This is a genomic window from Xenorhabdus budapestensis (genome assembly GCF_017743015.1).
Taxonomy (GTDB): Bacteria; Pseudomonadota; Gammaproteobacteria; order Enterobacterales; family Enterobacteriaceae; genus Xenorhabdus; species Xenorhabdus budapestensis.
In genome coordinates, this window is the sequence record NZ_CP072455.1 from 1,701,975 (window position 1) to 1,759,645 (window position 57,671).

At 40.9% G+C, this 57,671-nt stretch carries 48 protein-coding genes, 2 tRNA genes and 1 pseudogene (1 of these 51 only partly in view); 32 read left to right on the top strand and 19 right to left on the bottom strand.

Translation table 11 applies throughout. The annotated features are described in order from the left end of the window. The 5 genes in view from nuoJ to nuoN are tightly spaced (at most 19 nt apart) and all read left to right on the top strand, a layout consistent with a single transcriptional unit that may run on beyond the window. Positions 1-414: the 3' portion of an NADH-quinone oxidoreductase subunit J gene (gene nuoJ / locus HGO23_RS07765; protein WP_099135743.1), read on the top strand. The gene continues 117 nt to the left of window position 1, outside the view; only the last 414 of its 531 coding nucleotides appear in the window; the start codon falls outside the window, past its left edge; it ends in the stop codon at positions 412-414. Then, entirely contained in the window at positions 411-713 is a 303-nt protein-coding gene (nuoK, locus tag HGO23_RS07770) for an NADH-quinone oxidoreductase subunit NuoK (protein ID WP_099135742.1), read from the top strand. The genes nuoJ and nuoK overlap by 4 nt, the downstream gene beginning before the upstream one ends. Continuing rightward, complete coding sequence (gene nuoL / locus HGO23_RS07775) at positions 710-2,575, top strand: NADH-quinone oxidoreductase subunit L (RefSeq protein WP_099135741.1); 1,866 nt, start codon at positions 710-712, stop codon at positions 2,573-2,575. Before nuoK ends, nuoL begins: the two co-directional genes overlap by 4 nt. 19 nt (positions 2,576-2,594) lie before the next feature. Continuing rightward, positions 2,595-4,115 carry an NADH-quinone oxidoreductase subunit M gene (nuoM, locus tag HGO23_RS07780; RefSeq protein WP_099135740.1) on the top strand — a complete coding sequence of 507 codons (1,521 nt, stop codon included), beginning with the start codon at positions 2,595-2,597 and terminating at the stop codon, positions 4,113-4,115. Between the two features lie 6 nt (positions 4,116-4,121). Continuing rightward, complete coding sequence (gene nuoN, locus HGO23_RS07785) at positions 4,122-5,579, top strand: NADH-quinone oxidoreductase subunit NuoN (RefSeq protein WP_099135739.1); 1,458 nt, start codon at positions 4,122-4,124, stop codon at positions 5,577-5,579. 253 nt (positions 5,580-5,832) lie between these two features. On the opposite strand, the gene HGO23_RS07790 is transcribed toward nuoN, so the two are convergent. Both HGO23_RS07790 and HGO23_RS07795 read right to left on the bottom strand, forming a co-directional pair. Then, the gene (locus tag HGO23_RS07790; RefSeq protein ID WP_169923050.1) at positions 5,833-6,003 is read right to left on the bottom strand and encodes a hypothetical protein; all 171 of its coding nucleotides are present in this window, start codon (positions 6,001-6,003) and stop codon (positions 5,833-5,835) included. 79 nt (positions 6,004-6,082) lie between these two features. Beyond that, positions 6,083-6,853, bottom strand: coding sequence for an SDR family oxidoreductase (locus HGO23_RS07795; protein WP_209028479.1), 771 nt, complete (start codon positions 6,851-6,853; stop codon positions 6,083-6,085). Positions 6,854-7,211: 358 nt separating this feature from the next. Between HGO23_RS07795 and HGO23_RS07800 the strand changes: the two genes are divergently transcribed. The 7 genes from HGO23_RS07800 (at position 7,212) to HGO23_RS07830 (ending at position 12,569) form a co-directional block, all read left to right on the top strand. Then, positions 7,212-9,206: a BCCT family transporter gene (locus HGO23_RS07800; RefSeq protein WP_099135737.1), complete on the top strand. Its 1,995-nt coding sequence runs from the start codon at positions 7,212-7,214 to the stop codon at positions 9,204-9,206. Between the two features lie 256 nt (positions 9,207-9,462). Further along, complete coding sequence (locus HGO23_RS07805) at positions 9,463-9,906, top strand: PTS sugar transporter subunit IIA (RefSeq protein ID WP_099135736.1); 444 nt, start codon at positions 9,463-9,465, stop codon at positions 9,904-9,906. A 29-nt stretch (positions 9,907-9,935) separates the two neighbouring features. Continuing rightward, complete coding sequence (locus HGO23_RS07810; RefSeq protein ID WP_209028480.1) at positions 9,936-10,223, top strand: PTS sugar transporter subunit IIB; 288 nt, start codon at positions 9,936-9,938, stop codon at positions 10,221-10,223. 12 nt (positions 10,224-10,235) lie between these two features. Beyond that, positions 10,236-11,492, top strand: a complete 1,257-nt coding sequence (locus HGO23_RS07815) for a PTS ascorbate transporter subunit IIC (RefSeq protein WP_099135734.1) — start codon at positions 10,236-10,238, stop codon at positions 11,490-11,492. Between the two features lie 83 nt (positions 11,493-11,575). Beyond that, on the top strand, positions 11,576-11,695 hold the full coding sequence (locus tag HGO23_RS07820) for a CPCC family cysteine-rich protein (RefSeq protein ID WP_244967950.1): 120 nt from the start codon (positions 11,576-11,578) through the stop codon (positions 11,693-11,695). A gap of 51 nt (positions 11,696-11,746) precedes the next feature. Beyond that, on the top strand, positions 11,747-12,199 hold the full coding sequence (locus HGO23_RS07825; RefSeq protein WP_209028481.1) for a hypothetical protein: 453 nt from the start codon (positions 11,747-11,749) through the stop codon (positions 12,197-12,199). A 61-nt stretch (positions 12,200-12,260) separates the two neighbouring features. Further along, the gene (locus HGO23_RS07830) at positions 12,261-12,569 is read left to right on the top strand and encodes a helix-turn-helix domain-containing protein (protein ID WP_244967925.1); all 309 of its coding nucleotides are present in this window, start codon (positions 12,261-12,263) and stop codon (positions 12,567-12,569) included. A 22-nt stretch (positions 12,570-12,591) separates the two neighbouring features. Here HGO23_RS07830 and HGO23_RS07835 read toward each other — a convergent pair whose 3' ends face one another. The 8 genes from HGO23_RS07835 to pgaA all read right to left on the bottom strand — a co-directional run bounded on the left by HGO23_RS07835 (position 12,592) and on the right by pgaA (position 22,753). After that, positions 12,592-13,599 (bottom strand): EAL domain-containing protein, encoded by a 1,008-nt coding sequence (locus tag HGO23_RS07835; RefSeq protein WP_244967926.1) that lies wholly within the window; start codon positions 13,597-13,599, stop codon positions 12,592-12,594. 339 nt (positions 13,600-13,938) lie between these two features. Beyond that, positions 13,939-14,424 (bottom strand): outer membrane lipoprotein YfiB, encoded by a 486-nt coding sequence (yfiB, locus tag HGO23_RS07840; protein ID WP_099135731.1) that lies wholly within the window; start codon positions 14,422-14,424, stop codon positions 13,939-13,941. Further along, on the bottom strand, positions 14,421-15,683 hold the full coding sequence (gene dgcN / locus HGO23_RS07845; protein ID WP_099135730.1) for a diguanylate cyclase DgcN/YfiN: 1,263 nt from the start codon (positions 15,681-15,683) through the stop codon (positions 14,421-14,423). The genes yfiB and dgcN overlap by 4 nt, the downstream gene beginning before the upstream one ends. Before the next feature lie 4 nt (positions 15,684-15,687). Continuing rightward, positions 15,688-16,152, bottom strand: coding sequence for a regulatory sequestration protein YfiR (gene yfiR, locus HGO23_RS07850; RefSeq protein ID WP_244967927.1), 465 nt, complete (start codon positions 16,150-16,152; stop codon positions 15,688-15,690). Positions 16,153-16,455: 303 nt separating this feature from the next. Further along, a complete protein-coding gene (gene pgaD, locus HGO23_RS07855; protein WP_209028482.1) occupies positions 16,456-16,887 on the bottom strand; it encodes a poly-beta-1,6-N-acetyl-D-glucosamine biosynthesis protein PgaD in 432 nt (143 codons plus the stop codon). Further along, positions 16,887-18,212, bottom strand: coding sequence for a poly-beta-1,6-N-acetyl-D-glucosamine synthase (pgaC, locus tag HGO23_RS07860; RefSeq protein WP_099135727.1), 1,326 nt, complete (start codon positions 18,210-18,212; stop codon positions 16,887-16,889). Before pgaC ends, pgaD begins: the two co-directional genes overlap by 1 nt. Beyond that, positions 18,205-20,241: a poly-beta-1,6-N-acetyl-D-glucosamine N-deacetylase PgaB gene (gene pgaB / locus HGO23_RS07865; protein ID WP_209028483.1), complete on the bottom strand. Its 2,037-nt coding sequence runs from the start codon at positions 20,239-20,241 to the stop codon at positions 18,205-18,207. The genes pgaC and pgaB overlap by 8 nt, the downstream gene beginning before the upstream one ends. Before the next feature lie 10 nt (positions 20,242-20,251). Continuing rightward, the gene (gene pgaA, locus HGO23_RS07870; RefSeq protein ID WP_209028484.1) at positions 20,252-22,753 is read right to left on the bottom strand and encodes a poly-beta-1,6 N-acetyl-D-glucosamine export porin PgaA; all 2,502 of its coding nucleotides are present in this window, start codon (positions 22,751-22,753) and stop codon (positions 20,252-20,254) included. An 818-nt stretch (positions 22,754-23,571) separates the two neighbouring features. Here pgaA and HGO23_RS07875 point away from each other — a divergent pair. From HGO23_RS07875 to HGO23_RS07905, 7 genes are all read left to right on the top strand, one after another. Beyond that, positions 23,572-24,942 carry an isochorismate synthase gene (locus HGO23_RS07875; protein WP_244967951.1) on the top strand — a complete coding sequence of 457 codons (1,371 nt, stop codon included), beginning with the start codon at positions 23,572-23,574 and terminating at the stop codon, positions 24,940-24,942. Positions 24,943-25,071: 129 nt separating this feature from the next. Continuing rightward, positions 25,072-26,796, top strand: coding sequence for a 2-succinyl-5-enolpyruvyl-6-hydroxy-3-cyclohexene-1-carboxylic-acid synthase (gene menD / locus HGO23_RS07880; RefSeq protein WP_209028486.1), 1,725 nt, complete (start codon positions 25,072-25,074; stop codon positions 26,794-26,796). Further along, positions 26,793-27,629: a 2-succinyl-6-hydroxy-2,4-cyclohexadiene-1-carboxylate synthase gene (gene menH, locus HGO23_RS07885; protein WP_209028487.1), complete on the top strand. Its 837-nt coding sequence runs from the start codon at positions 26,793-26,795 to the stop codon at positions 27,627-27,629. The genes menD and menH overlap by 4 nt, the downstream gene beginning before the upstream one ends. A 12-nt stretch (positions 27,630-27,641) precedes the next feature. Then, on the top strand, positions 27,642-28,499 hold the full coding sequence (menB, locus tag HGO23_RS07890; protein WP_209028488.1) for a 1,4-dihydroxy-2-naphthoyl-CoA synthase: 858 nt from the start codon (positions 27,642-27,644) through the stop codon (positions 28,497-28,499). After that, positions 28,499-29,494 carry an o-succinylbenzoate synthase gene (menC, locus tag HGO23_RS07895; protein ID WP_209028489.1) on the top strand — a complete coding sequence of 332 codons (996 nt, stop codon included), beginning with the start codon at positions 28,499-28,501 and terminating at the stop codon, positions 29,492-29,494. Before menB ends, menC begins: the two co-directional genes overlap by 1 nt. Continuing rightward, on the top strand, positions 29,485-30,906 hold the full coding sequence (gene menE, locus HGO23_RS07900; protein WP_209028490.1) for an o-succinylbenzoate--CoA ligase: 1,422 nt from the start codon (positions 29,485-29,487) through the stop codon (positions 30,904-30,906). The genes menC and menE overlap by 10 nt, the downstream gene beginning before the upstream one ends. Before the next feature lie 108 nt (positions 30,907-31,014). Next, positions 31,015-31,557, top strand: a complete 543-nt coding sequence (locus tag HGO23_RS07905) for a YfaZ family outer membrane protein (RefSeq protein ID WP_099135719.1) — start codon at positions 31,015-31,017, stop codon at positions 31,555-31,557. 54 nt (positions 31,558-31,611) lie between these two features. Here HGO23_RS07905 and tyrP read toward each other — a convergent pair whose 3' ends face one another. Both tyrP and HGO23_RS07915 read right to left on the bottom strand, forming a co-directional pair. Beyond that, the gene (gene tyrP / locus HGO23_RS07910) at positions 31,612-32,757 is read right to left on the bottom strand and encodes a tyrosine transporter TyrP (RefSeq protein ID WP_339353681.1); all 1,146 of its coding nucleotides are present in this window, start codon (positions 32,755-32,757) and stop codon (positions 31,612-31,614) included. A 445-nt stretch (positions 32,758-33,202) separates the two neighbouring features. Beyond that, positions 33,203-33,845, bottom strand: a pseudogene (locus HGO23_RS07915) (IS5 family transposase); the annotation flags it as partial. Positions 33,846-34,211: 366 nt separating this feature from the next. Between HGO23_RS07915 and HGO23_RS07920 the strand changes: the two are divergent. The 3 genes from HGO23_RS07920 (at position 34,212) to HGO23_RS07930 (ending at position 36,918) form a co-directional block, all read left to right on the top strand. Continuing rightward, a complete protein-coding gene (locus HGO23_RS07920) occupies positions 34,212-34,913 on the top strand; it encodes an XRE family transcriptional regulator (protein WP_209028491.1) in 702 nt (233 codons plus the stop codon). Positions 34,914-34,922: 9 nt separating this feature from the next. After that, positions 34,923-36,074 carry a type I restriction endonuclease gene (locus HGO23_RS07925; protein ID WP_209028492.1) on the top strand — a complete coding sequence of 384 codons (1,152 nt, stop codon included), beginning with the start codon at positions 34,923-34,925 and terminating at the stop codon, positions 36,072-36,074. Between the two features lie 475 nt (positions 36,075-36,549). Continuing rightward, positions 36,550-36,918, top strand: coding sequence for a hypothetical protein (locus HGO23_RS07930; protein WP_209028493.1), 369 nt, complete (start codon positions 36,550-36,552; stop codon positions 36,916-36,918). Here HGO23_RS07930 and HGO23_RS07935 read toward each other — a convergent pair. Beyond that, positions 36,893-37,063, bottom strand: a complete 171-nt coding sequence (locus tag HGO23_RS07935) for a hypothetical protein (protein WP_209028494.1) — start codon at positions 37,061-37,063, stop codon at positions 36,893-36,895. The two genes, HGO23_RS07930 and HGO23_RS07935, sit on opposite strands and share 26 nt — an antisense overlap. Before the next feature lie 173 nt (positions 37,064-37,236). On the opposite strand from HGO23_RS07935, the gene HGO23_RS07940 reads away from it, so the two are divergent. Continuing rightward, positions 37,237-37,419 (top strand): hypothetical protein, encoded by a 183-nt coding sequence (locus HGO23_RS07940; protein WP_209028495.1) that lies wholly within the window; start codon positions 37,237-37,239, stop codon positions 37,417-37,419. Here HGO23_RS07940 and HGO23_RS07945 read toward each other — a convergent pair. The 3 genes from HGO23_RS07945 to HGO23_RS07955 form a co-directional block, all read right to left on the bottom strand. Then, on the bottom strand, positions 37,365-38,153 hold the full coding sequence (locus tag HGO23_RS07945; RefSeq protein ID WP_209028496.1) for an IS110 family RNA-guided transposase: 789 nt from the start codon (positions 38,151-38,153) through the stop codon (positions 37,365-37,367). The two genes, HGO23_RS07940 and HGO23_RS07945, sit on opposite strands and share 55 nt — an antisense overlap. Before the next feature lie 360 nt (positions 38,154-38,513). Next, a tRNA-Thr gene (locus HGO23_RS07950) sits at positions 38,514-38,589 on the bottom strand. A 6-nt stretch (positions 38,590-38,595) separates the two neighbouring features. Then, positions 38,596-38,683: transfer RNA gene (locus tag HGO23_RS07955), tRNA-Ser, on the bottom strand. Positions 38,684-38,895: 212 nt separating this feature from the next. On the opposite strand from HGO23_RS07955, the gene rcsD reads away from it, so the two are divergent. Both rcsD and rcsB read left to right on the top strand, forming a co-directional pair. Further along, on the top strand, positions 38,896-41,598 hold the full coding sequence (gene rcsD, locus HGO23_RS07960; protein ID WP_209028497.1) for a phosphotransferase RcsD: 2,703 nt from the start codon (positions 38,896-38,898) through the stop codon (positions 41,596-41,598). Between the two features lie 8 nt (positions 41,599-41,606). Then, complete coding sequence (rcsB, locus tag HGO23_RS07965; RefSeq protein ID WP_099135696.1) at positions 41,607-42,257, top strand: response regulator transcription factor RcsB; 651 nt, start codon at positions 41,607-41,609, stop codon at positions 42,255-42,257. A gap of 157 nt (positions 42,258-42,414) precedes the next feature. On the opposite strand, the gene rcsC is transcribed toward rcsB, so the two are convergent. Next, positions 42,415-45,291, bottom strand: coding sequence for a two-component system sensor histidine kinase RcsC (gene rcsC, locus HGO23_RS07970; RefSeq protein ID WP_209028498.1), 2,877 nt, complete (start codon positions 45,289-45,291; stop codon positions 42,415-42,417). 239 nt (positions 45,292-45,530) lie between these two features. Then, on the bottom strand, positions 45,531-48,170 hold the full coding sequence (gene gyrA, locus HGO23_RS07975) for a DNA topoisomerase (ATP-hydrolyzing) subunit A (RefSeq protein ID WP_099135698.1): 2,640 nt from the start codon (positions 48,168-48,170) through the stop codon (positions 45,531-45,533). 209 nt (positions 48,171-48,379) lie between these two features. Between gyrA and ubiG the strand changes: the two genes are divergently transcribed. The 7 genes from ubiG to HGO23_RS08010 all read left to right on the top strand — a co-directional run bounded on the left by ubiG (position 48,380) and on the right by HGO23_RS08010 (position 56,798). Further along, positions 48,380-49,114 carry a bifunctional 2-polyprenyl-6-hydroxyphenol methylase/3-demethylubiquinol 3-O-methyltransferase UbiG gene (gene ubiG, locus HGO23_RS07980; RefSeq protein WP_099135699.1) on the top strand — a complete coding sequence of 245 codons (735 nt, stop codon included), beginning with the start codon at positions 48,380-48,382 and terminating at the stop codon, positions 49,112-49,114. Between the two features lie 359 nt (positions 49,115-49,473). Beyond that, entirely contained in the window at positions 49,474-51,765 is a 2,292-nt protein-coding gene (gene nrdA / locus HGO23_RS07985; protein ID WP_209028499.1) for a class 1a ribonucleoside-diphosphate reductase subunit alpha, read from the top strand. 12 nt (positions 51,766-51,777) lie between these two features. After that, the gene (gene nrdB / locus HGO23_RS07990; RefSeq protein ID WP_099135701.1) at positions 51,778-52,908 is read left to right on the top strand and encodes a class Ia ribonucleoside-diphosphate reductase subunit beta; all 1,131 of its coding nucleotides are present in this window, start codon (positions 51,778-51,780) and stop codon (positions 52,906-52,908) included. 1 nt (position 52,909) lies between these two features. Next, a complete protein-coding gene (gene yfaE / locus HGO23_RS07995; protein ID WP_209028500.1) occupies positions 52,910-53,176 on the top strand; it encodes a class I ribonucleotide reductase maintenance protein YfaE in 267 nt (88 codons plus the stop codon). Between the two features lie 481 nt (positions 53,177-53,657). Beyond that, on the top strand, positions 53,658-54,428 hold the full coding sequence (locus HGO23_RS08000; RefSeq protein ID WP_209028501.1) for an N-acetylmuramoyl-L-alanine amidase: 771 nt from the start codon (positions 53,658-53,660) through the stop codon (positions 54,426-54,428). 825 nt (positions 54,429-55,253) lie between these two features. Next, on the top strand, positions 55,254-55,694 hold the full coding sequence (locus tag HGO23_RS08005) for a hypothetical protein (protein ID WP_209028502.1): 441 nt from the start codon (positions 55,254-55,256) through the stop codon (positions 55,692-55,694). A gap of 669 nt (positions 55,695-56,363) precedes the next feature. Beyond that, the gene (locus HGO23_RS08010) at positions 56,364-56,798 is read left to right on the top strand and encodes a lysozyme (protein WP_099135705.1); all 435 of its coding nucleotides are present in this window, start codon (positions 56,364-56,366) and stop codon (positions 56,796-56,798) included. A gap of 160 nt (positions 56,799-56,958) precedes the next feature. Here HGO23_RS08010 and HGO23_RS08015 read toward each other — a convergent pair whose 3' ends face one another. Beyond that, a complete protein-coding gene (locus tag HGO23_RS08015) occupies positions 56,959-57,552 on the bottom strand; it encodes a lytic polysaccharide monooxygenase (RefSeq protein WP_099135706.1) in 594 nt (197 codons plus the stop codon). Between the last annotated feature and the right edge of the window lie 119 nt (positions 57,553-57,671).

Here is a 57,671-nt window from a genome sequence, read left to right on the forward strand (position 1 = left end):
TCAGTCGTGTTCTTTTCACTGGGTGCTTACTTTGCCGGTGCATTGGAAATCATCGTTTATGCCGGGGCGATCATGGTGTTGTTCGTCTTTGTCGTGATGATGCTGAACCTTGGTAAATCTGTTATTGAACAAGAAAGGGGATGGTTGAAACCGAGAGTCTGGATTGGCCCGTCTATTCTTTCAACCATATTACTGATTGTCTTGATCTTTGCCATCCAGAGTCTGCCGGAGGCTGAAATTAGTGGTGAAGTAGTCAGTGCCAAAGAAGTGGGCATCAGCTTATTCGGGCCTTATGTACTGGCAGTAGAACTGGCATCCCTGCTATTACTGGCCGGACTTGTAGTGGCTTACCACGTTGGTCGTGAAAGCCGCCAGGGTGAAATGCTCAGCAATCGTGTGGAGGACCAACAATGATACCTTTGGAACATGGTCTGATTCTGGCGGCTATTCTATTTGTATTGGGCTTCACTTGCCTGATTATCCGCCGCAATCTGTTATTTATGCTGATAGGTCTGGAAATCATGATCAATGCTTCAGCGCTGGCGTTTGTCGTTGCTGGTAGCTATTGGCTCCAGCCTGATGGTCAGGTGATGTACATTCTGGCCATTACTTTGGCAGCAGCCGAGGCGAGTATCGGTCTGGCACTGTTACTACAGTTGTACCGTCGTCGCCAGAACCTGAATATTGATATAGTCAGTGAGATGCGCGGATGAACTTACTCTATTTAACAATTCTATTGCCACTGTTGGGATTTTTGCTGTTGGCATTCTCCCGTGGCCGCTGGTCTGAAAATCTATCAGCAACCATTGGAATAGGTTCTGTCGGGCTGGCAGCACTGGTCACACTTTGGGTCGGGATGGACTTTCTTTCCCAAAACAGCATGGTTCAAAATGAAACAGGTGGGTTTGTTTACAGCCAGACATTGTGGAACTGGATGAGCGTAGATAGTTTCAGCATTCCAGTCAATCTGGTATTGGATGGGCTGTCATTAACCATGTTGAGTGTAGTAACCGGTGTCGGTTTCCTGATCCACATTTATGCTTCATGGTATATGCGTGGTGAAGAAGGTTACTCTCGTTTCTTCGCCTATACCAACCTGTTTATCGCCAGCATGGTGGTCTTGGTTCTGGCGGATAACATGCTGCTAATGTACCTCGGTTGGGAAGGGGTGGGGCTGTGTAGTTACCTGTTGATCGGTTTTTACTATAAAACACCTGCCAATGGCGCTGCGGCGATGAAAGCTTTTATCGTGACACGAGTGGGTGACGTCTTCCTCGCTATTGGAATGTTTATCCTCTACGACCAGCTCGGTACGTTGAGTTTCCGCGAACTGGCAGTACTGGCACCACAACATATCGCAGCTGGCTCTACTGCAATCACATGGGCAACCTTGATGATTTTGGGCGGTGCTGTGGGTAAATCGGCTCAGTTACCATTGCAAACATGGTTGGCAGATGCGATGGCAGGCCCAACACCGGTTTCTGCTTTGATCCATGCGGCTACCATGGTTACCGCAGGTGTCTATCTGATTGCGCGCAGCCATGTTCTGTTCTTAATGGCACCTGATATTTTGCATCTGGTTGGCATTATTGGTGCGGTTACCTTGCTGTTGGCTGGCTTTGCAGCACTGGTTCAGACTGATATCAAACGTGTACTTGCCTATTCCACTATGAGTCAGATTGGTTATATGTTTTTGGCATTGGGCGTACAGGCATGGGATGCGGCTATCTTCCATTTGATGACCCATGCGTTCTTCAAGGCACTGTTGTTCCTTGCCTCTGGTTCGGTGATTCTGGCTTGTCACCATGAGCAGAACATCTTCAAAATGGGGGGATTGAGTAAACGTATTCCATTTGTGTATCTCTGCTTCCTGGTGGGGGGCTCGGCGTTATCTGCTCTGCCTTTGCTGACAGCAGGTTTCTACAGTAAAGATGAAATTCTGTGGGGTGCACTGGCAAATGGTCACATGAATCTGATGCTTGCTGGGCTGATTGGTGCACTAATGACCTCACTGTATACCTTCCGCATGATCTTTATCGTGTTCCATGGGAAAGAAAATACCAAGGCACATGCAGTTAAAGGAATTACTCATACCTTGCCACTGTCAGTGCTGTTAGTGCTGTCTACTTTTGTGGGTGCGCAGATTGTGCCTCCTTTAGCGGGTGTTCTGCCGTCGGAAAACAGTATCGCAGGACATGATGGCAAAATGACACTAGAAATTGTTTCCGGTGTGGTTGCCGTGCTTGGCATTTTGCTGGCCGCAGCCTTGTATCTTGGCAAACGTAGTTTGGTTAATGCGACAGCAAACAGTGCTCTGGGGCGTTTTTTCTCCACATGGTGGTTCCATGCCTGGGGATTTGATGCTCTGTATGACTGGGTATTTGTAAAACCATTCAAAGGTATTACACAACTGCTGCGGAATGATCCTTTGAATTCATTGATGAATATCCCTGCCGTATTGTCACGTTGGGGCAATAAAGGGCTTGGTTTAAGTGAGAACGGACAAATCCGTTGGTACGTTACCTCTATGGGGTTGGGTGCAGTGCTGGTTTTAGCTCTGCTGCTTTTGATTTAATTAAGGGACACATTGCGCCATGCTATTACCTTGGCTAATTCTTCTGCCCTTCATTGGAGGCCTGCTATGTTGGCAGGCAGAGCGCTTCGGCACCCGTATGCCGCGTTGGATAGCGCTTCTGGCGATGGGATTGACTCTGCTGCTTTCTCTGTACCTCTGGTTGCAGGGAGGCTATACGCTGACTAACCCACAAGGCATTCCACAGTGGCAATCAGAGTTCCTGTTGCCGTGGATACCACGTTTTGGCATTTCCATTCATTTGGCTCTGGATGGCCTGTCATTGTTGATGGTGGTCTTAACTGCACTGTTGGGTTTAATGGCAATCCTCTGTTCGTGGAATGAAAATCAACCGTATCAGGGTTTCTTCCATCTTAACCTATTGTGGATCCTCGGCGGTGTGATGGGAGTATTCCTTGCCATTGACCTGTTCCTGTTCTTCTTCTTCTGGGAAGTGATGCTGGTGCCGATGTACTTCCTGATCGCACTATGGGGGCACAGAGGTTCACAAGGCAAAACCCGTATTACGGCCGCGACGAAATTCTTCATTTATACTCAGGCCAGTGGTCTGGTGATGTTGATTTCGATTTTGGCATTGGCTTTCATCTACCACGATGCAACCGGAGAATGGTCATTCAACTATGAAAAATTGCTGGATACCCCGATGTCGCATACCGTCCAATATCTGTTGATGTTGGGATTCTTTATCGCATTTGCCGTGAAAATGCCGGTTGTGCCTTTGCACGGGTGGTTACCGGATGCTCATAGTCAGGCTCCGACTGCGGGTTCTGTTGACCTCGCGGGGATCTTGCTGAAAACGGCGGCATATGGTCTGCTGCGTTTCAGTCTGCCATTGTTTCCACAAGCCTCTGCGGAATTTGCACCGATTGCGATGTGGCTGGGTGTTTTCGGCATATTCTACGGAGCATGGATGGCTTTCAGCCAGACCGATATTAAACGTCTGATTGCCTATACCAGTGTTTCACACATGGGTTTTGTCCTGATTGCTATTTATACTGGCAGCCAATTGGCTTATCAGGGGGCAGTGATCCAGATGATTGCACATGGTTTGTCCGCCGCGGGGCTATTCATCCTGTGTGGGCAGATATATGAGCGTCTGCATACCCGTGATATGCGTCAGATGGGTGGTCTGTGGGGAAGAATTCAATTGTTGCCAGCGATATCTCTGTTCTTCGCTGTGGCGACATTGGGTATGCCGGGAACCGGTAACTTTGTTGGTGAATTCATGATCCTGTTCGGCAGCTTCAGTAAATTCACTTTAGTTACTACCGTATCCGTGTTTGGTTTAGTTTTTGCTTCCGTGTACGCCTTATACCTGATGCAGAAGGCTTATTACGGAACGCCGAAATCAGATGAACCATTACCACGGATGGATGCGCGCGAGATTTCTATTTTGCTGCTGCTGGTTGTCTTGCTAGTTATTCTTGGTGTTTACCCGCAACCAATCCTTGATACCTCGGCTGCGGCGATGAGCAACATCCAGAATTGGTATTCAGCTTCACTTTTAACTACAGGGCCGTAATTCGCCATGACAATAACTTCTGAACAATTGATCGCACTGTTGCCGCTATTGATCGTCGGATTGACGGTGGTGGTTGTGATGCTGTCCATTGCATGGCGACGCGATCATTTCACCAATGTTACCTTGACGGTAATTGGTTTAAACCTAGCCCTGCTTTCTCTCTATTTTGTTGGATTGCAGGAGCCGATGGATGTCACGCCACTGATCCATGTGGATCGTTTTGCAATGTTCTATACTGCACTGGTGCTGATTGCGAGCCTCGCAACGACGACATTCGCCTACTCATGGTTGGAAAATTATCCCGATAACAAAGAAGAGTTTTATCTGCTGGTGTTGATTGCGGCTGTCGGAGGAGTTTTGCTTTCTTCTGCTAACCACATGGCATCGCTGTTTATCGGTATTGAGCTGATTACTCTGCCACTGTTTGGCTTGATCGGTTACGCATTCCGCCAAAACCGTTCACTGGAAGCGAGTATCAAATATATGCTGCTGTCTGCGGCGGCATCCTCGTTCCTGTTATTCGGTATTGCACTGCTGTATGCTGAATCAGGTGATCTGTCCTTTGCATCACTGGGCAGAAGCCTGAGTGACAGTAAACTTCATGAACCACTGGTTCTGGCTGGATTGGGGATGATGATTGTGGGGCTGGGTTTCAAGCTTTCCCTCGTTCCTTTCCAGCTTTGGACACCTGATGTTTATCAGGGCGCGCCGGCACCAGTATCGACCTTTCTGGCAACGGCAAGTAAAGTCGCTATCTTTGCCGTGGTAATGCGTCTGTTTATTGAAGCACCAGTGACCGACAGCGAGACTCTGCGCACTGTGTTAACTGTGATTGCAATCGCCTCTATCCTGTTTGGTAACTTGTTGGCATTGACGCAGAGCAATATCAAACGACTGCTCGGTTATTCATCTATTGCACATCTGGGTTATTTGCTGGTGGTATTAATCGCCATTAAAGACCATACCCTGGCAGAAGAGACCGCGGGTCTTTATCTGGCGGGCTATCTGCTTGCCAGTATTGGTGCATTTGGTGTAGTCAGCCTGATGTCCAGCCCGTACAGAGGCCCTGATGCTGAATCACTATTCTCCTATCGTGGCTTGTTCTGGCATAAACCAATTCTGTCGGCTGTTATGACGATCATGATGTTGTCACTGGCGGGAATACCGTTGACATTCGGTTTCATCGGTAAATTCTATGTTATTGCAACAGGTGTTGAGGCCAGATTGTGGTGGCTGACCGGAGCAGTGGTAGTGGGAAGTGCGATTGGCCTTTATTACTACCTGCGTGTGATGGTGAGTTTATACCTGCCAGCACCGAAAACACTGAACCGCGATACGCCAAGAAACTGGGCGTTAACCTCCGGCGGTATTGTTGTGCTGCTCACCGCGTTACTGGTATTGCTCCTTGGTGTTTGGCCACAGCCATTGATTGATATTGTCCAACAGGCGAAAAGTGTTATGTAAGGATAATATAAACCAACATTATAAAAGCCCCGATCGTGATTGACGGGGCTTTTTGAGTTTATTGGCTTGCAATTAACTTGTTCAAAATTATGGACTATAGTCAGTGATAGTATCCTCCAGAAGATCATTCCGGTAATTAGATAAAATCCTCAAAAAGCCCCTTCAAGCTTGTTCACATCAGGTTCGCCACTATTGGGAAGGGTTGATCTCTGGATTTCAATAACTTCCTCTGTCGAAAGAAATCGAATATCTATTATTTATCTTCCAGTGCCTTAATAATATCTGCATGTTTTGCTTGGGTATGCGACAAAGCCTTTTTAAAAGCCTCAGAGTTGGAATTTATATAGTGAATCGCATCACAAGCCTTCCTTTCCAGTTGTTGAACCTCTGGTGAATTTGCAATTGCATTGATTTGATTGGTCATTCGTTGTATTCCCTCCATTATTTCTGGTGATGGTTGCAATGATTTTGCTAATTATAGAGCCATAGGCTATTCAGAGTGACTATAGCTGTTTCATATCCTCAAAAGTTGGGCCCTGAAAATAAATTGCACTAATATGGCAACTGCGAGGTTGAGTCAGAACAAATCGTATGGATTCCCAGACTGAGCGCCCGTTCAGTACTTGTTTACCCATTGTTTTGTGATCATCTAGATCTTCATCAAAACCATTAACTTCAAAATCAGGGGGATAGATTCCGGTTACGCGAATATTGTCTTTGCTCAATTGATGGGAAATAGTCTGGCAAAAGCCACTCATCGCATGTTTGGCAGCAAAAAATACCGGATGAGCGACAGAGCGGATAAAGTTTGGAATGCCGCAGACTGACACCATCGCAATAATATCGGCTCCTTGAGACTTACGCAGGCTTGGTAATAACATTTTGGTCAATAGCATGGAACCCGTCGCACCGGAATTCATCGTGCTGATAATATCTTCATCACTGTCATCATCACTCAGATTGCCTTCCAGCCATTGGGCTGCACTCAGTATTAGAATATCGATAGGTTTACTGTCTTGTAGTAATTGATTGGCAAAGTTACGAACTGATTGTGCGTCACTGATATCACATTGATAACTCCTTGCAATCCCACCTTCACCCTGAATAATTTCTCGAGTCGCTTCAGCACTTTCCAATTGACGAGCACAGAGGTCAACATGCGCACCTTCCCGTGCTAACCAGACAGAAATAGCCTGCCCAAAATCACGGCCTCCGCCTGTTACCACAACTCGTTTACCTGTTAATCCATCTAACTTATTTAATTTATTTAACATAGTGTTAACTTCCTTACGTCAGTTATTAACCTGAGTGAGAGATGATTGTACTATTGGTCATATGCTATTAATAAATTACACGGAAAAATGAGGTTAATGTTTTTTATTGTTAATAAATTAACAATTTATGTTGCTTATTTGTTAATAATACTGATTGTATACCTCTCTATGAGTACAGTTGCTCTGATTTTTATGTTAAGGTGATCATGAACGTAGACTGAGTAAGTTATGAACACAAAATATCTGCGGGATGGGTAACCCTTAATTGGGGTTATATTTATTTTATTGAAAATTCGGCAAAATATTATTTTGGAATGATATAGGAGAGAGTGTCGGACACTAATTTTGAAGGATGAGTATGAGTCAAGATAATACTGGACAGGTAAAGACGAAAACTTACATTAATCCACCAGTCTTTTTCTTCTCGGCATTTTTGATCATTGCACTGGTCGCATTTGCTGGTTTGAAACCGGAGCTTGCCGATAGATGGTTTAAATCTTTGCAGCAAGATTTGTTTGTTAATGCTAGTTGGTTTTATATCCTCGCCGTTGCGTTGATTTTACTTTCAGTTACCTATCTGGGTTTATCCAGATACGGCAATATAAAGCTTGGCCCTGACCATGCTGAACCTGATTTCAGTTATTTTTCCTGGTTTGCTATGCTTTTTTCTGCGGGGATGGGTATTGGATTGATGTTCTTTGGTGTGGCTGAGCCTGTCATGCACTATCTGTCACCACCGGTGGGCACACCTGAAAGCATTGCTGCGGCTAAACAGGCTATGAAGTTAACTTTTTTTCATTGGGGGCTTCACGCCTGGGCAATTTATGCCATTGTGGCTTTGATTCTGGCATTTTTTAGCTATCGGCATGGTTTGCCTTTAACACTGCGCTCTGCGCTGTACCCGATTATTGGTGATAAAATTCATGGGCCGATTGGTCATGCAGTCGATATCTTTGCGGTTATTGGTACAGTATTTGGCGTAGCCACATCTTTGGGCTACGGCGTTCTTCAAGTGAATGCTGGTCTTAACCATCTATTCGATTTGCCTATCAATGGGACGGTGCAGGTTGTATTGATCATTGCAATCACCGCTCTGGCAACCATTTCGGTTATTTCTGGTTTAGATAAAGGTATCCGCGTTCTATCTGAATTGAATTTAGGGCTGGCATTTTTATTGTTGATTCTGGTTGTTGCTTTGGGGCCAACGGTGCTGCTATTGAAGTCATTCGTGGAAAATACAGGTGGCTATCTTTCGGAAATAGTCAGCAAAACATTTAACCTGTATGCCTATGAACCTAAATCTAGTAATTGGTTAGGGGGATGGACATTACTGTATTGGGGATGGTGGTTATCCTGGTCTCCATTCGTTGGTATGTTTATTGCCAGAGTTTCCCGGGGCCGGACAATCAGGGAATTTGTAACTGGTGTTTTGTTCGTACCCAGTGGTTTTACTCTGATGTGGATGACGGCATTTGGTAATAGTGCGATTAACATGATTGCCAATCAGGGAGATAAAGAATTAGCCAACATCGTACAGACAGATGTTTCTCTGGCACTGTTTAATTTTCTGGAACATTTTCCACTGCCTGCCGTTTTGTCGTTCATTGCAATGATCATGGTCGTGATGTTCTTTGTCACTTCTGCTGATTCTGGTGCCATGGTGGTTGATACACTGGCTTCTGGTGGCGCTCATCATACACCTATCTGGCAGCGGATCTTCTGGGCAGGTTTGATGGGAGCGGTTGCCATTGCTTTATTGATTGCAGGAGGCTTATCTGCTTTGCAAACAGTAACGATCGCCAGTGCGCTTCCTTTCTCGATAATTTTGTTGATATCGATATATGGTTTGCTTAAGGCATTACGGATTGACGCTTATAAGAAAGACAGTCAGCAGATGACCACAATAGCGCCTCCGGCCAGCCGTAACCCGATCCCGTGGCAGCGAAGATTAAGAAATATCGTTTATTACCCTAAAAGTTCGCAGGTAAAACGCTTTATGAGCGAAGTTATCCAGCAGGCAATGAGTATGGTGGCTGGAGAATTGGCAAAGCAGAATAAAGTTGTTGTCATCAATGATGAGATGGACGACCGAATTCATCTGGAAGTGGATTTTGGCGAAAATCTTAACTTTGTCTATGAAGTTCGTCTGCGAGGTTATATTCAACCAGCATTTGCTATTGTAGGTCTGGAAGATGATGAAAGAAGTGAGGAACAAAAATATTATCGTGCTGAAGTTTATCTTAAAGAGGGTGGACAGGATTACGATCTGATGGGATGGACTCAGGAACAGATTATCCACGATATTTTGGATCAATATGAAAAGCACATTCACTTTTTGCATTTGGTTCGTTAACCAATATGGCCTGTTAACAGAAACTGCCAATCCCTGGATTTAACAATCCAGGGATTTTTTTATGCGCATAATTTTATATAAATGTGTATCTCTTCATCTCAGTCTGTAATGTGACTTACCCCGTATTATTGTGCTTTTTCTCTTTTTCCATCGGTATGTTTGATTTGCAGTGACTATGCTTTTACTCAGTGACGAACTTTTGAAAGCATTTTATAGATGTATTGTTGGTGGAAACACGTTAAATCAGGAGAATTCAATGTTAAAAACCCTACTGAATCGTAATGTTATTCAATGGATTCCTGGAGTTAAAGATTGGAAAGAGGCCATTGAAGTCGCCTGTCAGCCGCTTATTAATAATGGTGCGATCCAACCGAGTTATGTCGAGGCTATTTATCATTCCCATGAAACATTCGGCCCTTACTACGTGATTGGTTCAGGTCTCGCGATCCCTCATGCGAGACCGGAGCAAGGAGCTAATCGTCTTGCCCTGAGCCTGACATTTATAAAACAGGGGGTCATGTTTGGCTCTGTGGAAAATGATCCGGTCAAGTTACTGTTCGTATTTGCTACAACAAGCAGTGATAGCCATATAGAAGTGATCGCTGAACTTGCAGGATTATTTGATGATCAGCCAAAAATCAATCAATTAATGCAGGCTAAAAACCAAGACGAGATTTTTTCTATTGTTCAAGGATATTAACTAATATTTTTATTTAACAGGAAAATAAGATGAAAATTACAGTTGTTTGTGGTCATGGTTTAGGGACCAGCCTGATAATGGAGATAAGTATTAAAAATATTTTGCAGGAATTAGGCGTTGTAGCCAGTGTTGAACATACAGATTTAGGTTCAGCAAAAGGAATTAAGAGCGATATTTTCATTGCTACAAAAGATATTGCAGAACAACTGATTAAACAGCAGATAGCTGGAAAAATCATTGTATTGGAAAATATGTTGGATAAATCTGCAATGAAAGTGCGTTTATCTGCGGTATTGCAAGAACTCGGCAGATTATAATTGGAGAAAAATATGGATTTCTTCCGCTTTTTGATGAACGACGTACTGGCAGAGCCTGCGATTTTAGTCGGGCTAATTTCATTAATTGGTTTGGTAATGCAGAAACAGCCGGTGACGGAGTGCATCAAAGGAACAGTAAAAACTATACTCGGATTCGTTATCTTAGGTGCAGGAGCGGGCCTGATAGTTACTTCATTAGGTGGATTTGCAACTATCTTTCAAGATACTTTTGGTATTCAGGGGGTTGTACCAAATAATGAAGCTATCGTATCGATAGCGCAGAAAAGCTTTGGCAAAGAGATGGCGATGATTATGTTCTTTGCTATGGTGATTAACATTCTAATTGCCCGTTTTACACCATGGAAATTCATATTCTTGACCGGACATCACACTTTATTTATGTCGATGATGGTGGCGGTTATTCTTTCTGTAGCAGGAATAAATGGCACGATGCTGGTTGTGATCGGTTCAATTGTTGTTGGTATTTCAATGGTATTTTTTCCAGCGATTGCTCATCCTTATATGAAAAAAGTGACAGGCTCTGATGATGTGGCACTTGGTCATTTTTCGACACTCTCTTACGTCTTGGCGGGGTTTGTTGGCAGTAAATTGGGTAATAAAGCACATTCTACGGAAGAGATGAACGTGCCCAAAAGTTTATTATTTCTGCGCGATACTTCTGTCGCCATCGCTTTAACTATGGCGATTATTTTTATTATCACCTGCTTATTTGCTGATCAGGAATTAGTCCGACAAGTCAGCGGTGGAAAAAACAGGGTTATGTATTCACTGATGCAATCAATCACATTTGCAGCAGGTGTTTATATCATTTTGCAAGGCGTTAGAATGGTGATTGCTGAGATCGTGCCTGCATTTAAGGGCATTTCTGACAAATTAGTACCGAATGCCAAGCCTGCACTGGATTGTCCGGTGGTCTTTCCCTATGCACCAAATGCCGTCCTGATTGGCTTCCTGAGTAGCTTTATTGCCGGTGTTGTTGGTATGTTTATTCTCTACTTGCTGAACATGACTGTGATTATTCCCGGTGTTGTCCCTCATTTTTTTGTTGGTGCAACCGCGGGTGTTTTCGGCAATGCAATGGGAGGAAGACGAGGGGCTATCCTTGGAGCGTTTGCTCAAGGGTTATTGATTACATTCCTGCCCGTATTCCTGTTGCCTGTTCTGGGAAGTATTGGTATTGCCAATACCACATTCAGTGATGCAGATTTTAGCGTAATAGGAATTTTATTGGGGATGATTGTTCGTTAATTTTTTAACTTTGAATCAAAATACCCTTGTCCATGCTGCTAAAATAGAGTTTTAGACTCACTTGGTGAATATTTATTTGCGATATTTGTAATTGGGAAGATGATCCTGTTCAATCCGCAAATCCTGATCTTACCAGAGGTGCTAATTCTATGAGTTTAAATAAAGCCAAAAATGCCTTTAAACGAGGTGGAAGGGTAGAATAATTTTATGTATTGTTAATTGATATTAAACAATATGGAATAAAGGTTGGACGAATGGAAAACTATAAAAAATATACTATGGATAAGGCCGATCGAATGTTACAACCTGCCATTGGTGGCGAATTAATATTATTAAGTTATATAGGGTTTTCACAAGAAGATAGATTTGAGTTCTTGGAAAAAATAGATGATTGGGAAAATCGGGGTGATGCTGAAATATTAGAACATACTCACTTCAAAAAATATCTTGCAAATGATGTATTTATAATAACTGATCACTCTTATATAAAAGACGAAGTTTATTTCATGGATATCAATCATATTGAACTATTTGTTAATAGTTATTTAAATAAAAATTCAGAATGTTTTTTTAATGGTGATACTTTCTTTATCTCGCCTTCAACGAAATCTTTAATTGAATTTCAACATGATGGGTATATATTTTCACATAGATTACCAATTGTGATAAATGAGCATGGAAAAAGGGTAATAGCAAGAAAGGTGTGATAAAAAATTCGGTTTGGATTAATGTGTGACTATTATGACAATTTAGTACGATATTTTCCATATGGTTGCTATTATAGTGACAAAAGAGGTTATCCTGCTTTCATTCTACACAGCTTTTGATGTGCAGCATGAATTAAAAGATTTTATCAAGCAGCAGCGTAAACAACAAAAAATCACCGTTGAAATGTTATCCAAACGTTCTGGTGTGCCATATAGCACAATCAGGAAATTTGAGCGTACAGGTAACATTTCCCTGCAACAGTTTTTAATGTTAATGGAAGTGATTGGTGAGCTATCTTCACTCCATGAGTTAACTAAAGAGCGTGTGCAAGAACTAATGACAATTGCCGAGGTGCTTAAAAATACTTAAGACTTAAGAATAGTTGTATTATTTACTTCAACCATTTATTAACAAATTCTTCCAGCGACACAGGACAATCAAAGTAATACCCCTGCAAATAATTTACGGAATAGCTTCTTAGTTGATTCACCTGTTTTTGGTTTTCAATGCCTTCTGCCACAATTTCTAAATTTAGTCGCAATGCTAAGTCAATGATATTTTCAACAATATGCTTAGAAATCATATCTGTATTCATTTTACTGACAAAGTTATGACCTATTTTCACCATATTAACATTAAATTTTTGTAAATATGTGTGGTTTGAATAACCTGTGCCGAAATCATCTAAAGCGATTAATACACCTAATTCATTTAATTTATTAAATAGTTTAATTGAGTACTCATCTGGCTCCAGTAATTCTCTTTCTGTAATTTCTAATATCAACCGGACAGAATCCTCAGGGAATGCCCGCAGAAAATCACGACAATCATCTAATAAACTGGCTTCTTTATAATGTTTTGCGCTGATATTGAAGCTAAAATGAAAGTTCTTAGGTAGCTGATGGGTAAGCGGAGTGAAGAAATCCCGTACTTGCGTGATTAAGTTACGTGTTAAAGGAACAATCAGATCTGATTTCTCAATTTGCGCGATAAAATCTTTTGGCGTCAATAACCCTTGTATTGGATGTTGCCAGCGTACAAGGATCTCACACCCGATGATGGTGTTACTTTTGCTACAAATAATAGGCTGTATATAAGGGATAAATTGTTTATTTTTAATGGATTTTTTTAATTGATATGTTGGAACAATAACAGTTTTAGTGTATTGATATAAAAAGATGGCGGATAAGAGCATGAGTATTGCCAATGAAGGCAAAACTCCTACCAGTTCCATATCAGGTTTGATATTATTCTGATAATTGGAAAATACTTTCCATAATATATTACCAACACTTAAGGTGATGACGACGAATAATACCACAAATACCCGATATAACATTCGGTATGATTTAAAATCCAGCCCCATCATTTCTCCTTTTTGATAAAGCCCATTACCCAACAGTAGACCTACCGTCTAATTTTGTAAAATTCTGTGAGCTTGTTGTTTATGAAAAATGGTTTTCTGTTTGAAAAAACAACGTCGGTTATCTTACAGGAAGATATTGAATACAGGAAATATATATAGCTGTATGGCGGGGATCGGCTAATAAATTACGTAATCGATGGTGGTAATTAGAATAAATCGATTATTATTGCCATCCTTGGCGAAATAATTAAATTATTTTATTGATTAATGCCAATCTTTTATCAGATTATTCCTTACTTTATTTATATTCGTTGTTTTTCAAGTCGTCGCATTGTTGGCTGCATCTTGAAATCCATAAGGTATATGAGTTATTTACTGTGCAGTAATCACAATCGCTACACGACGGTTTTCTGCCCGGCCTTTTGAGCTGCGGTTATCTGCAATAGGTTGGCTTGGCCCCAAACCACGGGTTTTCAGGTTGGATCTTTGCATTCCTCCACGTGTCAAAGCATCCGCAACAGTGTTAGCCCGTTTTAGTGAGAGCTGGTTGTTATAGTTTAATTCACCATAATTGTCTGTATGACCATCCAGGCGTGCGTGATGAATGCTGACTTTGGATAAAGTCGCAGCCAATTCTTTCAGCTTTGCTTCACCTTCAGGACGTAAATGATATTGATTATTACCGAACAGCACTTTTTCTGACATGCCAAACAGCCATCCTTCATCGGTCTGATGAAATCCCTGCTGTTTAAGGATTGTGATCTGTTCTGCCGTTAGGTTCCCTTTATTCTGGCAGGCACTCAGGAGAAGAGGGGTAATAAATGCAATCACAAATATAAAAACACGGTTTTTTATCATGATGAATTCCTGGATAAGTAGTTTATTTTTGTGGTATCAACGGAGTACCAGCCACCACCTCGTTGTTTGATGTGATACATGGCAGCATCAGCTTCAGAGAGTAGTTGTTCTGCTGTTAAATCACCATTTGACAGAGCGATACCAATACTGAGTGTGATACGCAGGTGTTGACCGCTGGGGAGCTGAATTGGGGTGTCCATGGCGTGGATAATGTTTTTTGCGATTCTTTCTGCATCTTCCAAATTGGCTGAAGGTAATAAAATAGCGAACTCATCGCCACCAAGACGAGCGACAGTATCAGTTTTTCGTACTTTCATTTTTAAGGTATCAGCTATTGTGATCAGGACGTGATCGCCTGCTGCATGTCCATAGACGTCATTGACATATTTCAGCCGGTTGCCATCAATAAATAAGATCACTGCGCTTTCACGCATGAATTTATCATTCATCACAGCCGATAATACGCGTTCAAAAGTGGATCTATTGGGTAATCCTGTAAGGGAGTCATGTTGAGCCTGCCATGCCAATGCTGCTTTTTCAGTTTGTAAATGGTGTTGCCACTCTTCCAATTCTTCAAGCAGATGATTAAAAACCTGACTTAACTCATGTAGCTCTGCAATTTTGGAGGAAGGAACACGCTGTGAAAAAGCACGTCGTTGCCGGACATCATGGGCAACACTAGCAATGTTTTGTAATGTCCTGACAATACCATCGTGCATACGCAGGGAAAGATAGAGTGAAAGTATGGCGCTAATCAGTAAACAAACGAATAGTACCAATAAGGCTTGATAGATGAATTTGATGATGTGTTCACTATTGCCGATTAACCAAACCGAACCCACCTGTTGTTGATGGTGATATATGGGAAAAGTGACCGGTTCAGGGAAAATCCAATATTCGACTAGTTTCTTGAAATTACCGGTTCGGGTTGTTTGATTGGCTTGCCAGCTAGCCAGAATTTGATTTTTGGCATTGAAAATTTTCGCTTCTGTAAAATTATTATGAACCGCAATCATTTCCAATATTTCGTTCGCGGCTGTCTTATCATTAAATACAACCGCAGCCTGAACGGTATGGGCTATTGTTGATGAGGTCTGCTTTAAGTTATTTTCGGCATATTTCTGCATGGCAATTAGCGCCAGTAATGAAAGAAATAGGCCGACAACGGATAATGTGACAAAAGTAATAATCAAATGAATACGATGAACAGCTTGACGTAAGGTTGGGCGTGATGGCATTAGTGAATAACGCTTTTTCATACAGTTATTCCGCCTTGCGAGCCAATTGCAGGACATTTGGATTTACGCGTACACCACTGCGTGTCAAAATATCGAGATTAAGGTTAAAAGTTGTTTGTGTACTGTCAATATTAAGACAAAATGCACTACCGATTTCACAATGTTGATTCTGTTCAGCAATTGTGAGAAGTGGTTTGCCATTTTTTTGACTAATCACTTGATGTTGAAGTATGGGGTCAATTTGACCATAGTAAACAATATCACATTTCTCTAATAATTTTTCTGCGTTAAAGTTCAGAATTTCTACTTGTAATTTTGTATCGTCAGTGAGCATATTGATGTTGGCTAAGACATCAATGTAATTAGATGGTGCTACCAGACACAAATGTAGCGTTGAACGTGTGGCTGGCCAGTGTGTATAACTGATAATACCAGAAACGACACGTACAACGTTTTCATTGAGTTTTATTTTTTCTTTAGCATCAGGCATGGCTGTTACTATTGAATTACATATCACAATGGTTAAGCTGAAAATCGTTAGTACCCGTAGAAATACTTTGGAAACGTAACGTCTAACAATACAATGAGTCCATTCAATCAAGCACATAACAAGTTCCAGTATTTGCCTTTCATTTAATCCAGATAACAAAATTATTGATGGAATATATCCTCAATTAGAACCTATCTCATAATGATGTTTTTGCAAGTGTTATTAATTACCAGACACAAGTAGCATTGGCTGAGATAGGTTGCAAAATATTTAAGCGATAGGAGGATTTAATTTCCTTGCTAATTATTTGCTAGATAATTGATTTAATTTTTCAGTTATTCCTATTATATGTCCATGGTCGTTATAAGTGATACTGGAAACTTTGCCTTGATTTAGTCTGTTTATTAATTTTTGTTCTATAGAAAAACTCTTTGCCACTTCTTCATTATTTAATGCAGGTCGATGGCGGCGGCGTTCTATACGAAAGCGGACTTGATTGTATCTCGCCCACCCGATCAACAGGAGTGCATTAAATATAGCGATGATAATATAAAGCACAATTGAACTTACTTCTGAGGTAAATACAAATGTAACAGGTTTGGGGCCATGATGGGACGAATTAAATAGCCCCACAATGAATAAATAGGTAAATCCAACCCAGGCTATAATGGTGAGTATAATATCAATAAGACGAGGTAATAATCTCTGTTCTGTAAATATCAACGGATCTTTCATTATTCTATTCTCTCTATTCCACGATCAGGGCTTTCCCAACGGGCACGTTTCTGGCGTACTTTAAGCATGACTTTGGGGAAAGATACGAGTGTAGTGAACAGGTTCAGCATCCAGTACACTACTGGATACCAAATCACCCAGAAAAGTGATGATGCAACGTGTTTCTCATAACGTCGCTCAATGACCAGACTGATAATAAATTGGATCAGGCAGGTTACGGCTAATACCAACCCTGTATACCCAGGCGGGAAAAGGGTATAGACGCGGATATTTTCGGGTAATGTGATAAACATGCCGAGGAAAAACAAAGTAATTGAGAGGGCAAAGGTAAATGACCAGATTACGGAACAGCAGAATTCCATAAATAATACCCACATGCGACGATATTCCCATGACCAGAGTTTACGCAGATTTTTGAGGAAGACTTCAGCTCCACCCTGTGCCCAGCGTAGCCTCTGTTTCCATAGCCCCCGGAGAGTTTCGGGCATCAGGATCCAACAGATGGCGCGAGGCTCGAAGAAGATAGACCAGTGGTGTAATTGTAGCTTCCAGCTGACGTCAATATCTTCGGTAATCATATCATTGCTCCAATAGCCGACATCAGCGAGGGCACGACGGTTGAAGGCGGCAACAACTCCAGAAACGGTAAATACCTGACCATAAACCCGTTGGGTCCGCTTGATTAGGCCAATGATAGAAGAAAATTCACCCACTTGAATTCGTCCAATCAAGGTGGAGCGGGTACGGACACGGGGGTTGCCTGTGACTGCACCAACACGAGGGTGATCGATCATGGGTTTTACCATCCAAACGGCTGCGTCGCGATCTAGCAGAGCATCGCCGTCAATACAGACCAGATAATCACTGTTGGCAGCGGCAGCTCCTGCCTGAAGCGCTGTAGCTTTCCCCTGATTTTGTTCTAAGTGTATTACTTTCAAGGCACTATGCTGTTTGGCCATCTCATCAAGTTCATAGGCCGTGCTGTCAGTTGAACCATCATTGATTGCAATCACTTCAATGTGAGGATAACGCTGGGTTAATGCTGCTTGTAATGTTTCGCGCACATTTGGCCCTTCGTTATAGCAAGGGATCAAAATAGATATCAGAGGTTTACCTTCCAGGTGGGGAGGGACATCGTTTTTTCTCCAGTGTCTTTCACGGTAGAACCAGAAATAAATTCCTCCTGAGATCCAGATAGCAGACATGAATAATGGCCAGAAAAACACAAAGTGCAGCATAACCTCACCTGTAAAGGTGATGGCGATACCGATCGGAATGCTCAATACAATGCAGAGCACAATAAAAGCAAGAATACGATCAATCATTAAGTGGATACCATTCTGAAGAAAGAACAGGACGGATTTTGTTCATTTCCGGTTGATTATTAAGAAAGTCATCAGGGTAGTAACCAAAATTTTGTGCGCCATTCAGTTGTAATTGACGCATCCATTCAGCCATTTGTTCGCCTGATATTGCTCTTTTATTCAATGGTTTTCGCCAGTCAACAGCCTGAAGTTCAAAAACCGTTTTATCCAGCGCTTCCGGGCGTTGAGCGACAGCTTTCACTAAACGGGATAGCCACTGATTACTTTCTGATAGCGGTATTTTTTCCATTAATGGCATTGCCATTGGGGCAACCCAATCATAATGGGCCAGAAAATCATCCAGATTTTGAGCAAACCACTCTTCACTATCCGCCTCCAGAATAGGCAGGGCGAAAATATTACGTGCCGTTTTTACCTGATAACCACGGACTGATTTAACGGTTTGAGTCAATTCTTGGGTGAACTCAGTCAGATATTGGCTCTTGAAACGGCTCCAGCGGGCAAACTGTTTCGGATCCTGACGAATTTCGGCAACAGATGCCGGAAAACCAGCCTGTTGATAAACTTTAATTGCATCCGGGCTGGCATCTTCAAAGTCTGACATAACAGCATCATCGTGATACAGCACACCCTGGAATATGGAATGGGCAGCTAAATCCTGATAAATCTCTTTAATCCTCCGGCGGTTTTCCGGGTTATAAGGGGATAAACGACGATATTGTGTTTTACTCACGGATAACTCGCCGTTATTTTCGTTATAGTTCGTTACGCGGGGTAGTGAAGGTTCTAATTCAAATGCCAGAACTGGCATCCACGCATAAACATCAATATTCAACCGGCTGTGTAGTTGCCAGGAAACCCGGTTAAATAAATCTGCCCGCATCGGTAACCAGCGGTTAGGGAAATAAAGCTCATGGATATTGCCATCGCCTTTAGGATCGGCAAATGCTTGCAGAAAAACAGCATTAACACGGAGATCAGCAATACGTTGTACTAGCTGATCGAGATTACGCGCCTGCTGAATAGGGTTAGTATCATACAAATAATCCAGATCAATATGGGCAATACGTAGGATGCGTTTATTCTGAACCTGAATAACCTGCTCAGCGAACTCTTTTAACGTTGGGTTATTAGTGAGCAATATTCGCGGGATGTTATTTAAGTTTTCTGCCTTGGCCAGCCCATTGCCGAGTGTCAGTGCCATTTTGTAGCCATGACGTTTGGCAATATCCAGAGTAACACCGCTATCAATGCCGTAAGGCCAGACCCAGACGCGTGGTTTTTTGCCTGTGGCAGAAACGATTCGCTGGGTGATTGTAGCGATATCCTGTTCCATGCGTTGGCGGAATTTCTGGTCACTTTCATATTTACCTGTTTTGGGATCATAGATCCGGATAGCGGCGGCAGGCTCGGTATTTCCTTGTGGATTACCGATAGCACCATAGTGGTGTTGATAGGTATGAGAAGCAATCTCCACCAAACCAGAACGGGACATCTCTGCAATTTGTTCCCAGGTCGTAAAGCGCTCCCGTGATACCTTTAAGCCACCAAAATTCACCGGTTTTCCTGCGGGAACGTCAATCCAAACGCCGACTGGTGCCAGAATTGCAGGCCAGTTATAGGCTTTCAGCAAGGGAAAAACACGGTGATAGAAGCTGCTGTAACCGTCATCAAAAGTGAGTAGCACAGCTTTTGAGGGTAATGGAGTTCCTCCCTGATTGGCAGCGAGGATCTGATCAACGGTAATAGGTTGATAGCCATTTGCGCGCAACCAGGCAAATTGTTCGTTCAGCGCACTGGTACGAACTGACATAAATCGTTGATCGGCTCCGTCGTCTTCAACATCATGGTAAGCCAGTACGACGAAACCATTACGGGGCCAGGGGCGCTCATTCATGGACAAAGGGCGCTCTGTTGGTGGGACGAACTCTGGTTTTTCAGCGTAGGCCATTATGCTAAGTTGCGGAATAAACAGGCTAACCAGCAAGGCTGAAATCATTAACCAATAGCGAATTACGTTGAAAGTCATAAAAAATCCTTTAGAACCTATAGATCAAATCAAAAGCAGCTTGTAGGTTTTTTTCACGTTTACCGTCATAAGGGCGTTTATCCAGCGTGATCCTCACGCCTGCATCCACAACATCATTCCACTTAATACGTTGTCCATAACTCACAGTCGTTATCAGACCTCTTCCATACCCGTTCTGCCAGTACTCACCGATACCAGCCGCGAACTGCTGACTCCAAACGGTTTGGTAATGCCGATACATGATGTGGTCGGCTTCCAATGCCGGCAGGAAGGTAAAATCATTTTTTGGATTGAAGTAGGGGGTATTTTGTTTGCTGTTATGTGTCGTACTGATTTCCAGTGTGGCATCAAGTTTCAGGTAAGGTGCCGTGTAGATACGTTGCATACCGTCAATAGCATATGCAAAGCGATTATTGCCATCAGAAAAAAATGAAGGAGCAAAACGAGCTGTCCACTGACTGCGCTCACTGTGTCTCCAGCGGGTATAAAGTTGCCCGCCATTGGCGTAGATATTATTGGTTAATGCTCGCAGAGGAGTATTACGAGCCAGTCGCTCTGCTGAACCTCCCAGACGCCATTGGTCATTAAGATCATACCATCCGGCAAAACGCAGACCGACCTTATTGCCATGACGATAATTACGGCCAGAAACTTCTCCTTCCAGCCAAATATCCCGTACCCGCCATTCGATACCACCGCGTAAATCGCGGTTTAAGCCACGGCCTTCACTGAATTGGCTACGATTATAAGCACCGCCAGCAAACAGGCGCCAGTTATCATTAATAGGAGGGCTATAAATGGCAAGATCAAAGTTTGAACTGCTTTTACCACTCGTGGGATTGTCCGAATCAATACCCTGATTAACTCTGACACGCAGTTCTGACATATGATGAATATTGCGCAGACGATTAAAACGTTTGGCCAGCATATTTTCAGGGACACGGGTGATGACATCATCAGACAGCAGATCGACTTGTCGCCATTCTTGTAATGCTAAAGCGGTATAGCCTTGCTGAATTTCCAGTGACAAATTACGGTGATCAAGACCCTCGACTTGTTTCAGTTCACTTTCTGCCTGACGTGGCCAGCCACGATCCAGCCAGACGGCTGCCAGATCAATACGTAATTTCTGATTACCGGGAGCGGTACGAGCCAAATGTGTAAAACGTCTTTCTGCTTCGGGAAGATCTTCATGCAATTGAGCTGATTCAGCCAAAAATTGTTGCCCTTGCAACCAGTCATCGTTAGGCACACGGATTGGAGAACCATAAACATTGGTCATATAAGCATTACGTTGCTTGATATTCATCGCCAGTTGTTGAGCTTCATTAAGGTGTTCACTCTCCACATCGGCATAAAAAAGGACACTATCATCTTCTTGTGTGATATGGCGCACTGGTGTTTTTTTATCTGGATATTTTCCATTTGGATAATTCAGTGGACGCAGGATATCCCTTGTTTTATCGGGCTGTCGAAGGTTCAGATAGGCAGAGGCAGCCCATTTATGCGCGTAATCCGGTATAACGACGTTTTTTTCTGTCAGGGAAAGTTGTTGCAGGCGCAAATACTCTTCAATGAGTTCCTGAGTACGGAAACGGGCAAGCAGTGCGCCGAGGCGATCAATACTGGCACGTCGGTAGTCTTGCTGGGCACCCGGTTGTTCCCGCCATTGATTGAGCATATGTTCATAGCGGGCAAGTGCTCTGTCAGCGATATTAAATCGTTCTTTTTCGCTACGGTTGGGGATCATTGCAAGGCGGACTAACTCTGCCGCAGCGTCAGCTTCCAGTTTGCGTTGTTGGCCGGGAGATAACTGTAATTGTGTGGTGTGTTTTTGTTCCAGCAGCCAGGCCGGACCATTCACCCGATTGTTTTTCAGACTGAACAGATAATCGTGGGTTGTAGCTTTATCTTTGGGGAAGCGTTCGTGGGCGATAGTGAGCATCTGCATGGCATCCCATGAGCGTCCGGTGGCTTGATCCACATAGGCCATTAAACGGTAATTAGCGGCACTGGGTTGATGAGATAGTAAGTTTTTTGCCAAGCGACGGGCTTCACTGTCTCGTTTGGCATCTGCCAATGTCATAATCAAGCCCGCTTTTATATCGTGATTGTGTTTTTCAAGAATCGAAGCCAGGTGCCATAATTGAATGGCTTGACGCCACTGGCGCTGATTGCGATAAGCGCGTGCGACAGCGGCGATCCCTCTGGCAGGTAATTCCATATCATGATAGCGTTGCCAAAGATTAATCACTTCATTGTCACGGCCTGCCCAGCTAGCAACCTGTAACCAATCAGCAACCTGAGAAGGAGAGAGTTTCCGCCGTTTTTCTTCTTGACGAATATATTCAAGTATGGGGATGGTATTACCATTTCTGGCTTGTTGAATTAATACATCATAATCCGCTGCCGCGGTCTCTGTTGTTATTAGGCAACCTAGTGATATAAATAATGAAAACAGTCTATACCGATATCTAAGAAAGCCTATCGGCCTAAAATAAAGATATAACACGGCGTCCCCTTTTTATACTGCTTATTTATTTAAAAAACAGCAGAATCAGACGAAATAAAATTGGATTTTGATTAAGAAAAGCATTTTGTTTCTTCATTTTAGAAGAGGCAAAATAATACGTATTGTGTGACTTTATATCAATGGGTATTTTATGAAAAATATGAGACGTAACTTCAGGTAATATTATTTCTTGATATTATTATGGGGTTAATAAGTAATACCTTGTTGTTATTTTTCTACATAAAATAAAGCCATTGTATTTAACTCTTTGTTTTTAATTATTCTTTGGGAATTTTCTTATAGTATTTTTAATTTAATGTTTATGAATGAAATTAACCACAATAAAAAATGTTAATTATAAGTATGAATATTTTTCATTGCTGATGTTTTTGGTAATTATTAGCGGTGAGTAATTTGTTTTTTTCAATCTTACTTTTGAGTTTTACGAGTGATTTTATTATCATTTTTGCGAATGAGAATTATATTTTAGGTTTTAGTAGAGTGAAATTCATAAAATGAAATTAGTCATTTTTTTGATAACTAAGTTTGGCATGTTAGTCTTGTGTTGTTTATTTTTAGAAATAAAGTTCTATCGGTGTCAATAATATGATATATCATCTATCATACTGATTTTTTAAATAAAATGTTTAATGATTGATTTTTATAATAAAAATAGGCAATTAATCAGTAAAAAAGGTGAAGTTATCACTAGATACTCAGATCAAAACCAATCACATAAACAACCATACAAACAATAAGTACTTTAATAATTCCTGCCGACTCGTATAATTTTGCATTTTATCATGTTATTACTGGGGATGTTTGTGGATCAGATTGCCAATATCATCGCTGATGTATGCGAAATTCTTAATACCGAAAATGTTAGCGAAGTTGGTATCCAGTCGTTCTGTTTTTCACTTCCGGCAACCAGTGAAACTGATTGGCTGGAATGGCTGGCAGCTCAACCCCATTATCCACAGTTTTACTGGCAACACCGGGATGGGCATGAGGAAGTTGCCGCCTGTGGGCAAATTCGTCTTTTCAGTAATGCAATTAAGGCAGAGACGTTTTTACATCAACACACTCAATTTCCCCAAATGCGTATTTGGGGATTAAATGCCTGGGAAAAGACGGATGTTTGCCATATCAGGAATAATCAGAATAAAGAGCAATTGCAGGAGAACGAGAAAAATACAGGTGATGAAGAAAGTTACTTGTTCTTGCCAAGAATGGAAATACGTCGTTGTCATGGTGCAACCCATTTATATTTGAATATTAATGGACAGGCTGATATCGATAATATTCACTTATTTCTTAGGCAAATTGTCCCGCATCAACCATTCCAGATATCGTATGCAGCAGTATTAAATGCAACTCATATGCCTGAAAGTGAACAATGGAATATTTTGCTGAAGCAAGCATTAAATGCTATTACCCAGAAAAAGATGGAAAAGGTTGTAATGGCGCGGAAAACAGAACTTACGCTGAATATGCCCTTGCAAGCTGCGCAATTTATGGCTTCCAGCCGTGGAGTAAACCATCGTTGTTATCATTTTATGCTGGCGTTCAATGATAATCAGGCTTTTCTTGCTTCGACCCCAGAACGACTTTATTACCGTTATCAGTTACAGGTATTTACTGAAGCATTAGCAGGAACAACGGAAAATTCTGAGGATGATCAAAAAGCAAAAGAACTGGGGCAATGGTTATTGGAAGATAAAAAGAACCAACATGAAAATTTGATTGTTGTGAATGATATTTGTCAACGTCTGCAAGGTGGAGTCGAATCTATTGATGTTGCTCCTCCTGACGTAATCCGTTTACGTAAAGTGCAACATTTACGCAGGCATATTCACGGTGTCTTAAATCAGGTATGTGACAGTGATTGTTTACACCGTTTACAACCGACAGCTGCCGTCGCAGGTTTACCGAGAGAAGCCGCTCGACAATTTTTGGCAGAAAATGAACCATTTCACCGCGGCTGGTATGCCGGATCTGCGGGGTATTTATGTTTGGAGCAGAGTGAATTTGCTGTTTCGTTGCGATGCGCCTATATAAATGGTGATTTATTATCATTGTATGCGGGGGCAGGCATTGTTTCTGGTTCTGATCCTGAGCAGGAATGGATAGAAATCGAGAATAAGGCCGCAGGACTACGTTCATTGTTAGGTAGTTTGGCAAATGAATAAGTTCATGGAAATAACGTTAATTACATGGCATTTCTTTGAGCTATGACAAAGAAGGCGTTTTTAAGAGAATAAGCGTGAAGAATGTCTTATATAATCCATTCTATTTTTAAATAAGTTTTCGAACACTCTATGTCAAACAGCGCACTGAACCGTCGTTGGGCGGAACTTTTACTGGAAGCACTGACTCGTCATGGTTTGCGTCATGTCTGTATCGCTCCCGGTTCTCGTTCCACACCGTTGACACTTTCCGTTGTAAAGAAAGCTGCCGCAGAGAACGGTAAACTGATATGTCATACCCACTTTGATGAAAGAGGGCTGGGCCATCTGGCGCTGGGATTGGCCAAAGCGAGTCAGGAACCCGTTGCTGTTATTGTGACGTCAGGAACCGCAGTGGCTAACCTGTATCCTTCCCTGATTGAGGCCGGGCTAACCGGCGAGCGGTTGGTTTTTCTCACTGCGGACAGGCCACCGGAATTAATTGGTTGTGGTGCGAATCAGGCTATTCGCCAGAGTGATATTTTTGCCTCACATCCGGCTCAAACACTTGCTCTACCACGACCGACCACCGATATTTCAGCCAGTTGGCTGGTTTCTGTCATTGATAATGCGATGTCAAATCTGAAGCAAGGAGGGTTACATATTAATTGCCCTTTTGCTGAGCCTTTATATGGTGACGATGAAAAATATCAGACATGGCAGCAAACGCTGGGGAATTGGTGGCAAGGCCACCAGCCGTGGCTTAAACAATCGGTAACACATGTTATTGCCAAAGTAGCGGATTGGGATTGCTGGCGGAAAAAACGCGGTGTCATACTGGCAGGAAGAATGGGAGCCGAAGAAGGGAAACTTGTTTTACAGTGGGCGAAAGAAATAGGCTGGCCATTGATTGGAGATGTGTTGTCTCAAACAGGTCAGCCTTTGCCTTGCGCTGATTTATGGCTGAACCATCCCCGTGCGCAGAAAATCCTGGCAAAAGGGCAGTTGGTTATTCAGTTTGGCTCCAGTCTGACCGGAAAAAGATTATTGCAGTGGCAGGCTAAATGTCAGCCAGAAGAGTATTGGATTATTGATCCTATTGTGGGAAGGCTTGATCCTGCTAATCATCAGGGACGCAAGTTTACCTGTCATGTGGCTGATTGGTTACGGGATCACCCTGCTCAAACAGAGATGCCTAATGTTTCTGAGACGAAGGTTTTTGGGACGAATGTTTCTTGGGCGAATGAACTGTGGATTTGGTCTGAAAAAGCATTCGGCTGTGTTAGCGCACAACTGGATGGAAAATTCAGTGAGGCTGCGGTTGCTCATCAGCTACATCAAGTATTACCGCAGCAAGGGCAGTTATTTGTCGGCAATAGTTTGCTTGTCCGTTTGATTGATGCGTTAGGACAACTCCCTGCGGGTTATCCGGTTTACAGCAATCGTGGTGCAAGTGGTATTGATGGGTTAATAGCAACTTCTGTCGGGGTGCAACGGGCAACCGGTAAACCGACTTTAGCGATTATCGGCGATATTTCTGCACTTTATGATTTGAATAGCTTAGCTTTACTACGGGAGAGCACTTCACCCATGGTGCTGCTTATCGTAAATAATAATGGCGGACAAATTTTTTCATTACTGCCCACACCGCCGGAAACACGCCAGCGTTTTTACTGTATGCCGCAAAATATCCATTTTAACCATGCTGCTACCATGTTTGACTTGAATTATAGCGCGCCACAAAACTGGTCTGAATTAAAACAGTCTGTTGAGCAGGCATGGCAGCAAAAAACAGCGACAATCATTGAACTAATCGTGACAGATAGCGAAGGTGCAGTATGTCTGCAAGAGTTGCTGAAACAGGTGACTGAACTATGAAATTGGCCTGTCAGATATTCAATGCAGAAGCAGTTAATGTAGAAGCAGTTAATGTAGAAGCAGTTAATGTAGAAGCAGTTAATGTAGATAGAAAGAGCACATGGCTGGTTTGGTTGCATGGACTGCTAGGGAGTGGCAACGACTGGCTGCCGATTGTGAACGCTTGTAACCAATATACCTCTTTGGTGATTGACTTTCCCGGTCATGGCAATTCTGCCGATATTACGATTACAGGTGGTTTTGCTGAGATGAGTAAATTGCTGAACGAAACCTTACTCGTACATCAGGTCCATGATTATTGGTTAATCGGCTACTCACTTGGCGGACGGATTGCTATGTATCATGCAACTCAAAACCACAATAACCAGCAAAGATTAAGAGGGATACTGGTGGAAGGGGGAAATCCGGGGCTGTTTTCTCAGCAGGAGCGCGATGCCAGATTGTTGCATGACAGGCGATGGGTACAACGTTTTCGTGAAGAACCCATGTTAGAAGTTTTGGCTGACTGGTATCAACAACCTGTATTTGCAGATTTGTCACCGGAACAGCGCCTCCGTTTTATTCATCTCCGCAGACAAAACAGAGGCAGCAGCATTGCCGGCATGTTAGAAAATACCTCACTTGGGCACCAGCCATGGTTAGTGCCTGCCTTACAAAAACTGGCAGTGCCTTTTGTTTATTTATGTGGTGAACACGATCAGAAATTTAAAGAAATAGTGAAGCAATATGCACTGCCATCAAAAATAATTCCCCAGGCTGGACATAATGCTCACAGCAGCAATCCTGCGGGTTTTTCTGCCGCAGTGAACCATTTTTTATCACTTTTCGGTTAAGGAAGTTCAATAATGCTCTATCCAAGCGAAGAAAAATTATATGCCCCGGTTGAATGGCAAGATTGTTCCAGCGGGTTTGAAGATATTCTTTATCATAAATCTCCAGATGGTATTGCCAAAATCACCATTAATCGTCCGCAAGTGCGTAATGCTTTCCGTCCTCTGACCGTTAAAGAGATGATTCAGGCACTGGCTGATGCCCGTTATGACGATAGTATTGGCACAATTATTCTGACAGGGATGGGAGAAAAAGCATTCTGTGCGGGAGGAGATCAGAAGATCCGTGGCGATTATGGTGGTTATAGAGATGAAGGCGGAACACATCATTTGAACGTATTGGATTTTCAACGCCAAATCCGTACCTGCCCAAAACCAGTCGTTGCTATGGTTGCCGGATATTCTATCGGTGGAGGACATGTATTACATCTGATGTGTGATCTGACCATTGCAGCAGACAATGCAATTTTTGGTCAGACAGGCCCCAAAGTGGGTTCATTTGATGGTGGCTGGGGAGCATCTTATATGGCGCGGATTGTGGGGCAGAAAAAAGCCCGTGAAATCTGGTTCCTGTGCCGCCAATACAATGCACAGGAAGCGCTTGATATGGGGCTGGTCAATACTGTTGTTCCTTATGCTGAGCTGGAAAAAGAAACAATCCGCTGGTGCCGTGAAATGTTGGAAAACAGCCCAACGGCGTTGCGTTGTCTGAAAGCTGCATTGAATGCGGATTGTGATGGACAGGCTGGTTTGCAGGAGTTAGCGGGAAATGCCACCATGTTGTTCTATATGACTGAGGAAGGGCAGGAAGGACGTAATGCGTTCAATGAAAAACGTCACCCTGATTTCAGTAAATTTAAACGTAATCCATAATGCGTAAAGCAACCTTATATCAATACAGCTTGCCTATGGAGGCAGGTGTTATTTTACGTTACCAACGTCTGAAAACCCGTGATGGTTTTTTAGTGCATGTGCAGGAAAGAGGTAACCATGGTTGGGGAGAAATTGCCCCATTGCCGGAATTCAGTCACGAAACGCTTGAACAAGCCCGCCATGCTGCGCTGGAGTGGTTAACACACTGGTGCCAAAACCAAACAGGGCAAAATAAAGAACCAGAGCAGAGTGAATTACCTTCTGTTGCATTTGGTATCAGTTGTGCCCTTGCTGAATTACAGGGCGAACTTCCCGCAGAGGCCAATTATCACAAAGCACCATTATGTACGGGAGATCCTGATGATGTGATCTTGCGCCTGGGAAAAATAGCGGGGCGGAAAATTGCTAAGGTGAAAGTGGGGCTTTATGAAGCGGCACGGGATGGCATGCTAGTTAATCTCTTATTGGAAGCAGTACCCGATCTACAACTGAGGTTGGATGCCAACCGCAGTTGGGCGCGATCGAAAGCAGATAGATTTGCGAAGTATGTCAATCCTGATTATCGGCAGCGCATTGCTTTCCTGGAAGAACCTTGTAAAACCCGTGAAGACTCACTGGCGTTTGCCTGTGAGACAGGTATTGCCATTGCATGGGATGAAAGTGTTCGTGAAGCAGGTTTCATGGTAGAAGCTCAGGAAGGTGTTACAGCTATCATCATCAAACCAACGTTGGTAGGTAGTATTGCTCGTTGTCGTCAATTGGTCACCGAGGCTCATCAAGCCGGATTGGAAGCAGTGATAAGTTCAAGTGTTGAAACCAGTTTTGGTCTGACACAACTGGCTCGTTTAGCATATTGGCTAACACCAGAGACACTACCGGGGCTGGATACGCTTGATCTGATTCAATCGCAACTTGTCCGTTGCTGGCCAGACAGTGATATTCCTTGTATGGAATTAGAAGAACTGGAAGTGATGTGGAGTTATGAATGTCATTAGTGGCGTTTAATCAATGGCCATGGCATCATTGGGCGGTTTGTTATCCAGAAAAACAGGCAATTTGGCTGTATGACAAAGCAGTAACCTGGCAGGAATTGGCAACAAAAATTAACATTATCGCAGATTACTTCCGGCTACAGGGGGTATCACAAGGTGATGGTGTGATCCTAAGAGGCAAGAACAGTGCAGATCTCTTGTTGTGTTATCTTGCTGCTCTGCAATGTGGTGCAAGAGCGTTACCGCTCAATCCTCAGCTTCCTGAATCGTTGTTGATAGAATTACTTCCTCACCTGAATCTGGCATTTGTGGCTGATTTTACCGATTTACCTCTATCGATCATTCAGGCAACTGAACTCGACTGGCAAGCTGAGTTTACAGTTATGTCAGGTGAAAGCATGTCAGGTAAATGTGTTTCATGGGATATCAATCGCCCGGCCAGCATGATCCTGACTTCAGGATCTTCCGGGTTGCCCAAAGCAGTGGTGCATTCTATTGGTGCTCACCTTACCAGCGCACAGGGCATCCTTTCACGCATAGATTTCCAGCCAGATGATCGTTGGTTACTGTCGTTGCCACTATTTCATGTCTCTGGTCAGGGAATACTTTGGCGCTGGCTATTGAAAGGTGCAGAACTGGTGTTGCAAGATATGTATTCTCTGGATAAAGCCCTATCGGGTTGCACGCATGCTTCATTAGTACCGACTCAACTGTGGCGCTGGCTCTCCCAACCTCGTGAACACGATCTGACTTTGAAAGATGTGTTATTAGGCGGGGCAATGATACCGTTGGAGCTTATTCAACAAGCTGAGCAGCTCGGGATAAGCTGTTGGTGCGGTTATGGTTTGACTGAAATGGCATCAACCGTCTGTGCAAAACGCGCAGATGGCTTATCGGGAGTAGGAACGCCGCTACCGGGAAAAGAGATCCGTTTGTTGGATGAGGAAATACAGATCCGGGCAGATAGTATTGCTATGGGTTATTGGTTTGATGGGAAATTAAAACCATTAGCCAAAGAGGAAGGTTGGTTTCCGACCCGTGACCGGGGCGTTTTTAAACAGGGCGAATTGTGTATTTTGGGACGCCTTGATAATCAATTTTTCAGCGCTGGTGAAGGTATTCAGCCGGAAAATATTGAGCGTATTATTAATCTGCATCCCCAAATCCAACAAAGTTTTGTTGTTCCAGTGCCTGATACTGAATTTGGGCATCGGCCTGTTGCAGTGATCGAAACAAACGATCCTCAACTTACAAAAACACTTATTAATTGGCTTTCCGATAAACTTGCTACATTCCAACGACCTGTAGCTTGTTATTTGTTACCGGAACATTTGAAAAATGGCGGGATAAAAACTTCGCGTCAACAGGTCAAAGAATGGGTGCTGAAACAATATAGTGCTTACATATCTTGGTGAATCTAAATAGTTTATTACATTCATAATCTATAGTGTTTATTGGATTCCAGTAAAATGGCTCACGAATATTAGCAACTACATAATTACTGATTGAGAAGAGAGAGATATATGAAAGGTTTTATTGCTGTCAGTGCGGCCAGTTTGCTTTTTGTGGCGGGTACTGCAAACGCAATTTCTGTGAATGTAGAAGCAGGAAAACACTATACCAGCACATCTGCGGGGATTGGTGATAAAAATGCGGGTTTGTCCCTCAATGGAAATTGGACTCGCAGTGATCATAATGGTCAGTTAGGGAGCTTGGGGGCTGCTTTTGCTTTGCCGATTGGTCCGATAACAGCAAGTGTTGGTGGTAAGGCTCTCTACTTGTCACCAAAAGTGGGGAAAGATGGTGCTGCATTGGCTGGTGGTGTTGGTCTCAGTTGGGAAGTAATGCCTTCTTTGTCACTATACGGTGAGGCTTATGGTGCTCCATCGGGTTTAACTTCTGGCATTGATTCTTATACTGAGGCAGCAGGCGGAGCTCGTTACACTCTATTTAAACCAATAACCATTAATGCTGGTTATCGGGTTATTGATTTGAAAGGAAAAAATGGAAACCGCAACAATAAAGTGTCAGACGGTTTTTACATCGGAGTGGGTGCGAGTTTCTAACATATTCTAAATTAGGGTTATCCGATCCGCATCATTAAAGATGCGGATAATGATTTACCCCACTTCTGGCAGCATACCTGTGACAATCCCAATCTGAATGGCAATTACAGCAAGGCCACAAAGGAAAACCAATATCAATGCTGATTTGCCGCCTTTAACACGGTATCCACCCTGATTTTCTTCACGGCTGCGCCAAACCAGCAGGCAAGGAAGCAACAGTGCCAGAATAGACAGAGCAACAGCAGCGAATGTCAGCGCCATAACAAAGTTAGGGTAGAACAGGGCGCAAAGCATGGGGGGAATAAAAGTCATCAAACCAGTTTGCAAACGTCCTCTGGCGTGGTTACGGCGTTTTAGCAAGTCAGCAAGATAATCAAACAGACCGAGTGAGACCCCAAGGAATGATGTTGCCAGTGCAAGGTCAGCAAACAGGTGGACAGCAAGTTCTACTTTTGGTGAGGCAACAACTTCTCTGACTGCTTGCAGTAAACCGTTCAAACCAGATTGTTGTGCAAGAATACCGACAAAGGTATTGGAAGAAATGGCTCCAAGAGTAACCAATTGCCACAGGATGTAAGCGCCCAACGGGATAGCACTACCGATGATAAATATCTTCCGTAGCTTATTTGTATCTCCTTTCATATAGGAAACAATACTTGGCACACTTCCGTGAAACCCGAACGAAGTAAAAATCACCGGAATAGCAGACAGTACCAGCCCTTTTTCTATTGGCATAGATATCAAGTTGATTTTATCAACATGAGGCATCATCACACCGAGTACGACTATCAGAAAAATGATTTTGGCGGTAAACAGTAGGCGATTAATTAAATCAACGGATTGTGTGCTGATACAGACTACACCTCCGGCAACTATCGTAAACACGATGATCCCGGTAGAGACAGTAATTGTTTTATCCATCCAAGCGGAAAGGCTGGCAGCCAGTAATTCACCTGCGCCACTGATATAGGCTGTTGTCAGGGCATACATCAGAAATAACATACTGAAACCCGTTAATACCTGTCCGCCGATCCCCAGATAGCGTTTGGCAATGGTACTCAAGCCTGTATTGGCTTGATTATGTTGATAAACTTCTACCAGCAGAAGTGCAGTGTAACTCATCAATGTCCATAAAGTGATTAACATGGCTAGTGTTGTTCCAAAACCTACACCTGCCGCAGCCAATGGCATTGCCAGCATCCCGGCTCCAATCGTTGTCCCGGCGACGATAAAAATACTGCCAATAGTGCGATTCTTCACGCGATCCTCGTCTCTGAATATGTTGGAAAAATAGTTATAAGACAGGCAGGGTAAAGGATTGATTTATGGCTGTCAAATTTATAGTACATACAGTGTAAATAAATAATTACATTATATGCCAGTGGAAAGAAAACAATGAAAATGGATAATTTCTTATCGTTATTTGTGAGCGCATGATTTGGATGAAAGAGGATAGTATTTGGGAGGGAAAATGAATTTCAAAGGCAATTCTCACCTTAACTTGTCATAATCAGGTTGCTATTGCTCTATGTGTTTGGTCGATAGCTCAACTCCTATTGAGAAAATAATTGGCTCTGAGATGCCAGTGTTATTAGGGCGTGTTGACGTTTTGTATTCATCATTTATTCGCCCCACATGGGTAGCCAGATAACGCATTTTCGACTAAATGACGATAACGATATAAACCCTTATCCCTCTTTTTATCCGAGTTTCGGTTATTTTTTCGGTAGGGAATAACCGCCGTTGCCCCTTGTTCTTCGATATAATTTCTGAATGCCTGACTATCATACCCCTTGTCAGCGATGACAAAGCCCGGGGGCGGGATTGCACCACCAAACTTTTTGCATGCACAATGTCGGAGTTTGCCCTCGGATAATTCAAAATGAACAGGCAAACCATAACTGTCTACGGCCAAATGGATTTTAGTCGAGTCCTCCCCGGCTTTTCCCAATCGCTTCATTCTCCTTTGAAGCCGCGCCTGAACTGTGCTGATGAGCACGGAAAATACTGCCATCAATGAACAACCATTCAGTATCAGAATCTTTAGCTAATTCTTTGAATAATGAATCAAAAACACCTTTGCTTGACCCCGCATTAAAACGCTTAAAAACGGTATTCCATTTCCCATATTCAACAGGCAGTTCCCGCCAAGGGCTCCCGGTTCTCATTCGAAAAAGGATACCTGCCAGAATTAGGCGATGCGTTTTTTTATGGTAGACAAGCCGATTTTGTTGCATGAATACAAATGGCTTATCCCACACAGGGTCTGATAACATGGGTCGTGGCATGATAGTTCTGGTTACGAGTTTTTTGGCGAAAATAAGGATACCAAATTATCATGCCATTCAAATCCCCTCGTTCAAACGTCAACACGCCCTAATTCAGTTAAAGGGATACCAAGCTGCTCATGGATTTGCGTATATCTCGCCGGAGGGATGTACCCTTTTTTAATCCATTACCGAATAGCTTGATCTCTAACATTTAGCATTCTAGCTAGCGCTGGAACACCTCCAGCTTTTCTAATCGTTGCTTCCAATACACTCATATGAATTTCCCTTTTTCACTGATGGTTACTAAATAAAATACAAGATAAACTTTAAAAAATAGAGTTTTGCTTGCTATGAAAATAAAAGTGTCGCTTGTATATTTGAGGTATGAAAACGATGCATGAAAGAATCAAGCAAGCTCGACTTGCAAAAAAATTAACTCAAGCTGAACTGGCAGATAGGCTTGGTGTCACTCCACAGTCTGTACAACAGTGGGAATCAAGCACAGAGCCGAGAAAGTCAAGATTGACAGCATTAGCATCTATCCTTGATGTTGATGTGAATTGGCTTTTGTTTGGCAAAGCATTAAGAAAGGATACGAGCCAAGTTCCGCCAGAGAACGAGTGGACAACCGTTGCTCCATGGGATAGTAGCACGCCGTTAGACAACGACGAGGTGGAGGTGCCATTTTTAAAAGATATTGAATTCGCATGCGGTGCTGGTCGGTGTATTGATGTGGATTATAACGGATATAAATTGCGATTTTCTAAATCAACATTGCGGCGGATAGGTGCCCCAACGGATGGTTCTACAATTGCTTGTTTTCCAGCTAAAGGCGATAGTATGGAGCCAATTATTCCAGATGGAACAGTAATAGCAATCGATATCTCTAATAAAAAAATTATTGATGGAAAGGTGTATGCAATTGAACAGGATGGATTAAAGCGCCTTAAGTGTCTTTATAGACGCCCGAGAGGAAAAATACTTATCAGAAGCTACAACCGTGATGAATACGAAGATGAGGTTGCAGATGAAGCTCAGGTAATCATCATTGGAAGAATGTTCTGGTATTCTGTTTTAGATTATTAAGGTTATGGAATGGACAATTTTAAGATAAAAATAAAACATCATGTTGACCACGTTAAAAACGCAGGTCAACACTGCACTACCGAAGAAACAACTAAACAGGCATTAATATTGCCTTTTTTAGATATTCTTGGGTTTAGTCCGTATGACCCGCAAAAAGTTAAAGCCGAGTATGGAGCGGATTTCCCCGGAGTAAAAACAAATGAGCGGGTTGATTATGCCTTGTTCTGTCAAGGTGTTCCCGTCATGTTTATTGAAGCGAAAGGGTATAGCGAAAAGCTAGATAACCACTGCCCTCAATTATCCAGATATTTTAACTCCACTCCAGAAGTGACCATTTCGGCAATTACAAATGGATTAGAATGGCGTTTCTTTACCGATTTAAAACAAAAAAACGTAATGGATCCTACACCATTTTTACGCATAAAAATGGATGAAGTTAGCGATGCGGATGTAGGTCAGCTCTATCGATTTAGACATGATAAATTCAAGCCAGAAGCATTAAGGACGCTTGCAGAAGAAAGTGTCTACCTATCTGCCTTCACTAAAACAATCAGCACTAGCTTGAGGGATGTTGATAGTGAATTTGTGAGATATGTTGCCAGTAGATCTAATGTCGAACGTCAATTGAATCAGCGCTTCATTGAATCAATCACTCCTTTGGTAAAACAAGCTGTTGAAAAATCTGTTAGCGCAATGGTAGTTTCTGGTCTTTCAAATAAACATGTACCAATTGATGGGATTCAAGACGAAATAGAGCATCAAGATAATCCGAAAGAACCAGATGAGATAGTAGATCCAGACAATCCTAATATTGTTACCACCAAAAACGAATTAACTCTGTATGAAAAAGCGAAATCAATAGTTGGGGATGATGCAGATCTACAATACAAAGATACAGAATCTTATTTTGGAGTTCTTTATCAAGGAAAATCAAATAGATGGATAATACGATACTTTGATAAAAAGAATAAACCCTACATTCAGATACCCATTGAGTTAAATGAAATACTAACCAATGAAGTTAATAGGGCTGGATTATCTGCAAGCAATTCAAGAATATTTATAGACGCTCCAGAAGATATATTGAGGATAACAGGAATTATTCTTGATGCTTTTGAATTCGTGAAAAACGACGATAACTTTAGAAAAAAAGCACAATAGATTTTGCCAGCCACCTAATGGTGGCTTTTTTGTCTCAAATTCTTCCTCGTTTCCTATCTAATAATGTCTAATTAGTCACATTTCCAATAATCAATAAAAAATAAAGCACTTTAAAAATAATAAAATACTGTTTTAAACAAGTATTTCTTTATCCAATAAAACAATTAATGCTTGCTTTCTATAAAGCAATGCTTGTATGGTTTGATCATCGAACAGGCAGGACGCCCACGAAGTAGCCGCCAGTGGCATATGAAGAACTGGATGATTCGATACTTAAAGCAGTACCTACAATGAATGCTCCGCCCGTGTGGAAAGTCCCTACCCAAAGTGATTTTTGGGGCGTGGTTAGCAGAGTCTAAGGGTAGACACAGTGAGTCGCTGGAAAGTTTGCACAACTCATTTAGGTATATGCAAATCTCAAACAGCCTACTCAATTCATTAACTGCACCCCAAAAATTACTAATTAGGGGTAACTATGGAAACAATCAATATGGAAGTCCTAGAAGGTGAAGTAGGAAAAGTTATGCAAAAGCTGATTGATACCTTAAATAAAAAAGTACAGGAAGTGGAATCTCTCGAACCAGAGAGTTTGCTACTTGGGAAAATTGGGTGCCAACAAAATTCTGAAAGAAAATGCATTGTCTTTGGCAGGGAAGTAAGTCAAGACGAAATGGATGTATTCCAGAATTTTATTAAGCAACCGCTACAGGACGTTATAGTACAGTTTGCACAAAATCCATTACGAGAAGGTCACGTAGAAGATGCGGCAATTGCCACTGTACAAGGGATTGCTGCTGCATTTCAGGTTTTTGTTGATTCTACTTTGTCCCAAAGCCAGAACTAGACTTCATACCCTTTGATTCTAGACCTATTTTGAAGAAAGCATGTAATTCGATATATTTTTCTAGAAACTCATCTTCATGCATCTGCATTTTTTCTCTTCTCAAAAACTCAATAGCAAGTTTTGACACTAATTCTTCAGTAGTCATTAGTTCAATCCTTCTTAACGTTGGGGAGAGTAAACTATAGCCGATTCCTTCGCGTTGGGGAATGCGAGGAACCACTGCTGCCTGAGGTGGTTAAATATACAGGCAACTAACTCCAGCTCATTTCCGAGTGGGCTGAGGTGAGTTGATAACAACCTTTTAGTGAGGGATTGAGTATGGAATTAAAAATCAATCGTGGAGCGTTGTTGGCGGTTCTGGAATGCCGTTCGTCAATAAAAAACCCGCGCCCTTATTTATGTGGTATCTGTTTTCGTCCGAATGGGCGGATAGTGGCAATTGACGGTCATATACTGGCATATGTCAGACATGAAAATGAAATTGAACCAGATTTAACCTGACAGATACTTGTATAAATAATCGGTAACGTTCTACGCTGTATGGCGGCTCTGGCCCCATGGATTAAAATACCACGCAGGTATCGATTACCATTTTTAGTGATTTTGCCTAATTGTGTTTTCCCACCACTGCTGGCCTGTCGAGGTACTAATCCTAACCAAGCGGCCATTTGCCTGCCGTTATTAAATTGTTTTCCATCACCGATATAAGCGACCATTGCGGAGGCAATCAGGGGGCCAATACCGGGAATAGATTGTAGTTGTTGCCACTGAGCCGTTTGTGATGATAGCGACTTGAGGGTTTCTTCTATTTCCTCTGTTTGCTGAATAAGCTTCAGCCAGTCTTCATAGAGTTGTTTCAGAACCCTGCGAGCAATCATCGTTAATTCATTATCGGCATCTTCAAGTGCCTCGTGCAGTGATTGCCTTAGAGCCGCAGAGCGTTGCGGAAAAATAATACCATATTCTGCTGCCAATCCTCTGATTTGATTAGAGATAGCAACGCGTTTTTGAACTAATGACTGCCGGACATTATGGAGAACAGAGAGGTCTTGTTGATACAGGTTTTTTACCGGAACAAAATGCATACCCGGCCGATTCGCAGCTTCAAAGATTGTCAACGCATCATTGGCATCATTTTTATGGTTTTTAACGAAAGCTTTCACATGCTGAGGGGATAAGGCAAACTTTAAAACCAAGATGTTCAATCGTTCGAGCCCAATAGTGGGCGGTGCCACAGGCCTCCATAGCAATCAAAATCACGGGTTCCATTTGTCTGACAGAATCCAGTAATCGACTTCGGGTCATTTTTTTATTAAATACAATGTGATTACCGTTAAGCAAACAAAGCTGAAAAACAGATTTTACGAGAGCAATGGCGAGAATTTTATGATACATGATGGACGCTCTTATAAAATGAATATGTTTATTTCATTTTGGTACAATTGACGCCATACCGGACGTCCATCTCATCAGATCAAGTTTGAGCTAATACAAATTGATGCTCTATTTGATGCTCTATTTCACGATGAAGTCTCAAATATGTCCCACTCACATCTCTCAGTGGTGGGACATACTGAGTAACTCATTGTTTTATATGGTGCCGGCTACCGGAGTCGAACTGGTGACCTACTGATTACAAGTCAGTTGCTCTACCAACTGAGCTAAGCCGGCGAAATTTGGCGGAAGGATAGAGATTCGAACTCTAGGATGGTTTCCCATCGGCGGTTTTCAAGACCGCTGCCTTCGACCGCTCGGCCATCCTTCCATGGCGCGAAATTATGCCTATATCTCCGGGATGTGTCTAGCCCCTAAAAAGGAAAAATTGTGATTTTTTTACTGCTTGCTCAATCTTCAAACGCTAATGACCTTTTTATCCGCTAACCTGCTAGTATTATCACAGTTCAATGAAATATTTAACTTCGAATTGATTTAAAATTAACCACAAATATATCCACATTTAAGGCAGCTATCCAAAGAATGTATAAACAAGCACCTATTAAGCCATCTGTCGTTCCCCGTTTTTACGCGCTGTTTATTATTTTGCTTTTTACGTCTCTATTTTTATTCGGGTATAACTATTTTAATAGTTGGCTGACGGAGAAAAAATATGCTATCAGTCGTGTAACGGCCAAGATGCGATTGCAGATTGAAGATTATCGCTATCATGCCGGTCGTATCTTCGAGCAGTCTAATATTCAGTCATCTTCCTCGCAGGAGGTTGCTGCATCATCGTTAGAATTGCGCCCCAATATTTATTGGCTGGAAAGTCACAATAAAAATATCGATGCAATTATCTTTGGCCGCTACAACGATTCGAGTGTTCAACTGGCTCAGAGGTTATCTAACTATCTCGAAATTCTCTGGGGATCACGTAATGAATATGAATCTATGTATTATCTCAACGGCAAGGATAACAATTTACTACTGGTGACTACACATCCTATTTTAAAACCGGAAATCAGGTTCAAAGAGAGTTATCTGACTCTAACTTCTGACGCTAAGCGTTCTGAAATGTTGGCACAATCAATAACATTGGATGAAAAGGAAAGTATTTCATCCATTCACGTATTACGTGGTGAGAATATTTATTATTACACTTATAAAGCTGTGTTCAATTCACCAGGGCAATTAACTACAGTTATTGCCTTCGATTTACCTATTAATAATTTTTTGTCGGTTGATATGTTGCCAGCAAATTTTCGGTTATATCCGAATAATGAATATGAGCTTGAGAAGACAGATAAGGTTGATGTTTCTTTAATCGGTTTTTGGCTGGAGTTTTCTCAACCACTTAAGAATATGCAGTATAAATTGATATATCAGGTTCCTGTAAAAACACTTATTGTGGATTTATTGATCAGAAATATTTGGTTATTGTTTTCGATGTTGCTTTTCTTACTATTTTCATTTAGTGGATTACTTTATATCCGTCGTCGATATATCACTCCTAATGCATCAATGGATCAGGAGCTGAAAATCAAAGATTCTCTGGGAAATGATATTATTTCTAATATTCCTATCGGATTATTGGTTTATGACTTTATGTCAAATCGGTTGATCAGTAGCAATAAGATTGCAGAGAAACTGATGCCTTATCTTGACTTAGGTAAAGTTAAGATCATGGCAGAACAACATAATGGCGTCATTCAGACATCCATTGAGGATGCGGTTTATGAAGTAAAAATGTATAGAAGTAATTTATTACCAGAGACTTATCTATTCTTATTGCAGGGTAGAGATCAAGACGTGATGGTCAGTAAGCGATTACAGCTTGCTCAACGAGAATATGATAAAAATGTGTACGCCAGACGTTCAATGTTGCAGAATATTAATTATGAAATAAAAAAACCGATTCAGGAGTTGAGTGATATAGCTATCCAATTGAAAAATGTATCACAAGATGAAAATAAGCATGGTTTGTTGGATAAATTATTGCTTAAATCAGAATTCATCATAGAGTGGGTTGAAAATATTTCTTTGCTCAGTGAGTTAGAGTCTGGTGATTGGCAACCAGTCAATGAGGCATTTTCTTTATCTTCACAATTGGAGAATATATTGAAATTATCGTTGCCGACACTAAATTCTAAAGGATTGAGGATCTATTATCATTTTAATATTTCTCATGAATCGGTATTTTCTGGTGACGGAGCAGCATTAAATAAAATAGTTTTGCTATTGTTAAATTATGCTATCACAACAACCAGTTATGGTAAAATATCCCTGAGTGTCAGTAGCTCTGGTAAATATGACAATCATATACAGATTGAGTTGATTGACAGTGGTTCAGGTCTCAGTGATAAAGATCTTGCTAGTTTAAATTATCCTTTCTTGAATAAATTAGCAGAAGACAAATATTATACAAATTCTGGACTGGTCTTTTATTTATGTAACCAATTGTGTAAAAAAATGGAGGGGAGCTTTGAAATTAAAAGTAAGCAGGGATTGGGGACTCATTATATTGTCAGTTTACCTTTTCCTCAATATGGTGAACATGTTGAAACCCCTCAGTTATTGGAAGGTATTATAGTACTAATAGATATCAGTAACCCCGAAATAAAAAAAATAATCCATAATCACCTTGATAATTATGGAGCAATATATTTTGACAAGAGTACGGAGAGTGTTACGGAAGAATACGATATCATTCTTACTGATAAACAGTGCAAAGCAGAAAAGCCAACTATATTATTAGTAGGTAATTTGGTAGGGTTTAAGAAGATGAAACCTAATTTGGTTCAATGTAATTACAACTTTGCTGGTGCTGTTATCAATGCGATATCGTTGCTGATTGAAGAAAATTTCAGTTTAGTTGAATCCGATGAAGTTGACTGGCGTTCGAAACAAGAATGTGATTCTGTTGAGAATGTCGATAGTAATATTTGTAATACCCTCAAAAGTTATCAAACACAGTTAGTAGACAGTAATTATGGGAAATTATTTGTAGAGACAGTACCGATGGATATTACTAAACTGTATACTGATATGGAACGATATGACTTGATATCACTTTCGCAAACGATACACCGTCTTAAGGGTGCGTTTGCTATGTTAGACTTTAAATTGCTCAAATCATTATGTGAGGCATTGGAACAACACATAGCAGACAATAATGAAGTAGAAATTAAAAGTAGCATCAGCCGTATTGATTTCTTTGTCACAAAGCTGTTGCAGCCAAGGTAACCAATAATATGAATAACCTTAATGTCATTATTGCTGATGACCATCCCATTGTTTTATTTGGCATCCGCAAGTCACTTGAGCAAATTGAGTGGATTAATGTTGTCGGTGAGTTTGAAAATTCGACTACACTGATTAATAGTTTGCCACATATAGAAGCGGATGTTCTCATAACAGATTTGTCAATGCCCGGTGACAAATATGGTGATGGCATCACCCTGATAAAATATATTAAACGCCATTTTCCGACACTAGCTGTCATCGTTCTTACGATGAACAATAATCCGGCTATTTTAAGTGCAGTACTTGAACTTGATATTGAGGGAATTGTGTTAAAGCAGGGAGCACCAACAGATTTACCTAAGGCTCTTTCTGCACTGCAAAAAGGGAAGAAATTTACACCTGAAAGTGTTTCTAAATTGTTGGAGAAAGTTAATGCTAACGGTTATGGAGATAAACGTTTATCTCCGAAAGAGAGTGAAGTACTGCGTTTATTTGCTGAAGGTCTTCCCGTTACAGATATTGCTAAGAAGCTTAATCGTAGTATAAAAACCATTAGTAGCCAGAAAAAATCAGCGATGATCAAACTGGGAGTTGATAACGACATTGCATTACTTAATTATTTATCTTCAGTCACTATTGACAATGATATGATTAAATAACCAATAATTATCTTTCCTGAGTGTAAGATCGGTGATTAAGATTACCGATCTTATATTATAAAAATGGTAATTATAGTTGCTTTTGAATACATATTCCTATTATTCTCAGTTATCATTTGTCTTAGGCACTATCATCTAACTCATAGTAATTATGCTTTTAGAGATTAGTTTCCTTGTTGCTGACTACAGTCTGGTATCTTTCAGGTAAATACTCTATTAATGTATCCTTCAATTTTGTTAGTGACACAGGTTTCAATAGACAATAATCCATGCCGATATCGACACAACGTTGTCTTTCTTCTGCCATTGCATTAGCTGTGATACCAATAATTGGTTTATTATAGCCTTTATTTCTTAAGTATTTTGTGAATTCATACCCATCCATATTTGGCATATTAACATCTGTTAGAATAATATCAGTTTTATTATTTTCCAGATGTTCAATAGCATCAATACCATCGTTAGCCATTTCTGTCTTGAATCCTAACGAATTTAACTGTTCGACCAATAAATGACGATTGATAGGGTGATCATCAACAACTAAAACTTTAATTGAATTTAATCTATCATCTGTTTTGATAGAGCTTTTCGAAACAGGAGGTTGGAGTGTATTATTATTAGACAGCAGATCATCAATGAAATAAATAATATCACTGATTTGGTAAGTGTTATGTATCCAATAATTATTTTGAGTTTTTTCTGGTGAACCAATATGGCTCTCTGATATTTCAATATAATAACGAACGGCAATATCCAGTTCAATAGGCTGGTCACTGACTAACAATTCAGTACCGTCGATTTGACTCTCATTATATGAAGTAATTTGAAAATGTGCTTTTGTCAAAAGATTATATAGATATTCTTCTAAATAATCATTACGAACAGCTAATATAATTTTCTGTTGAGTATGGTTCGGAGAAAACGTGTTAGCGCGATGTTTTTCCTTATCGTATTTTGCATTATATAAAGGAAGCCGGATAGAAAAAATGCTACCAACATATTGTTGTGATACAAACTCAATATCACCATCCATCAGGTTGATTAGTTTTTCACAAATCGCTAAACCTAGCCCTGTACCTTGTGATGCATTCTCTTTATTGGCACTGGTCTGAAAAAATGGTTCGAACAACTGCGTTTGTAATTTATGCTCGATTCCTAATCCTGTATCTTTAATGCTGATATACAGGTAGTCATGTCTCACCGTAATGGATATGACAATACAGCCAATTTCTGTAAATTTAATGGCATTATTTAGCAGATTAGAAATAATTTGTTGTAATCTTACCGGGTCGTTATTCATATAGTCAGGAACATCTGGGTTGATGTAACAGTAGAATCCCAGGTTTTTTTTCGTTATAAGAGGAAGATAGTTTGAAATTACATGCGATATGACTTCTTTACAGCTAAATTGTTTAACATCAATTTTAAGTTGGTTAGATTCTATTTTGGAAAAATCGAGAATATCGCTAATGATTTTCAATAATAGCGATGAGGAGTTATTCATTGTTGATAATAACCGCGCAGCTTCTGATTCTAATGGGTAAGATTGCAATAATTCCAGATTTCCAATGATGCCATATAGTGGTGTCCTCAACTCATGGCTAACGGTTGCCAGAAACATTGATTTCGCCTGGTTGGCTTGTTCTGCGGCTGAAGCCATATCTTGTAATGATTTCTCCATTTTAGCCCGGGTACTAATATCAACCAGAACGCAGATTGCCACTTCCTCATTGCGATAACGTGAATGTACGAAGCTAATTTGTAGATGATTATTATTACTAGTAACAATATCAATATAGCTGCTGGTTTTATCACAAATGATATCGATGATACGTTTTTGATCTTCGAACGTTAGCATTCGAGTATAGTTATGTGCAAGTTCATTACTCAGTATATTAGCACCATCACTGATCCGTAAAATGCTAATGCCAACAGGAGCAGAGGCAACGATTTTATGATTGAATTGTTCATGTTCTTCAAGGCGGAAAGCATTATTTTCAGCAGGGGAAAACATTTTACGTTCGAACAGCCAAACGAAAGAAATGATCAAAATTGCAGAGATAATATTTAAGACGAGACTGTTAATGATTTTTAACTTGAATCCATCAAAAATATTTTTTAGAGGCAAGGCATATATAACACTGAATGATGATGGAGCCAAACGCCTCTTTAACACTAAGTGACTATAATCTTCATTATAGCCAAAGTAAGGGATCTGTATATTATAACCTACGGGATAAGACTTATTATCATTTCTTAACGGATAATGTAACACAGGCTTATTATGCTGATTAAGTAACGTTAGCGTTGCATCTGTATTAGGTCTTTGTAAAAAATTTTCCAGCCTGATAGGTTGTTCGACACCTATTATTGCGACCATTTTTCCATTGTTATAAATAGGGGAAAGAATATAAAAGCTACCACTGTCTGGAGTTGTACCCACCGCAAGCCAATAGATATTCTGTTCTTTTCCTTGTTGCTGCACGAATACTAACTGGCGGTAATTTTCATAGACCATCTTTTTCAGCGTATCAGGCTCTGTTATTGCACCACGAATTGGAAAATTCACCATACACATGCTTTGGACATCAGCCAAAAAAATTTGGTTTACTCCCTGTGGCATTACAACATTATCTTTCCAGAAAAAGATGAGATTATTTAAGGCATGTAAATAATTATAAGGTTCATTACGTAATAGTTCACAATTTGAATTCATATTCAGAGGAGTATACAAAAATTGTGAGTTATTATATGGCGGGTTAATAGTCAGAGTTTTTTTATTCTCTTGTGATAAATATTTCTCTACCATATATTGAAGGTCGTGTAAGGTATTAGTAGTTTCTCGCACATAAGAGAACATTATATCGTAGTCAGAATTATATTCTTGACGGATGTCTGATCTCGCTTTATTAAAAAGATTTGCCAGATAAAAACTGGTTAATAAGGCACCTAATGCCCATAACATAAAACCAAGCACCCGAAAAAGGTAGCGGGATATCTTTAGTGATGTTCGGAATGAAGATAGATATCTCAAGAGGTCGCCTGATAAAAAATGTGATTAATAATAACTGTTAACAGCATATACTAGTGTAGCAGGGAATACAAAGCAGCATTTTGTACCTGGCATTCTTTGAAAAAAATGGCACAAAAAAGCAGGCATTTTAATGCCTGCTTTTTTAATACTTTGTGGGTTTTTCAGATTTGCAGCTTTATTAGCTGCAATCCGAAATTCATTAAGTATAATTTTATGGATGAATCAGGAAAAGACGGATATTATTCCTGACCTTCTGATTCATTACTTCCTTCATCGGCGGAAGAGGCTGCTGTATTGCCATCCTCTTCATCATCAGGTTCAGCAACACGCTGCAAACCCACAACTTTTTCATCATCTGCTGTGCGGATCAAGGTGACACCTTGGGTATTACGTCCGACAGTACTGACTTCAGAAACACGGGTACGAACCAATGTTCCCGCATCAGTAATCATCATGATCTGGTCAGTTGGTTCAACCTGAATTGCACCAATCACGTTGCCGTTACGTTCACTGACTTTGATGGAGATAACGCCTTGGGTTGCACGAGACTTCGTTGGGTATTCTTTCTGGGCAGTACGTTTTCCATAACCATTTTCAGTGACTGTCAGGATTTGACCTTCTCCACGAGGAATGATCAAGGAAACAACTTTATCTCCTTCCGCCAGTTTGATACCACGGACTCCGGTCGCAGTACGCCCCATAGCGCGGACGCCTTTCACGCGAACTGTACCATCTTCCAGTGTCTCTTCTTCCTCTTCAAGGAAGCGGACGACTTTACCCTGTGCAGAGAATAGCATAACTTCGTTGCTGCCATCAGTGAGGTCAACGCCGATCAGTTCATCTCCTTCATTCAGGTTAACTGCAATGATACCGGCACTACGCGGACGACTGAACTCGCTGAGTTTCGTCTTCTTAACGACCCCACTTGCTGTCGCCATGAATATGTTCAATCCTTCTTCATATTCACGAACAGGCAGAATGGCCGTAATACGTTCGTCTTGTTCCAATGGCAGCAGGTTAACTATAGGTCGGCCACGGGCACCACGACTCGCTTCTGGCAATTGATAAACTTTCAGCCAGTACATCTGACCTTTGTTGGAGAAGCAAAGAATAGTGTCGTGGGTATTGGCTACCAACAGACGTTCAATGAAATCTTCTTCTTTGATACGTGCTGCTGATTTACCTTTACCGCCACGGCGTTGTGCTTCGTAATCAGACAAAGGTTGGTATTTCACGTAACCTTGATGGGATAGTGTTACCACAATATCTTCCTGATTGATCAGGTCTTCAATATTGATATCTGCGGAATTTTCAGTCAATTCAGTACGACGTTTATCATTGTACTGTTCTTTGATAGCAAGTAACTCTTCCCGAATGACTTCCAGCAAGCGTTCCGGGCTTTCCAGAATGAACATCAGTTCAGCAATGACTTTCAACAGTTCACGATATTCGTCGAGCAGTTTTTCATGCTCCAGCCCTGTTAATTTCTGTAAACGCAGATCCAAAATGGCCTGTGCTTGCTGCTCGGTCAGGTAATACTTACCGTCACGAATACCAAATTCTGGTTCCAGCCATTCAGGGCGTGCAGCATTATTACCAGCCTGTGCCAGCATTGCTGCAACATTGCCTAATTCCCATGCTTGAGAAATGAGGCTTGCTTTAGCTTCAGCAGGTGTTGGAGCCTGGCGGATCAGTTCGATCACAGGATCGATATTCGCCAGTGCAATAGCTAGTGCCTCAAGGATATGAGCGCGGTCACGAGCTTTACGCAGTTCAAAAATTGTTCTGCGAGTGACAACTTCACGGCGGTGGCTGACAAATGCAGAAAGAATATCCTTCAGGTTAAGTAGCTTAGGTTGCCCTTGATGTAGAGCAACCATATTGATACCGAATGAAACCTGCAACTGGGTGAGTGAATATAAGTTATTCAGGACAACCTCACCAACAGCATCGCGTTTCACTTCGATAACGATACGCATACCATCTTTATCGGATTCGTCACGTAATGCACTGATCCCTTCAATACGCTTTTCCTTCACCAATTCAGCAATTTTCTCGATCAGGCGCGCTTTATTTACTTGATAAGGGATTTCACTGACGATAATGGTTTCACGGCCCTTTTTTTCGTCAGTCTCGATTTCTGCACGGGCACGGATATAAATTTTACCGCGGCCAGTACGATAAGCCTCCTGAATACCGCGACGCCCATTAATAATGGCCGCTGTTGGGAAATCAGGCCCCGGGATATATTCCATTAGGCCTTCAATACTGATGTTTTCATCATCAATATAGGCCAGACAGCCATCAATCACCTCAGATATATTATGAGGTGGGATGTTAGTCGCCATGCCGACCGCTATCCCTGATGAACCGTTCACCAGTAAGTTAGGAATACGGGTTGGCATTACATCGGGAATTTGCTCTGTACCATCATAGTTAGGCACAAAATCGACAGTTTCTTTTTCTAAGTCCGCCAGCAATTCATGGGCTACTTTTGCCATGCGTACTTCGGTATAACGCATTGCAGCCGCAGAATCGCCATCGACTGACCCGAAGTTCCCCTGGCCGTCAACCAGCATGTAACGCATGGAGAATGGCTGTGCCAGACGTACAATCGTGTCATAAACAGCGGTGTCACCATGTGGATGGTATTTACCAATCACATCCCCAACAACGCGGGCAGATTTTTTATAGGGTTTATTCCAATCATTTCCCAATACATTCATCGCAAAAAGTACACGGCGATGTACTGGCTTTAGTCCATCTCGAACATCTGGCAGTGCACGTCCAACAATAACGGACATCGCATAATCCAGATATGAGCTTTTCAGCTCTTCTTCGATATTGACCGGGGTGATTTCTCTGGCAATGTCGCTCATGGAGCCACTGTCCCTCATACTCCGAATTCAAAGGCTTAGAATTATACCACAAATTGACGGTTTTATAAAAACCAGATGCGGGTATTTCAAGATTAAGATGTGTATAATATTTTCTTATCACACATCCCCATAATACTGTTACATTTTCTGTGAATCAGTTATCTGTGAACCAGTTTTCTGTGAAACAGCCTCTAGGAGCGATATTACTGATGAACGCTAAAACCCCCGATTCACTTATTCAATCACACACCAATGTGGATCAACAGGAAATCGAAAAATTTGAAGCCGTTGCTTCCCGATGGTGGGATCTTGAAGGTGAATTCAAACCATTGCATCGCATTAATCCATTGCGTTTAAACTACATCCTGCAACGGGCTGAGGGTCTTTTCAATAAGAAAGTATTAGATGTTGGATGTGGTGGTGGGATCCTATCAGAAAGTATGGCTTGTGAAGGGGCGGATGTGACCGGTTTGGACATGGGTTTTGAGCCACTACAAGTTGCCCGGCTGCATGCGTTGGAATCTGGTATATCAGTTAAATATGTGCAGGAAACGGTAGAAAGCCATGCTGAGCAACATCCACATTCCTATGATGTAGTAACCTGCATGGAAATGCTTGAACATGTACCGGATCCAGAATCCGTCATTCGTGCGTGCGCCAAATTAGTTAAGCCTGGTGGTCATGTCTTTTTTTCAACTATTAATCGCAATCGAAAAGCATGGTTAATCGCTGTCATCGGTGCAGAATATATTTTAAACATGGTGCCAAAAGGGACACACGATGCGAAAAAATTTATTCGCCCTTCAGAGCTGATTGGCTGGCTGGATAAAACCTCACTGAAAGATCAACATATTATCGGTTTACATTACAATCCGTTAACAGATAAATTCCGACTTGGACACAATGTGGATGTGAACTACATGCTTCATACCCGATCAGCCTAACAGAAGCAATTAAAGGATTAATAAAGCAACAAATAGATCTTATTTTTAAGATTTTATTTTTAGGTTTTCGCCGATAGGTTTGCGAAAGTAACATCAAGTAACTACGCAGGTTATCGGCTTTTCGGCAAAATTAATCCTCAAGTTATCCACAAAACTTCCTGATCTTGTACACTTGATAAAACGCGAAATTAACATTATCTTGTTATTACAGTTTTATTCACCCCCTATATATTGTGTTTCTGGACGTTTCACTACTACTAGTTCCCAACTGATTTTCAGTCATCTTGGGGGCATCGTGCCGTCAATGGTCAGGAAAGGCAATTATAGGCGAAATACGAAAAGAGAAGGTGTATTTCCTCATGAACCAGAGTCTGCTAGTAACCAAGCGTGATGGACATAAAGAACAAATTGATCTTGATAAAATTCACCGGGTTGTTACCTGGGCTGCTGAAGGTCTGAAAAATGTCTCAGTGTCACAAGTAGAACTGCGTTCTCAAATTCAATTTTATGATGGCATTAAAACATCTGATATCCATGAGACCATGATCAAAGCAGCGGCTGACTTGATTTCAAGTGATGCTCCGGATTATCAGTATCTGGCCGCTCGTTTAGCCATCTTTAACCTGCGCAAAAAGGCTTACGGTCAGTTTGAACCGCCTGCGTTATATGACCATGTTGCACGTATGGTCGAATTAGGTAAATACGACAAACATTTGCTTGCAGACTACTCTAAAGAAGAATTCAAGCAAATGGACAGTTTTATTGACCATCTGCGTGATATGAATTTTTCTTATGCAGCGGTTAAACAGCTTGAAGGAAAATATCTGGTACAGAACCGTGTAACTGGCGAACTTTATGAAAGCGCTCAGTTTCTGTACATTTTGGTTGCGGCATGTCTGTTTTCCACTTATCCGAAAGAAACGCGCCTGGATTACATTCGCCGTTTCTATGATGCGGTTTCTACTTTTAAAATTTCGTTGCCAACACCAATCATGGCCGGGGTTCGCACACCAACCCGTCAATTCAGTTCCTGTGTTCTGATTGAATGTGGCGATAGCCTTGATTCTATCAATGCAACATCCAGTGCGATTGTCAAATATGTTTCCCAACGTGCAGGTATTGGTGTAAATGCTGGCCGTATTCGCGCAGTGGGTAGTCCAATCCGTGGTGGTGAAGCTTTCCATACTGGTTGTATTCCATTTTATAAGCATTTCCAGACAGCAGTGAAATCCTGCTCTCAGGGGGGGGTGCGTGGTGGTGCTGCGACGTTGTTCTATCCACTGTGGCACCTGGAAGTAGAAAGCCTGTTGGTACTGAAGAACAACCGTGGTGTTGAAGGTAATCGTGTTCGCCATATGGATTATGGTGTACAGATCAACAAACTCATGTATGAACGTTTGATCAAAGGGCAAGAAATTTCTTTGTTCAGCCCATCTGATGTGCCTGGTTTGTATGACGCTTTCTTTGCTGATCAGGATGAATTTGAGCGTCTGTATACTCTGTATGAAAATGACAACGATATTCGTAAACAGCGCATCAAGGCAGTAGATCTGTTCTCTTTGATGATGCAGGAACGTGCTTCAACCGGACGTATTTATATCCAAAACGTTGACCATTGTAATACACATAGCCCGTTTGATCCGGTTATTGCACCTGTTCGCCAATCTAATCTGTGTCTGGAAATTGCACTGCCAACCAAGCCATTGAACGATATTAACGATGAAAACGGCGAAATTGCGCTGTGTACGTTGTCTGCTTTCAACCTTGGGGTTATTAAAAATCTGGATGAGTTGGAAGAACTGGCAGATTTGGCTGTCCGCGCACTGGACTCTCTGCTGGATTATCAGGACTATCCGATTGTTGCTGCCAAGCAGGGTTCAATGGGGCGTCGTACACTAGGCATTGGCGTAATTAACTTCGCTTACTATCTGGCGAAAAACGGTGTTCGTTATTCTGACGGTAGTGCCAATAACCTGACTCACAAAACATTTGAAGCCATTCAGTACTATTTGCTGAAAGCCTCTAATAAGCTGGCTAAAGAGCAGGGAGCATGTCCATGGTTTGGTGAAACCACTTATTCGCAGGGCATCCTGCCGATTGATACGTATAAAAAATCACTGGATGCATTAACCAGCGAACCGTTGCATATGGATTGGGAAGCACTACGTAGCGATATTTTGCAATATGGTCTGCGTAACTCGACTTTATCAGCACTGATGCCTTCAGAAACATCCTCGCAGATTTCCAATGCGACCAATGGCATTGAGCCACCGCGAGGTTACGTCAGTGTTAAGGCATCAAAAGACGGTATCTTGCGCCAGGTTGTACCGGAATATGATCGCCTGAAAAGGTCTTATGAATTGCTGTGGCAAATGCCTGGCATTGATGGTTATCTGCAATTGGTGGGAATTATGCAAAAATTTATCGATCAATCAATTTCTGCCAATACTAATTATGATCCGGCGCGTTTCCCTAATGGCAAAGTTCCGATGAACCAATTGCTGAAAGATTTACTGCTCGCTTATAAATATGGTGTGAAGACACTGTATTACCACAACACCCGTGATGGTGCGGAAGATGTTCAGGATGATCTGGAAGAGGTTGTTGAATCTGTTGATTCCGATTGTGAAGGCGGCGCGTGTAAAATTTGATTTGAGGAAACTATGTCTTATACCACTTTTTCACAAGTAAAAAATGATCAATTGCAGGAGCCGATGTTTTTCGGCCAATCTGTGAACGTAGCGCGTTATGATCAGCAAAAATATCCTATTTTCGAAAAATTGATCGAAAAACAGCTCTCGTTTTTCTGGCGTCCAGAAGAAGTTGATGTTTCCCGTGATCGCATTGACTTTAATGGGTTACCAGATCATGAAAAGCATATTTTTATCAGTAACCTAAAATACCAGACATTACTGGATTCTATTCAAGGACGTAGTCCGAATGTAGCATTTCTACCATTAATTTCGATTCCTGAATTAGAAACGTGGGTTGAAACATGGTCATTTTCAGAGACAATCCATTCGCGCTCTTATACGCATATTATCCGTAATATCGTTAATGATCCTGCGGTTATATTTGACGATATAGTGGCAAATGAGCAGATCTTGAAGCGTGCGAAAGACATTTCGAAGTATTACGACGATTTGATCGAAATGACCAACTATTACCACCAGTTAGGTGAAGGTACATACAGCGTTGCTGGTCAAGAAATAACAGTTAGTCTGCGTGCACTGAAAAAGCAGCTTTATTTATGTTTGATGAGTGTTAATGCACTGGAAGCAATTCGTTTCTATGTCAGCTTTGCATGTTCATTTGCCTTTGCTGAACGTGAATTGATGGAAGGAAATGCGAAGATAATCAAATTAATCGCCCGTGATGAAGCTTTGCATTTGACAGGTACTCAGCACATGTTGAACTTGCTGCGTTCTGGTCAGGATGATCCTGAAATGGCAGAAATTGCCCAAGAATGTGAACAGCAATGTTATGACCTGTTTGTACAGGCGGCAGAGCAAGAGAAAGAGTGGGCGGATTATCTTTTCAAAGATGGTTCCATGATTGGTCTGAACAAAGATATTTTGTGCCAGTATGTTGAATATATTACCAATATTCGTATGCAGGCGGTGGGCTTGAAGTTGCCATTTGAAACACGCTCTAATCCAATTCCTTGGATTAATTCGTGGTTGGTTTCTGATAATGTTCAGGTGGCTCCACAGGAAGTCGAAGTCAGCTCTTACTTGGTCGGTCAGATTGATTCGGAAGTCAATACTGAGGATCTCAGCGGTTTCGAACTCTGATATGGCTGATTACAAAGTTACCCTGCCTTCCGGGCAGGGATTATCTTTCTATTATTCTTCCAGTTTGCACAGTAACCTGTTGGAAGCTTTAGAACAAGGTAAAGTACAGACTGAATATCAATGCCGTGAGGGGTATTGTGGTTCCTGCCGGGTAAGGCTAGTGAAAGGGAAGGTAGGGTATCCTTGTAAGCCGTTAGCATTTGTTAATGATGGTGAAATCTTACCTTGCAGCTGCTATCCCCTTTCTGATATCGAAATTGAGCTGTAGTTTTTTCATCGTTGATGATGACAATTGTTATCCTAACAGAAAGGATTAATAATCCTTTCTGTCTTGCAATATCAAGCTTGCCTTTAATTGTGAACATATCAGAGTCATAAGTTGATATGTTCACTTATTTTTTTATCTTTCTGATTTAACAAGAAAAAATTGTGTGGTTACATACACCGATCATCAATTTTTTCATAATTTTAATTTAATCTGCTTATTTATTGATTCTTCCTATCTGATCTGGTATCAAGTATATAATTATCTATATGCCTTTGGGTTCATCCATTTGCTATTGTATTACCTTTTGAATCCCCTGTTGTATATATCAGAAAAGCGATTTTAGCTATTTCAGTAAATATTGACTGAATATAAGTATGTTATAGATTTCAAATAACTATTTATAGAAATTCTGGGAAATAAAAGATAAATATAATTTACTCAATATAATCTATAAGCTAAGAAAAATGTAAGGAGCATAACTATGTATAAAATTGATTATAATTCGTACCGTTCAATTAAAGGTTTTAACCGACGTCCTCGATTTTTAGTGATGCATTATACTGCTTTAAATTTCGAGAAATCTATTGAGGCATTAACAGGAGAATCAGTTAGTGTGCATTATTTAGTACCTAACCCAGATGATCAAACATATAAGGAAGCAGGGTTCAAGGGAGTACGTATATTTAATTTGGTTGATGAAATTGAAAGAGCCTGGCATGCGGGAATCAGTATTTGGTCAGGCCGAAACAATTTGAATGATACAGCTATTGGTATTGAAGTTGTTAATGAAGCCAGTGATGATTGCGGGGTCATGACCTTCCCTCCGTATCATCCGGATCAGGTTAATGCAATTAAAGAGTTGGCAATTAATATACTACAACGATATCCAGATATTACTCCAACTCACGTTATCGGGCATTCTGATATTGCTGTGGGTAGGAAAAGTGATCCAGGCCCTGCTTTTCCCTGGAAAGAATTATATGAAGCAGGGGTTGGTGCATGGTACGACGAAGAGACTAAACAAAAATATATTGAAGAGTTTGAGCAATCTTTTCCTGATAAAGATAAGATTTTAAAGAAATTCAGCCAGTATGGTTATGATATTTCTGGTGCAAATGAAAACGATGGATATCAAGGCTTGGTTAAAGCATTTCAAATGCACTTCCGTCAATCAAACTATGACGGGATCCCAGATATAGAAACTATCGCAATTATATATGCTCTAGTTGAGAAATATTTCCATAAGGTATAATCACTTATGTCATCATGCTGAGGAGTAAGACTATATCTAATCAGCTAAAATATAAATAATAACTATAATTAACACCCTGATAATTACCTTGTATTAAACACATTCTTGATGGGTTTTAAGGTGCAGCGTAATGGCAAAGGAATGGCTCTGAAGGAATATAGATAATTATATGACCGAGGAAGAGCGGTAAAGAGTAGTGAAGCCAGTAAAGCGACAACTTGGAAGATGGAGAGGATAAGTGTTTTGCAGTGTAATATCAGGGGATCTTTTTTGTTGGCATTTATTAATTGAGAAAAGTTACATTTTTTGTAGGAAATTAAACTGAATAGTGATATTCAAGATGATAAAATTTCCATTTAGATTATGGAATCTCGATAAGTTTAATATTTTTACTAAAAAACATAGCGATTTGTAAGATAAGATTTATCTCAAGTAAAATTTTCTACCTGAATCACATATATTGCTGTATTTTATTGTTTAAAAGTGGAAGTTGGAATATTTTATGAAAGATAATTAATTGTATTATTGGGTTTTTTGATTGGTTGTTTTAATTTAATGTCTAATTTCAATAGACAGGGAGATAATTTCACCATTTTGTTTCTTTCTCGGTTTTCTTGAAAAAAATTATTTGTTTTTAGTCTGTTATATTTTTCTGATTATTCGGTTTCTACCTTGCTCTTTGATGAATGTTCATCTAATCTGAATAATTCCCTTTAGGGAACTTATATTTGATTAATTATATAAGCTTGTTTTATCTGTTTTTTACTATTCGTTACAAGGGCTGTTCAGTACAAAAATTGTCAGGAGCTTAAAATGGGGAGACTGTTGGCTGTCATCGTTGTGGCGATGGGGGGAGTAGCGATGATATGTAATATTGCGGAAGCAAAATCACCTCATGATGGTGAATATTTGTGTAGGATAAATAAAGAATTAAATAATGCCACTGTCAAAAATGATGGGATGTATTTCTTTCAAACTAATCAGGATACTGTCAGAGTTTCCTATAAAAATGCAAGCTTTACTATTCATGAAATAAAACCAGAAGTCTTTGTTAGCCCTAAATTAATGCCTATAACCCAATTTGGGATATTAAATAACAAAGAACTTTCTGAGATAGGCGAGAATACCTTAATATATGGTGGAAAAGGTCATGGATTGGGGTATTTTAGGCCAGGTAAAAATGAATTTTTTATTTCCAAAATAAGTATTCCTGGTATAAAAGGTGCTTATATCTTATCTTTGGAATATTGTGTCAAACAGTCATAAGCAATATCAAGAAGATTTATATTATAATCTTTCCTCAAAAGAGGTTATCAAGTCTATCAACTAATTACTTTTATTCTATATTAATTAGACTGATCTGAGTCCGCTTAACAATTATATCTCTTAAAGGAATATATTCATTTATTGTTGTATAGATCAGATTATTTGGGGAGTGCCAAATAATGAAAAGTTCTGCACAATTGAATAGTATCCAAACGAGGTTAATAAAAAAGCCAGTTATTGTGTTTGAACTGGCTTGCTTTCTCTGTGTTAACACAGTTTTTATATAAATCGTTTTGTTGACAAACGAATGACGACACAATGTACATTAGAGAGGAAAGATTTTACAGATTGCATGATGATTTCCCTTGAGAATGACAAATTGTGATTTACTTCACGAAAATCTAGAGTCTGTGAAGCATTTTATGCTCAAAATGAAAAGAGTCAAGGTATTTATTAAATTTTTTTTTAAAATTTAAAATTTTTCTGCAATTTAATTTAATCATTTGAAAATAAATAATTTTTTATTAATTTAGAAAGAAGTATTCAATCTATCTTGTTGTTTTTTATTGTTCATATTGTGATATGACCGTAGGAATTTTTTTGCTGTCTATACTTTATCCATAGGGTGGATCTTAACCTGATGATAAGCCAGACTATTGGAGATAGCTTATGGAAATAAGTGAAAATGGCATCAATAAGATAAAAAGTCATGAGGGTTTGAGACTAAAAGCATACCCTGATCCTGCTACTGGGGCTGAGCCTTGGACAATTGGTTATGGACACACAAAAGGAGTAGTGCCCGGACAAGTGATCACAAAACAACAAGCTGAGGCATTTTTGCGTGAAGATTTAAATCCTATTTATGCTGTATTACGACAATTTGTTAAAGTACCTTTAACACAAGGGCAATTTGATGCGCTATGTTCGCTTATTTTTAACGTGGGAATTGGAAACTTTATTCACTCGACATTACTGAAAAAATTGAATCATGGTAATTATCAAGAAGCTGCACAGGAATTTCTGAAATGGGATAAAGTTGACGGGAATCAACTACCAGCCTTACTTGCTCGTAGAAAATCTGAACAAGAAATGTTTTTGTCGTGAGTTTATTACCAAGAATGCCAGACGAGATAAATAGCGATGTGGACTTTGCAATATGCCATTTTATTAACCAACATAATTTATCAATGAACTAACCTGATACTCACGCCAGTCACTAGTATGTGCTGGTGATATACCAGCACATAATTACTATTTGCCAATATTATTTTATATCAGTATCAATAACTTGATAGAAAGCATTAACTGTATCAGCGATTGTCCAAACGCCAAGAATAACATGGTATCCTGAGCGCTTTGGTACTTCACATGTTATATTAACTTCTTGTGATGGTCGTTTTCCATTATCCTCTTGCGAACAGAAAGGAGTGAGATCAAATTGTGCACGAGTAAGAGGCTTATTAGGATCCCAATTAGGTTTAGTAATAAAGAACTGCCATGAAGTTGTACTATGTTGTGCAGTTAAATGCCATTTAAATACATTTTGGCCTTTGTTGATAGGGACATGATGCCAACGATTTTCACTTTGTTCATTGAGTTGTTTAAACTGTCCAACGCCTGCACTGGCAATTTGACCATCAGGAGGCCCAGCTTCAGGAAAGCCCTTAGGACCTTCAACAGATTGGGGTTCATACATGACAGGCCCACAATTTTTATTGATACCTTTTTTACATAGAAGAGCCCTACTTGGAGGGTTCTCTATATATCCATGGCGACTGTGGGTTTCAGCATTAGCAGATAATGGGATTGTATATAAAGCTGTCAATCCCACTAAAAATAATGACTTTTTAATGTTCATGATTAAATTTCCTGTTTTTCCGTACTTGACTGTAAAGTGAGTAAATTTACTAATATTTATTATATTAAGTAGATTTTATGAATTTAATTAATCTGACATAATAATTCATACAAATGTTT

Bases quoted from the DNA above. Each gene is read 5' to 3' on its own strand.
- nuoK (WP_099135742.1), top strand. From the start codon at position 411: ATGATACCTTTGGAACATGGTCTGATTCTGGCGGCTATTCTATTTGTA.
- nuoL (WP_099135741.1), top strand. From the start codon at position 710: ATGAACTTACTCTATTTAACAATTCTATTGCCACTGTTGGGATTTTTG.
- nuoM (WP_099135740.1), top strand. From the start codon at position 2,595: ATGCTATTACCTTGGCTAATTCTTCTGCCCTTCATTGGAGGCCTGCTA.
- nuoN (WP_099135739.1), top strand. From the start codon at position 4,122: ATGACAATAACTTCTGAACAATTGATCGCACTGTTGCCGCTATTGATC.
- HGO23_RS07790 (WP_169923050.1), bottom strand. From the start codon at position 6,003: ATGACCAATCAAATCAATGCAATTGCAAATTCACCAGAGGTTCAACAA.
- HGO23_RS07795 (WP_209028479.1), bottom strand. From the start codon at position 6,853: ATGTTAAATAAATTAAATAAGTTAGATGGATTAACAGGTAAACGAGTT.
- HGO23_RS07800 (WP_099135737.1), top strand. From the start codon at position 7,212: ATGAGTCAAGATAATACTGGACAGGTAAAGACGAAAACTTACATTAAT.
- HGO23_RS07805 (WP_099135736.1), top strand. From the start codon at position 9,463: ATGTTAAAAACCCTACTGAATCGTAATGTTATTCAATGGATTCCTGGA.
- HGO23_RS07810 (WP_209028480.1), top strand. From the start codon at position 9,936: ATGAAAATTACAGTTGTTTGTGGTCATGGTTTAGGGACCAGCCTGATA.
- HGO23_RS07815 (WP_099135734.1), top strand. From the start codon at position 10,236: ATGGATTTCTTCCGCTTTTTGATGAACGACGTACTGGCAGAGCCTGCG.
- HGO23_RS07825 (WP_209028481.1), top strand. From the start codon at position 11,747: ATGGAAAACTATAAAAAATATACTATGGATAAGGCCGATCGAATGTTA.
- HGO23_RS07830 (WP_244967925.1), top strand. From the start codon at position 12,261: ATGGTTGCTATTATAGTGACAAAAGAGGTTATCCTGCTTTCATTCTAC.
- yfiB (WP_099135731.1), bottom strand. From the start codon at position 14,424: ATGATAAAAAACCGTGTTTTTATATTTGTGATTGCATTTATTACCCCT.
- dgcN (WP_099135730.1), bottom strand. From the start codon at position 15,683: ATGAAAAAGCGTTATTCACTAATGCCATCACGCCCAACCTTACGTCAA.
- yfiR (WP_244967927.1), bottom strand. From the start codon at position 16,152: ATGCCTGATGCTAAAGAAAAAATAAAACTCAATGAAAACGTTGTACGT.
- pgaD (WP_209028482.1), bottom strand. From the start codon at position 16,887: ATGAAAGATCCGTTGATATTTACAGAACAGAGATTATTACCTCGTCTT.
- pgaC (WP_099135727.1), bottom strand. From the start codon at position 18,212: ATGATTGATCGTATTCTTGCTTTTATTGTGCTCTGCATTGTATTGAGC.
- pgaB (WP_209028483.1), bottom strand. From the start codon at position 20,241: ATGACTTTCAACGTAATTCGCTATTGGTTAATGATTTCAGCCTTGCTG.
- HGO23_RS07875 (WP_244967951.1), top strand. From the start codon at position 23,572: ATGTTTGTGGATCAGATTGCCAATATCATCGCTGATGTATGCGAAATT.
- menD (WP_209028486.1), top strand. From the start codon at position 25,072: ATGTCAAACAGCGCACTGAACCGTCGTTGGGCGGAACTTTTACTGGAA.
- menH (WP_209028487.1), top strand. From the start codon at position 26,793: ATGAAATTGGCCTGTCAGATATTCAATGCAGAAGCAGTTAATGTAGAA.
- menB (WP_209028488.1), top strand. From the start codon at position 27,642: ATGCTCTATCCAAGCGAAGAAAAATTATATGCCCCGGTTGAATGGCAA.
- menC (WP_209028489.1), top strand. From the start codon at position 28,499: ATGCGTAAAGCAACCTTATATCAATACAGCTTGCCTATGGAGGCAGGT.
- menE (WP_209028490.1), top strand. From the start codon at position 29,485: ATGTCATTAGTGGCGTTTAATCAATGGCCATGGCATCATTGGGCGGTT.
- HGO23_RS07905 (WP_099135719.1), top strand. From the start codon at position 31,015: ATGAAAGGTTTTATTGCTGTCAGTGCGGCCAGTTTGCTTTTTGTGGCG.
- tyrP (WP_339353681.1), bottom strand. From the start codon at position 32,757: ATGCTGGCAATGCCATTGGCTGCGGCAGGTGTAGGTTTTGGAACAACA.
- HGO23_RS07920 (WP_209028491.1), top strand. From the start codon at position 34,212: ATGAAAACGATGCATGAAAGAATCAAGCAAGCTCGACTTGCAAAAAAA.
- HGO23_RS07925 (WP_209028492.1), top strand. From the start codon at position 34,923: ATGGACAATTTTAAGATAAAAATAAAACATCATGTTGACCACGTTAAA.
- HGO23_RS07930 (WP_209028493.1), top strand. From the start codon at position 36,550: ATGGAAACAATCAATATGGAAGTCCTAGAAGGTGAAGTAGGAAAAGTT.
- HGO23_RS07935 (WP_209028494.1), bottom strand. From the start codon at position 37,063: ATGACTACTGAAGAATTAGTGTCAAAACTTGCTATTGAGTTTTTGAGA.
- HGO23_RS07940 (WP_209028495.1), top strand. From the start codon at position 37,237: ATGGAATTAAAAATCAATCGTGGAGCGTTGTTGGCGGTTCTGGAATGC.
- rcsD (WP_209028497.1), top strand. From the start codon at position 38,896: ATGTATAAACAAGCACCTATTAAGCCATCTGTCGTTCCCCGTTTTTAC.
- rcsB (WP_099135696.1), top strand. From the start codon at position 41,607: ATGAATAACCTTAATGTCATTATTGCTGATGACCATCCCATTGTTTTA.
- gyrA (WP_099135698.1), bottom strand. From the start codon at position 48,170: ATGAGCGACATTGCCAGAGAAATCACCCCGGTCAATATCGAAGAAGAG.
- ubiG (WP_099135699.1), top strand. From the start codon at position 48,380: ATGAACGCTAAAACCCCCGATTCACTTATTCAATCACACACCAATGTG.
- nrdA (WP_209028499.1), top strand. From the start codon at position 49,474: ATGAACCAGAGTCTGCTAGTAACCAAGCGTGATGGACATAAAGAACAA.
- nrdB (WP_099135701.1), top strand. From the start codon at position 51,778: ATGTCTTATACCACTTTTTCACAAGTAAAAAATGATCAATTGCAGGAG.
- yfaE (WP_209028500.1), top strand. From the start codon at position 52,910: ATGGCTGATTACAAAGTTACCCTGCCTTCCGGGCAGGGATTATCTTTC.
- HGO23_RS08000 (WP_209028501.1), top strand. From the start codon at position 53,658: ATGTATAAAATTGATTATAATTCGTACCGTTCAATTAAAGGTTTTAAC.
- HGO23_RS08010 (WP_099135705.1), top strand. From the start codon at position 56,364: ATGGAAATAAGTGAAAATGGCATCAATAAGATAAAAAGTCATGAGGGT.
- HGO23_RS08015 (WP_099135706.1), bottom strand. From the start codon at position 57,552: ATGAACATTAAAAAGTCATTATTTTTAGTGGGATTGACAGCTTTATAT.